Genomic DNA, 55,386 nt, shown 5'->3' on the forward strand with positions numbered 1-55,386 from the left:
ACGTATTGCTGGCCTGCACGGGACGATCAGCAAGCAAGGCCTGGATGATGGGTTCGATGAAACTGTTGCTGGCATTGCACACCGCACCTTCGCTGTAAGGGCCGAAGTAGGCCAGGCGGCCTTGCCGGTCCCAGATGGCCACGGCCGGGGAGGCGGGCAAGTGCTCGCTGCCGGGCAGGCTGGCAAGGGGCTTGAGGGCGGCGAGGTTGGCGGGTAGTTGGCCATGGCTGCCGGGCTTTTGCAGCACGTGGAAGCTCACGCCCTGGCCTGCGAACTGGCTGACCAGGTCGCCCAGGTGCTGCTGGTTGCCGACATTGCACGGGCACGCCGGGTCCCAGAAATGCACCACGCGGACCGGGCCCGGGCCGGCCAGTTCGGCAGGGAGTTGCAGTTGGCTGCCGTCGAACAGCGTGGTCTGGTTGTCGAACGGGCGCAGGTAGCGGGCCTGGAAGGTGGTGTAGGCCTGCCAGAGGATGGCGGCGCCAGCTAACAAGGCGACTACCATGCACAGCGGTTTTATGATTTGGCTATTCATGAAGAGTAGGTGGCCGCTCCCACAATTAGATCGGTGCTGGTTGTTCGAGGTGAGCAAGCTTGCCACGACGCCGGCCAGAGCTGAATATCCCAGATCAATACTTGCTTCGCCGTGGATGTACCCGATGCCTGTTGCTTTTCACCCCGATCACCTGCGCCACAGCCTTTTGCCGTTGACCGCTCGCCAGCCGTTGTCGGTCGAGGCGCAGGACTACCAGCGCCTCTATGGCCTGAACGTGTCAGCCCAGAGCTGGCTGGGCGGCTTTCAGGCGGCGGGGTTCGACCTGGTCGGGCAGGTGTGGCTACCTGAGCAGCCGACCGCGACGTTGTTCCTGCTGCACGGCTACTACGATCACATGGGCCTGTATCGGCATGTGATCGACTGGGCGCTCACGCAGGGTTTTGCCGTGATCAGCTGTGACCTGCCCGGCCACGGCCTGTCCAGTGGCGAGCGGGCCAGCATCAGTGATTTTTCGGTGTATCAGCAGGTGCTGGAGGCGTTGTTCGAACAGGCGCGCACGCTGCAGCTGCCGCGCCCCTGGCACCTTTGCGGGCAAAGCACCGGTGGCGCCATCGCCGTTGACCACCTGCTGCATCAGGGGGCACACAGCCCCATCGATGGCCAGGTCATCCTTTTGGCACCGCTGGTGCGACCTTGTTCCTGGCGCTGGTCGAAGTTGAGCTATCGCGTGCTGCGTCACTTCGTGAACGGCATCGAACGGCGCTTTAGCGAAAACACCAATGACCCGGCCTTCCTGCCGTTCCTCGAGGCCGACCCGCTGCAACCGCGTCGCCTGCCAACCGCCTGGGTGGGCGCACTGATCGCCTGGGTCAAACGCATCGAAGCCGCGCCGCACAGTCCGCGGCGGCCGTTGATCGTGCAGGGGGAGGCCGACGGCACGGTGGATTGGCCCTACAACCTCGAAGTGCTCAAGGCCAAGTTTGCCGACCCACAGATATTGATGCTACCCGAGGCCCGTCACCACCTGGCCAACGAGCTGCCAGGCATTCGCCAACGCTACTTCGACTTCATCGACCAGCGCCTGGGCTGATCACTTCAGGTCGTTGCTGCTCTGGCCAACCGCCAGGCCCGCACGCACAGCCGCCAGCGCTGCCTGGTAGTAGGCTTTGCCGTCGGGTGATTCGGCAAAGGTGGCGAACGCTTCCAGCTCGGCATCGGACAGGTCGCGATAGACATACAGCAAGGTGTTGTTGAGGTCTTCGCCGATCTGGTTCATCAGGCGCTGGCGCTGGCCGTCGAGCAGGCCCTGTGCCTGGCCGCCGCCGAACAGGCCAGGGATCATCGAGCTGAGGCTGTCGGCCGCCACGCCAGCAATGGCCAGGCTGACTTCGGCACCGGCCTCACGCGCTGGCAGGGCTTGCGCCAAGTGGCCGATGACCAGCAGGCGGTCGTCGCTGGCCTGGATCTTGGGCAGGCCTTTGGCATTCTTGGCCAGTTCGTCCTTGCGGGTGGCCTTCAGCTCGGCTGCCACCACCTTGCGCCCCAGCGGCGACTGGAAGAAGGCCAAGGCAGGTGCCGGATTGGCCAGGGTGGCCCGCAGCTGCGCCTGGGCGCGACGGTCCACCGCCTGGGCCTGGAAGCGCTGGTTGCTGTTGTTGACCAGCGCCTGGTACACGGCGGGGGGCAAACTGTTGCGGTAGCGCGCCTGGGCGGCGGTGAGAGCATCGTTGAAGTGGGCGCGCTGGTCGGGCCAGCCGGCGGCCTTGTACAGTTGATCCAGGTTGTCTGCCCAGACAGGCATGGTGCAGATCATCAGCAGAATCAGGGAAAACAGACGGCGCATTCAGGACTCCTGTCGGCAGGTGGCTATTGTCCTTGGCCCGGCGCCGGTTTGTCGAGATATCCGCGTATTTCTCGGCCAAGTGGCGCTGTGCGCCGGCATGGCGAATGGATATGATGCGCGCCATGCACAACTCCCCCGAACACCCGATGCTTGCGGCCGTCGTCGACGATCTGGCCACCCATGGCTGGTCCCAGCAGGCGCTGTTTTTGCCTGCCGACCTGGTGCGTGCGCTGGCGGCCGAATGCCGACGCCGTGATGCCGAAGGCGAGCTTAACCCGGCAGCGGTTGGGCGCGGGGTTGCCCAGGAGGTGCGCGAGGCCATCCGCGGCGACCACATCCAGTGGATCGACCCCGGGCAGGCCGAGGCCTGCGACCAGTACCTGGCGGCCATGGACCAGTTGCGCCTGGTCATCAACCAGGGCCTGTTCCTGGGCCTGGAGGATTTCGAGTGCCATTTTGCCTTGTACCCACCGGGGGCGTTCTATCGCCGGCACCTGGACCGCTTCCGCGACGATGACCGGCGCATGGTGTCGGCCGTGCTGTACCTGAATGAAGGCTGGCAACCTGAGGACGGGGGCCAGTTGCGCATGTTCCTGGCCGATGGCGTCGAGCACGACGTTGAGCCTGTGGCGGGTTGCCTGGTGGTGTTCCTGTCGGGCGAGGTGCCCCACGAAGTGCTGCCGGCCGGGCGAGAACGGCTGTCGTTGACGGGCTGGTTCCGGCGCCGTGGCAATGACCCGTTCTGATTTGCCCAAGGTACTGGTCAGCGCTTGCCTGCTGGGGCAACCGGTGCGCTATGACGGCCGGGCCAGTGGCCATCCTGACTTGTTGCAGCAATGGCAGGCAGAAGGGCGCGTAGTGCCGTTGTGCCCGGAGGTGGCAGGTGGATTGCCGACGCCGCGTCCGCCTGCGGAGATTCCGGGTGGACAGGGTGGCGAGGTGCTTGATGGCGAGGCGCAGGTGCTGACGGTGACGGGTGAGGATGTCAGTGCCGCGTTTCTGGCCGGGGCGCAGTTGGCGCTGGTACTGGTGCAGCGGCATGGCATTCGTGTGGCAGTGCTGAAGTCGGGTAGCCCATCGTGTGGTAACCGGTTGACCTATGACGGCACGTTCACTGGTGTGAAGGTGGCGGGGGAAGGGGTGACCACGGCGTTGCTGCGGCGGGCGGGGGTGCGGGTGTTCAGCGAGCTGGAGCTGGAACAGGCGCAGCAGGCGCTGGCTGGGCTTTCAGTTTAAGCCAGTACCGGCCTCTTCGCGGGTAAACCCGCGAAGAGGCCGGTACTGGCTGTAAAAAACCTTACTGCCCGGCCGCAGTCTCCTGCACACCCTTGAACCACTTCTGCTCAAGCTCGGCAGTGCGGCCACTGTCTTTCAGCCGTTGCAGCGCATTATTCACCGCGCTCTCGAACGCCGGGTTGTCCTTCTGGAACGGAATCACCCGCTTCTTTTCGCCAATCGGCAGGCTTACATCGAGTGGGCCGTCGCCCTTTGGCGCATCGGTCGATGGGGTGAGTGCAATGTCATATTTGCCACTCTCGACACCGCTCAGCACTTCGGCGGCCGGGACCTCGACGAACTCGGCGCGCAAGTCCAGTTCCCGGGCCAGGTCCTGGCCAAATTCGATGTCGAACCCCGTCAGGTGATCGTCTTGCTTGAAGGCGTACGGTGAGTTGTCAGCCCGCACTGCAATGCGCAGTTCGCCCCGGTCGGCGACTTCGTCTATCAGCTCCGCCTGGGCCAATGGACTGATCAGTACTGCCAGCAGTACCCCTATGGTCGAACGCATGAATGCCCCTTTTCTTTTAGCAGATGAATAACTTTCGCCACGGCTTTCTTCCTCGCCGTGATCGAACGCAGCCTATGACCTTGAAGCCTTGGCATTGTTTAACCCTGACGGAAATATTTCTGTCAGGCAATGTGAACACCTTGGCGAATATTTCAACTAAGGTGAACTACCGCTGCCGTTGGATCCCAGGCTGCGGTCAATAAGTGAATCACAGGAGAAGTGAATGAACAGCCTATTTTCGCGTGCTGCCGTTGCCGGTCTGCTGATGGGAGCGTCGGTATTCGCCAGTGCCGCAGATGCCCTGAAGAGCCAGGAGCCGCCCAAGGAGGCCAAGGTCTTCATCGTTTCCCCCGCCGATGGCGCCACGGTCGACAAGACCTTCACCGTCAAGTTCGGCATTGAGGGCATGGCACTCAAGCCAGCGGGTGACCAAACCCCGCACACCGGGCACCACCACTTGCTGGTGGATGTGGATAAAGAACCCGTGGCTGACATGCCGCTGCCAACCAGCCTGATGCCGGAAGCCGGCACCGCGCTGCCGGCGGGCCCGCAGGTGCTGCACTTCGGCAAGGCGCAGACCGAGACCAGCATTACCCTTACGCCGGGCAAGCACACCCTGCAATTGATTCTGGGTGACCAGTATCACGTGCCGTTCAAGCCGAGCGTCGAGTCGAAGAAGATCACGGTTGAAGTGAAATAAAAAAAGGGAGGCCACCAGGGCCTCCCTTTTTCATGCAGCAAGCGAACTTAGAACAGGACGCGGGAGCGGATGGTGCCCTTGACCTGTTGCAGTTTCTCTTGCGCCAGGTCGGAGTACTCGGCGTCAACGTCGATTACCACGTAACCGACTTTCTCGTTGGTCTGCAGGAACTGACCGGAGATGTTGATACCGTTCTCGGCGAACACCTTGTTGATCTCGCTGAGCACGCCCGGGATGTTTTCGTGGATGTGCAGCAGACGGTGCTTGCCGGGGTGCGCCGGCAGGGCCACTTCCGGGAAGTTGACCGAGGACACCGAGGTACCGTTGTCGCTGTACTTGACCAGCTTCTCGGCCACTTCCAGGCCGATGTTGGCCTGGGCTTCGGCGGTGGAACCACCGATGTGCGGGGTCAGGATCACGTTGTCCAGGCCGCGCAGCGGGCTTTCGAACTCTTCGTCGTTGGAGCGTGGCTCGACCGGGAACACGTCGATGGCGGCGCCGATCAGGTGCTTGTCCTTGATGGCGGCGGCCAGATGGTCCAGTTCAACCACGGTGCCACGGGCGGCGTTGATCAGGATCGCGCCCTTCTTCATCGAGCGGATTTCCTTCTCGCCGATCATCCACTGGGTGGATGGCAGCTCAGGCACGTGCAGCGAAACGATGTCGGCCAGGCCCAGCAGCTCGTTCAGGCTGGTGACCTGCACGGCGTTGCCCAGTGGCAGCTTGGTCAGCGGGTCGAAGAAGTACACCTGCATACCCAGGTTCTCGGCCAGGACCGACAGCTGGGTGCCGATCGAACCGTAGCCGACGATGCCCAGCTTCTTGCCACGGATTTCGAACGAGTTGGCCGCGCTCTTGATCCAGCCGCCACGGTGGCAGGAGGCGTTTTTCTCAGGGATGCCGCGCAGCAGCAGGATGGCTTCGGCCAGCACCAGCTCGGCCACCGAGCGGGTGTTGGAGTACGGCGCGTTGAACACGGCGATACCGCGCTCGCGGGCCGCTTCCAGGTCTACCTGGTTGGTGCCGATGCAGAAGCAGCCAACAGCGACCAGTTTCTTGGCGCAGTCGAAGATCTCTTCGGTGAGCTGGGTGCGCGAACGGATGCCGATGAAGTGGGCGTCGGCGATCTTTTCCTTCAGCTCGGCTTCCGGCAACGAACCAGTGAGGTATTCGATGTTGGTGTAGCCGGCAGCCTTGAGGGTATCGACTGCGTTCTGGTGCACACCTTCAAGAAGAAGGAACCGGATCTTGCTCTTGTCGAGAGAAGTCTTGCTCATCTGCGTAAACCTGTATCCCGGAGAAAAAATGGCGAGGGGTGATGCCAGGCGCGAGGGCAGCCTTAGCATGAACAGCGGGAGGGCTATGCTAGCATACGCGACACAATCTGAGCTTATCCCGACAGGTGAAGAGTGCTCAGGGTGACTATGAATAAGTCGAGAGTTCCAGCGATGACCCACCCCGCTGTAATTGAAGAACTGATGACCCTTGTCGACCCTGGCAAGGTCCTGACCGACGCGGCTTCCCTCGAAGCCTATGGCAAGGACTGGACCAAGCATTACCCGCCGGCGCCCAGCGCCATCGTCTTCCCCAAGACGGTAGAACAGGTGCAGGCGATTGTGCGCTGGGCCAATGCGCACAAGGTAGCCCTGGTGCCCTCTGGCGGGCGTACCGGGCTTTCGGCCGGCGCCGTGGCGGCCAATGGCGAGGTTGTCGTTTCTTTCGACTACATGAACCAGATTCTCGACTTCAATGCCTTCGACCGCACCGTGGTCTGCCAGCCGGGCGTGATCACGCGTCAGTTGCAGGCCTACGCCGAAGAACAGGGCCTTTATTACCCAGTGGACTTCGCCTCCAGCGGTTCTAGCCAGATTGGCGGCAACATCGGCACCAATGCCGGCGGAATCAAGGTGATTCGCTACGGCATGACCCGCAACTGGGTGGCCGGGTTGAAAGTGGTCACCGGCAAGGGCGAACTGCTGGAACTGAACAAGGACCTTATCAAGAACGCCACCGGCTACGACCTGCGCCAGTTGTTCATTGGTGCCGAAGGCACGCTGGGCTTCGTGGTCGAGGCCACCATGCGCCTCGACCGGGCACCGCGAAATCTTACGGCGATGGTGCTGGGTACACCGGACTTCGACTCGATCATGCCGGTGCTGCATGCCTTCCAGGGAAAGCTGGACCTCACGGCCTTCGAGTTTTTCTCCGACAAGGGCCTGGCAAAGATTCTGGCGCGCGGTGACGTACCGGCGCCGTTCGAGACCGACTGCCCGTTCTATGCGTTGCTGGAGTTCGAGGCCAGCACCGAGGAAGTGGCCAACGAGGCCCTGGCCACCTTTGAGCACTGCGTGGAGCAGGGCTGGGTGCTGGACGGGGTGATGAGCCAGAGTGAAACCCAGCTTGAAAACCTGTGGAAGCTGCGCGAGTACCTGTCGGAAACCATCTCGCACTGGACTCCGTACAAAAACGACATTTCCGTCACTGTGTCGAAAGTGCCGGCGTTCCTGCGCGATATCGACGCCATCGTCGCAGAGCATTACCCCGACTATGAGGTGGTGTGGTACGGCCACATCGGCGATGGCAACCTGCACCTGAACATCCTCAAGCCCGAGCACATGAGCAAGGATGATTTCTTTGCCTCGTGTACCAAGGTCAACAAGTGGGTGTTCGACATCGTTAAACGCTACAACGGTTCGATCTCGGCCGAGCATGGCGTGGGCATGACCAAGCGCGACTATCTGGGCTACAGCCGCTCGCGCGAAGAAATCGCCTGCATGAAGGCGATCAAGGCCGTATTCGACCCTAACGGCATCATGAATCCGGGTAAGATCTTCGCACCTGAATAAAAAGCAGTATCCAGAGGAGTCGGCCATGAGTTACCAGCACCAGTACGTAGACGGCACGCGCATTCACTTCCCGTTGGGCAAGGTGGTGTGCATCGGCCGCAACTATGCCGAGCATGCCAAGGAACTGGACAACCCGATCCCTACCGAGCCGCTGCTGTTCATCAAGCCGGGTAGCTGCGTGGTGCCGGCCGAAGGCGGCTTCAAGATCCCGGCCGAACGTGGTTCAGTGCACTATGAGGCCGAAATTGCCGTGCTGCTGGGCAAGCCGCTGTCGACTCATCCGAGCGAGGAAGAGGTGCTGGACGCCATTTCCGGCTATGCCCCGGCGCTGGACCTGACCCTGCGCGATGTACAGGCCAAGCTGAAAGAGAAGGGCCTGCCGTGGGAGCTGGCCAAGTGCTTCGACGGCGCCTGTGTGCTGCCGCCGTTCGTCTCGGCTGGCAGCTTTGAGGACGTGACCGACATTCCGGTACGCCTGACTGTCAACGGCGAAGTGCGCCAGGATGGCAACAGCGCGATGATGCTGAACCCGATCGTGCCGATGATCCAGTACATGGCGGCGCATTTTTCGTTGCAGGCGGGGGATGTGATTCTCACCGGCACCCCGGCGGGCGTGGGGCCGTTCAATGTGGGTGATGAGCTGGTGCTGGAGCTGCCGGGTGTAAGCCGCTTCGAAAGCCGGGTGCTCTGAGTCCGAACCGCGAAGAGTTAGGCCCTGTTTACCGATTTTTCACACTCGATCCGGATAATGCGCGGATCTTCGCCCATTCCCCCAGGACCCGCGCATGCCATCCTCCTCCGCCCCGGCAACCTCCAAGCGTCGCTTCTACCTGCGCTGGCCCTTCGGCCTGGCCGTGGCAGCGGTGATCGGTTATGGCGTGGCCGTGGCCATGCACTGGGATGACCGCGGTGCGTTGTGGATAAAAGAGAGCTTCGAAAGCACCGCCGAGCGCAGCGAAAGCGTGTGGTTGCCGGACTACCAGGTAGACATCGATGCCAAGCCGCTGCCAGGCATGGACGATGACGAAGCCTCGGACCTGGCCTTCAACCCACATACCCGCACCTTGTTCGCGGTCATGGGCAAGAACCCGATCCTGGTCGAGCTGAGCCTGGAGGGTGATGTACTGCGCAAGATCCCGCTCAATGGCTGGAACAACCCGGAAGGCGTTGCCGTGCTGGAAGACGGCTACCTGGCCATCACAGACGAGCGCCTGCATGACCTGACCGTGGTCAAGGTGGATGCACAGACCACGGCGTTGAACCATGACGACTTCCAGAGCCACGACCTGGGCGCGTCGGTGAAAAGCAACAAGGGCTTCGAGGCCGTGGCCTGGGACCCGATGCGCCAGCGCCTGATCATCGGCGAAGAGCGCCCGCCCAAGCTGTACACCTGGAACACCGATGGCCGCAGCCCGCTCAAGGGTGAGAAGCAGCCTTTGCCGAGCGATGAGCTCGACCTGCGCAACCTCTCTGCGCTGGGTGTCGACCCGCGTACCGGCCACCTGCTGGTGCTCTCGGCCGACTCCAACATGCTGCTGGAGCTGGACGAACAGGGCCAGCAGGTCAGTTTCATGACCTTGCTTGGCGGCTTCAACGGGCTTGAAGACACCATCCCGAGGGCCGAGGGGGTGGCGATGGACGACAAGGGCAACCTGTATATGGTCAGTGAGCCGGCCTTGTTCTATCGCTTCAGAAAAAACTGAGCCCGAAATCGGGCATTTCGGATGCTGGCATTAAGCTTTACTTCAGTTGTTCATGGTTAGATTCGCCACCCCTGTGTCGAGCCTGCCCTTATGCGCCGTTATGTTCGCCTTATCCTTGCTTTCGCCGCCCTCGGCTTACTCCTGTTTGGCTGGGCCGGGCAGGAGTTTCGCCTGTTCGAGCGCGGCTGGTTCAACCTGAAGACCTGGTGGCAGCCCGCCGAGCAGAGCATTGGCCTGGACCGCTACCGGGTGGTGGTGGAGGCCAAGCCGGTCGAAGGGCTGGATGACGACCTCTCGGCGCTGACCTACGACCCCGACCGCAAGACCCTGTTCACCGTCACCAACGCCCGTTCGGAGCTGATCGAGCTGTCGCTGGACGGCCGTATTCTGCGCCGGGTGCCATTGACCGGGTTTGGCGACCCGGAAGCCGTGGAGTACGTGGGGCCCAACAGCTATGTGATCACCGACGAGCGCCAGCAGCGGCTGATTCGCGTGCGGCTGGAAGACGACACGATGTTCCTCGATGCCGGTGACGCCGAGCAGCTCAGCCTGGGCATTGGGCTGAACGGCAACAAGGGTTTCGAGGGGCTGGCCTACGATTCGGCGGGTAAGCGCCTGTTCGTGGCCAAGGAGCGTGACCCGATGCTGATCTACGAGGTGCACGGCTTCCCGCATGACAACCCGGAAAAGCCTTACGCGGTGCATGTGGTGCAAGACCGCAAGCGCGATGCGCGGCTGTTTGTGCGGGATTTGTCGAGTTTGCAGTTCGATGAGCGCAGCGGGCATTTGCTGGCGCTTTCGGACGAATCGCGCCTGGTGCTGGAGCTGGATGTAGAAGGCAGGCCGCTGAGCACCTTGTCGCTGCGCAAGGGCTTCCAGGGGTTGCAGGCGACGGTGCCGCAGGCCGAGGGGATTGCGATGGATGAGGCGGGGACCATTTATCTGGTCAGTGAGCCGAACCTGTTTTATGTGTTCAAGCAGCTAGCGGAGTGAGCAGGAGGGGCTGCTTTGCAGCCCTTTCGCGGCACAAGGCCGCTCCTACAGGGGAGCGCATCAGGTTCAGGCGCTGCAGTCTCTTGTAGGAGCGGCCTTGTGCCGCGAATCGAGGGCAAAGCCCTCGCCGACGATTACTCGGCCTTCAGGGTTTTCACGCCTTCAGCGGTACCCAGCAGCAGCAAATCCGCTGGCCGCGCCGCGAACAGGCCGTTGGTCACCACACCTACGATGGCGTTGATCTGCGCTTCCAGCTCCGCCGGGTTGGTGATCTGCAGGTTGTGCACGTCGAGGATCACGTTGCCGTTGTCGGTCACAACGCCTTCGCGATACACCGGGTCGCCGCCCAGCTTCACCAGCTGGCGCGCCACGTGGCTGCGGGCCATCGGGATCACTTCGACCGGCAGCGGGAAGGCGCCCAGCACCGGCACCAGCTTGCTGCCGTCGGCGATGCAGATGAAGGTCTTGGCCACGGCCGCGACGATTTTCTCCCGGGTCAGGGCCGCGCCACCGCCTTTGATCAAGTTCAGGTGCGCGTCGCTTTCGTCGGCGCCGTCCACGTAGAACTCCAGCTCGCTGACGCTGTTCAGCTCGTAGACCGGGATGCCATGGCCCTTCAGACGCTGGGCGGTGGCTTCGGAGCTGGCGACTGCGCCGTCGAAGGCGGTCTTGTGCTGAGCCAGGGCGTCGATGAAGAAGTTGGCGGTCGAACCGGTGCCGACGCCGACAACGCTCTTTTCATCCAGCTTGGGCAGAATGAAGTCGACAGCGGCCTGGGCGACGGCCTGTTTGAGTTGGTCCTGGGTCATGCGGGCTCCGAAAAGGGGCAGGGCGGTTTTCAAAGTTGCTTAGTATAACGGCTTGGGCGGCTTTGCTGTGGTCGCCCGACGTAGCGCTGGGGTAGACTCCCAGCCCTTGTCCCGCGGCCCAGTGATGCTTTCCCGATGCTCGAACAGTACGTCAAGAAGATCCTCACCTCGCGCGTCTATGACGTTGCCGTCGAAACCCCGTTGCAGAGCGCCGGGCAGCTGAGCAAGCGCCTGGGCAACCAGATTCTGCTCAAGCGTGAAGACCTGCAGCCGGTGTTCTCGTTCAAGATCCGTGGGGCGTACAACAAGCTGGCCCAGCTGAGCCCGGAAGAGCTGGCCCGTGGCGTGGTTACCGCCTCGGCTGGCAACCACGCCCAAGGCCTGGCCCTGGCTGCGCGCGAGATGGGCATCAAGGCCACCATCGTAATGCCCAAGACTACTCCTGAGATCAAGGTCGAAGGCGTGCGTTCGCGCGGTGGCAAGGTGGTGCTGCATGGCGACTCGTTCCCCGAGGCGCTGGCCTATTCGTTGAAGCTGGTGGATGAAAAGGGCTTTGTCTACGTCCACCCCTACGATGACCCGCACACCATCGCTGGGCAGGGCACCGTGGCCATGGAAATCCTGCGCCAGCACCCTGGCCAGTTGGACGCGATCTTCGTTCCTGTGGGGGGCGGCGGCTTGATCGCCGGCATTGCTGCCTACGTGAAGTACCTGCGCCCCGAAATCAAGGTGATCGGCGTGGAGCCGGACGACTCCAACTGCCTGCAGGCGGCGATGGCGGCCGGCGAGCGCGTGGTGTTGCCGCAGGTCGGGTTGTTCGCCGACGGTGTGGCGGTGGCCCAGATTGGCCAGCACACCTTCGAGATCTGCCGTCACCATGTGGATGAGGTGGTGACGGTCAGCACCGACGAAATTTGTGCGGCAATCAAGGATATCTACGACGATACCCGCTCCATCACCGAACCTGCCGGTGCTCTGGGCGTTGCGGGTATCAAGAAGTATGTCGAGCTGTACGGCGTGACCGGGCAGACCCTGGTGGCTATCGATTCCGGCGCCAACGTCAACTTCGACCGCCTGCGCCATGTGGCCGAGCGTGCAGAGCTGGGTGAAAAGCGCGAGGCGATCATCGCCGTGACCATCCCCGAGCGCCCGGGCAGTTTCAAGGCGTTCTGTGAGGCCATCGGCAAGCGCCAGATCACCGAGTTCAACTACCGCAAGCACACCTCTGACGAGGCACACATCTTCGTCGGCGTGCAGACCCATCCGGAAAATGACCCGCGAGCGGCGCTGGTGCAGCACCTGACCGAGCAGGGCTTCCCGGTTACCGACTTGACCGACAACGAACTGGCCAAGCTGCATATCCGCCACATGGTCGGCGGCCATTCGGCCGGTGCCAGCGATGAGATGGTGCTGCGCTTCGAGTTCCCCGAGCGACCGGGAGCGCTGTTCAACTTCCTCAATAAGCTGGGCGGGCGCTGGAACATCTCGATGTTCCATTACCGCAACCATGGCGCGGCTGACGGGCGTGTGGTGGCGGGGTTGCAGGTGCCGGAGGACGAGCGCCACCTGGTGCCGGCGGCCTTGGCCAAGATCGGTTACCCCTACTGGGACGAGACCGAGAACCCGGCGTACAAGCTGTTCCTGGGTTGAGCGGCTAAGCTTGGCTTATTGCTCAAGGATGTGAAGACATGGAACACCTGACCACCCTCAAGACCCTGCACATGATCGCTACCGCCCTGTTGCTTTTGGGGGCTCTGGGCCTGGCGATCTGGACCGTGCGTGCCCGCAGGCGAGGCGATGCCGAGGCCTATGCCAAGCTGCTGCGTCGACCGCTGGTGTTCGTCTGGCTGGTCATGGGCCTTTGCCTGGTGAGCATGCCATTTACCGGCTGGTGGCTGGTGCACCTCGTGGGCTGGCCGCTTGGGCAGATCTGGGTGCTGGCGTCCAGCATCATCTATACCGTTGGCGCGTTTGCCGTGTGGTGGCTGCTGGTGCGGCTGAACCGGCTGCGCAAGGCCGAGGTGGTGGGGTTGCGGTTTACCCTGGCGCTGGCGGTGTTCAGTGGGGTTTGCTTCCTGTCCATTGCCGGGCTGATGGGCGCCAAGCCAGTCTGATTGAATTTGGGGCTGCTTTGCAGCCCATCGCCGGCAATCTCAAGCCCTGAGCGAAACCACCGGCCATCCACGCTTTTCAGCCTCGGCCCGAAGATTCGGGTCCGGGTCCACCGCCACCGCATGCGTCACCCGCTGCAACAGCGGCAAATCATTCATCGAGTCGCTATAGAAATAGCTGTCCTCAAGATCAAAGCCGTTCTCCAGCATCCAGCGCTGCAGCCGCGTCACCTTTCCTTCACGGAAACACGGTATATCGGTACTGCGCCCGGTATAGCGGCCTTCATGCCTTTCGCATTCAGTCGCCAACAGCACCTTCACTCCAAGGCGCCGGGCAATCGGTGCGGTGACGAAGCGGTTGGTAGCGGTAATGATCACCAGCTGGTCGCCCGCCTCACGGTGTTGCTGCAGCAAGGCCAGGGCCTTGGGGAGGATGATCGGCTCGATGCAGTCGCGCATGAAGTCGCGGTGCCATTCGTCCAGCTGGGCTGCGGGCGTTGCCGCCAGGATTTCCATGGAGAAGGCCAGGTAGGCCTGCAGGTCCAGGGTGCCGTTGAGGTAGTCCTGGTAGAAGCCATCGTTGCGCTGCTTGTAGGCAACCGGGTCAAGGATGCCGCGCTGGCACAGGTAGTCACCCCAGGCATGGTCGCTGTCGCCACCGAGGAGGGTATTGTCCAGGTCGAATAAAGCCAGGCGCATCGCGGTCACTCGTATCAGCCTCAGGGTAGGCCCGCAGAATACGGAGTTTTCACGCTGCTGCACATAAGCTTGGCGGGCGCGTTGCTGCGCTCGCAAGCTTTGTGGAACAATGCGGTGACATGCGTTTGCGAGGTTGCTGCCGTGATCGACCCGGATGGTTTTCGCCCCAATGTCGGGATCATTCTCACGAATGATGCCGGGCAGGTGCTATGGGCTCGACGGATCAACCAGGATGCCTGGCAGTTCCCCCAGGGTGGTATAAACCCTGACGAGACGCCGGAAGATGCCCTGTACCGCGAGCTGAACGAAGAAGTTGGCCTTGAACGCGATGATGTGGAAATTCTTGCCTGCACCCGCGGCTGGTTGCGTTATCGTTTACCCCAGCGATTGGTCCGTACCCACAGCCAGCCGCTGTGCATCGGCCAGAAGCAGAAGTGGTTCCTGCTGCGCCTGGTCAGCAACGAACAGCGGGTGCGGATGGACCTGACCGGCAAGCCGGAATTCGACGGCTGGCGCTGGGTGAGCTATTGGTACCCGCTGGGCCAGGTTGTGACATTCAAGCGCGAGGTGTACCGGCGCGCCCTGAAAGAGCTAGCACCGCGTCTGCTGACGCGCGACTGACGACGGAGTTCGACCCCGAGCCATGCTCAATACGCTGCGCAAGATCGTCCAGGAAGTAAACTCCGCCAAAGATCTCAAGTCGGCGTTGGGGATCATTGTCTTGCGCGTCAAGGAAGCCATGGGCAGCCAGGTCTGCTCGGTCTACCTGCTCGACCCGGAAACCAACCGCTTCGTGCTGATGGCTACCGAAGGCCTGAACAAGCGCTCCATCGGCAAGGTCAGCATGGCCCCCAACGAAGGCCTGGTCGGCCTGGTCGGTACCCGGGAAGAGCCGCTGAACCTGGAAAACGCCGCCGACCACCCGCGTTACCGTTACTTCGCCGAAACCGGTGAAGAAAAATTCGCCTCCTTCCTCGGTGCGCCGATCATCCACCACCGCCGCGTGGTCGGGGTGTTGGTCATCCAGCAGAAGGAGCGGCGCCAGTTCGACGAGGGCGAAGAAGCCTTCCTCGTCACCATGAGTGCCCAGCTTGCCGGGGTTATCGCCCACGCCGAGGCCACCGGTTCGATCCGTGGCCTGGGCCGCCAGGGCAAGGGCATCCAGGAAGCCCGCTTCGTCGGTGTGCCAGGCTCGCCTGGTGCCGCCGTGGGCCGCGCGGTGGTGATGCTGCCACCCGCCGACCTGGAAGTGGTGCCGGACAAGACCGTCGATGACATCGATGCCGAACTCAAGCTGTTCCAGAACGCTCTTGAAGGCGTGCGCGACGACATGCGCAAGCTGTCGGCCAAGCTGGCCACCCAGCTGCGCCCGGAAGAGCGCGCGTTGTTCGACGTATACCTGATGATGCTCGAAGACGCGGCTTTGGGCGGTGAGGTAACCGAAGTCATCAAGACCGGCCAGTGGGCCCAGGGTGCCCTGCGCCAGGTGGTGGGTGAGCACGTCAACCGCTTCGAGCTGATGGACGATGACTACCTGCGCGAGCGCGCTTCCGACGTCAAAGACTTGGGCCGGCGCCTGCTGGCCTACCTGCAGGAAGCCCGTTCGCAGTCGCTGGTTTACGCCGACAACACCATCCTGGTCAGTGAAGAGCTGACCCCGGCCATGCTTGGCGAAGTGCCGGAAGGCAAACTGGCTGGCCTGGTCTCGGTGCTGGGCTCGGGCAACTCGCACGTTGCTATCCTGGCTCGCGCCATGGGCATCCCCACGGTGATGGGCCTGGTCGACCTGCCGTATTCCAAGGTCGACGGCATCGAGCTGATCGTCGATGGCTACAAGGGTGAAGTCTTTACCAACCCGAGCGAAGTGCTGCGTAAGCAGTACAGCGATGTGGTCGAGGAAGAACGCCAGCTGGCCCAGGGCCTGGACGCCCTGCGCGAACTGCCCTGCGTCACCCCGGACGGCCACCGCATGCCGCTGTGGGTCAACACCGGCTTGCTGGCCGACGTGGCCCGCGCCCAGCAGCGTGGGGCCGAAGGGGTTGGTTTGTACCGCACCGAAGTGCCGTTCATGATCAACCAGCGCTTCCCCAGCGAGAAGGAGCAGCTGGCCATCTACCGCGAGCAGCTGGCGGCGTTCCACCCGCTGCCGGTGACCATGCGCACCCTGGACATCGGCGGTGACAAGGCGCTCTCGTACTTCCCGATCAAGGAAGAAAACCCCTTCCTCGGGTGGCGTGGCATCCGCGTCACCCTCGACCACCCGGAAATCTTCCTGGTGCAGACCCGCGCCATGCTCAAGGCCAGCGAGGGCCTGAACAACCTGCGCATCCTGCTGCCGATGATTTCCGGCATCCACGAGTTGGAAGAAGCCCTGCACCTGATACACCGCGCCTGGGGTGAGGTGCGTGACGAAGGCACCGACGTGCCAATGCCGCCAGTGGGCGTGATGGTGGAAATTCCAGCGGCGGTGTATCAGACCAAGGAACTGGCGCGGCAGGTGGACTTCCTGTCGGTGGGTTCCAACGACCTGACCCAGTACCTGCTGGCGGTGGACCGCAACAACCCACGGGTTGCCGACCTTTACGACTACCTGCACCCGGCGGTGCTACAAGCGTTGAACACGGTAGTGCGCGACGCCCATGGCGAAGGCAAGCCGGTGAGCATCTGCGGTGAGATGGCCGGTGACCCGGCAGCGGCGATCCTGTTGATGGCCATGGGTTTCGACAGTTTGTCGATGAACGCCACCAACTTGCCGAAAGTGAAGTGGATGCTGCGCCAGGTGAACCTGGGTAAGGCCAAGGAGCTGTTGGCTGAAGCCTTGAGCCATGACAACCCGCAGGTTATCCACAGTTCGCTGCAGTTGGCGCTGAAGAACCTTGGGTTGGCGCGGATGATTGGGCCTGGGGCCAATAAAACCCTTTGATTTGTTTGGGCCGCTTTGCGGCCCTTTCGCGGCGCAACAGCCCCATGGCCCTCAAACCGCGAACTCAACTTCCCCGAGGTGTCCACCAAAGGGCCCGAAGCTGCGCTCAATCAGCTGCCTTCTGCCCTGATCATCCACAATCAGCACCGTACTCGCCCGCGTCCCGTAGTTCTGGCTGGCAATAAACACACTCGACAGTAGTTTCTCGGTCGCCACCCCAACGCCAGTCTCAGGTAGATCACCATCCGCCGCAGGCTCGTTATCTGCCAGCAACGCCAGCAACCGCTGCGGTTCCGGCGTTTCCAGCAACCCTTCCAGCCCACTGCGCGCCTTCACCAACTTCGGCCAAGGTGTGTCCAGCCCGGCGTTGGAAAGCCCGTAAACCCCCGCCTCCAGCAGGCGCGGCGTGGCATCTCGCGCATGCAGGTAACCCAGATGCTGCCCATCACCCACCAGCAGGTTGAACCCCGAATACTGCCCACTGTGGCTGGCCACCTGGTCCAGGTAAGCCTCGACCCCCAACTCATCTTTCAGATATGCCGCCACCAGCTCGCCCCGTGAGCGCGGCCCCACCGCCTGACCCGGGTCACGGATATTGGTCAACGCGGCAAAGCGCCCCTGCGGCCCCACGCCCAGCCAAGTGCCACCGGCCTCCAGGTCGCGGCCGGCATGCACGCCGGGGGCGTCCTCCCAGGCCGCCAGGGCCTGGGTGGGGCGGGCATAGAACTCGTCGCGGTTGGCCGCGACGATCAGCGGCAGGGCATGCCCCGGCCGCCAGGCGAATACGATCAGGCACATCGGTTGGGCCTCTGTGTTTTATGCCACTGTACCCACAGCTGCGGGGCGGATCCATCCTGTCACAGAGTTCACTAGAGCCCTGAGCCCGGCTTCCGTTACCATGCCGGATTGTTTTGCTGGGGAAGCCGAATGGAATTCGTGCTCTATCTGCTGTTGGGCGCCTGTGCCGGTGTGCTGGCCGGGCTGTTTGGCGTGGGCGGCGGCATCATCATCGTGCCGGTGCTGGTGTTCAGCTTCACCTTGCAGGGCTTCGATGCCTCGGTGCTGACCCACCTGGCCGTCGGCACGTCGCTGGCCACCATCGTCTTTACCTCGATCAACGCCGTGCTCGAACACCAGCGCAAAGGGGCCGTGCAATGGCCGATCTTCGCCTGGATGACCCTCGGCATCCTCATTGGCGCCGGCATCGGTGCCAAGACGGCCTCGCTGATCCAGGGCCCGCTGCTGCAGAAGATCATCGGCGTGTTCGCCCTGGTCATCGCCGCGCAGATGGCCCTGGACCTCAAGCCCAGGGCCAGCCGTGGCATCCCCGGCAAACCCGCGTTGATCGGCGCGGGCGGGGTGATTGGCTGGGCCTCGGCCATTTTCGGCATTGGCGGCGGTTCGCTGACCGTGCCGTTCCTGACCTGGCGCAGCCTGCCCATGCAGCAGGCAGTGGCCACGTCCTCGGCCTGTGGCCTGCCGATTGCCGTGGCCAGTGCCCTGAGTTTCATGCTGCTGGGCTGGCACGAAGAGCACCTGCCACCCCATAGCCTGGGCTACGTGTACCTGCCGGCGCTGGTCGGCATTGCCGTGACCAGCATGTTTTTCGCCCGCTTCGGCGCGCGCCTGGCGCACAAGCTGTCGCCCCGTTTGTTGAAACGCCTGTTCGCAGCACTGCTGTTCTGTGTCGGCCTCAGCTTTTTGATTTGAATCGAGAGGAAGTTCCATGCTGCCTTACCCGCAGATAGACCCCGTGGCCGTGGCCCTCGGGCCGCTGAAAATCCACTGGTACGGCCTGATGTACCTGATCGGCATCGGCGGCGCCTGGCTGTTGGCCTCGCGTCGGCTGAACCGCTTCGACCCTACCTGGTCGCGGGAGAAACTGTCCGACCTGGTGTTCTGGCTTTCGATGGGGGTGATCGTCGGTGGGCGGTTGGGCTATGTGCTGTTCTATGACCTGCACCAGTACCTGGCCAACCCGACGCTGATCTTCGAGGTGTGGAAGGGCGGCATGTCGTTCCACGGCGGCTTCATTGGCGTGATGCTGGCGGCCTTGTGGTTCGGCAAGCGCAACAACAAGTCGTTCTTCGAACTGATGGATTTCGTCGCCCCACTGGTGCCGATCGGCCTGGGCGCCGGGCGTATCGGTAACTTCATCAACGCCGAACTGTGGGGCAAGGCGACCGACGTGCCGTGGGCGATGGTTTTCCCGCCGTTCAGCGACCCGGCCCAGTTGCCCCGTCATCCGTCGCAGCTGTACCAGTTTGCCCTGGAAGGTGTGGCATTATTCGTGATTCTCTGGTTGTACTCTCGCAAGCCGCGCCCGACCATGGCCGTTTCCGGCATGTTCGCGCTGTTCTACGGCATTTTCCGCTTTATCGTGGAGTTTGTCCGAGTGCCTGATGCCCAGCTTGGCTACATTGCCTTCGGCTGGTTGACCATGGGTCAGTTGCTTTGCGTGCCGATGATTGTCGGCGGCATCTTCTTGATCTGGCTGGCCTACAACCGCAAACCTACGGCAAAACCAGCCGTATGATTTTCACGGCAGGGGTGATCCCCCTGCCGTTCTTGTTACAGGAAAGTCATGAAACAGTATCTAGATCTGGTCCGTGAAGTCATCGAGAACGGTACGTTGCAAGGCAATCGCACCGGCATCCGTACCATCAGCCTGCCGGGCGCCATGCTGCGCTTCGACCTGCAGAAGGGCTTCCCGGCCATCACCACGCGCAAGCTGGCGTTCAAGTCGGCGATCGGCGAAATGGTCGGCTTTCTGCGTGGCGTGAAGAACGCCGGTGAATTCCGTGAGCTGGGCTGCAAGGTCTGGGACCAGAACGCCAACGAGAACGCCCAGTGGCTGGCGAACCCGTTCCGCCAGGGCCATGACGACCTGGGCGAAATCTACGGCGTGCAATGGCGCCAGTGGCCGGGCTACAAGCGCATCCCGCTGAGCAACCCGGCGGCCATCGAAATGGCCGAAAAGGCAGGCTTCCGTCGCATCGCTCAGGACGAAGAGGGCGGCGTCGCGTTCGTCATCCTGTACAAGGCCATCGACCAGGTGCGCCAGTGCCTGGACACCATCGCCAACGACCCGGGCAGCCGCCGTATTCTGTTCCACGGCTGGAACTGCGCGCAGCTGGACGAAATGGCCCTGCCGCCGTGCCACCTGCTGTACCAGTTCCACCCGAATGTAGAGACCAAGGAAATCTCCCTGACCCTTTACATCCGCTCCAACGACCTGGGCCTGGGCACGCCGTTCAACCTCACCGAAGGCGCGGCGCTGCTGTCGCTGTTCGGCCGCCTGACCGGGTATACCCCGCGTTGGTTCACCTACTTCATTGGCGATGCCCATGTGTATGAAAACCACCTGGACATGCTGAATGAGCAGCTCAAGCGCGAGCCGCTGGAGGCGCCGAAGCTGGTGATCAGTGATCGCGTGCCGGCGTTTGCCGAGACCGGCAAGTATGAGCCGGAGTGGCTGGAGAAGATTGAGCCGAGTGACTTCTGGCTGGAAGGGTATGAGCACCATGCGCCGATGACGGCGCCGATGGCGGTCTGACAGATCTCCATTACCTGAACTGGCCTATTCGCGGGCGTGCCCGCGAATGCTTTCGGCTTAATGCCCGTGACTTCGCCCCACATGCGAATGCTCGGTTTCCGGCACCGATACTGCCCCGTTCGTCTCCAGTTGCTGCAAGATCGCGCATTCCGCCCCTTGCGCATTGCAGCGCCGCCGCAGCTCCACCAGCTGTTCCTGCAACGCCACCAAGCCATCGATCCGTGCCTGCACATGCTCGATATGCTCGTCGATCAGCGCATTGACGCTGCCGCACGAATCATCGGGGCTGTCGCGCAGGCGTAGCAGGCTGCGGATTTCATCCAGGGTCATGTCCAGGGTGCGGCAGTTGCGGATGAAGGTGAGCCGCTCGACGTGGGCCTGGGTGTACAGCCGGTAGTTGCCGTCGCTGCGCGCCGGCTCCGGCAGCAGCTGTTCACGCTCGTAGTAGCGTATGGTTTCCACGGCGCAGTCGGTGGCTTTGGCCAGCTCTCCGATCTTCATCACGAAATCTCCAGCAAATGGCTTGACCCTATAGTGGCTACAGGGTGTTCCATTGGCAACAGGCTCAATTTAAGGATAACCCCATGAACCAGCCTGTCAGCCACGAACACAAACACGATCACCACGCCCACAGCTGCTGTGGCAGCGCTGCTGCCCCAGCCTTGGTCCAGCTGAGCGAAAAGGCCAGCAGCCACGCCCAGTTCAGCCGTTTCCGCATCGAGGCCATGGACTGCCCTACCGAGCAGACCCTGATCCAGGACAAGCTGGGCAAGCTGGCCGGGATCGAGCAGCTGGAATTCAACCTGATCAACCGTGTGCTTGGCGTGCGCCACACCCTGGGTGGCACTGCTGAAATCGAGCAGGCCATCGACAGCTTGGGCATGAAAGCCGAGCCGCTTGGCGCCGAAGACGATGGCACCGCCAGTGCACCACAAGTGGCCAAGACCCGCTGGTGGCCGCTAGCGCTGTCCGGTATTGCCGCGATTGCCGCCGAAATCGTGCACTTTGCCGCGCTGGCCCCGGAGTGGGTGGTGGCGGCGCTGGCGTTGGCAGCGATCCTCGGCTGTGGCCTGGGTACCTACAAGAAGGGCTGGATTGCCCTGAAGAACCGCAACCTCAACATCAACGCGCTGATGAGCATTGCCGTGACTGGCGCGGTGCTGATCGGCCAGTGGCCGGAAGCGGCCATGGTGATGGTGTTGTTCACCGTCGCCGAGCTGATCGAAGCCCGCTCGCTGGACCGTGCGCGCAATGCCATTGGCGGCCTGATGCAGCTCACCCCGGACATGGCCACCGTGCGACAGGCCGATGGCCAGTGGCGGGAAGTGGAGGTGCGGGAAGTGGCCATCGGTGCCCTGGTGCGGGTACGCCCCGGCGAACGCATTGGCCTGGACGGTGAGGTGATCAGCGGCCAATCCAGCGTCGATCAGGCGCCGATTACCGGCGAAAGCCTGCCTGTAGAGAAGGCAGTGGGCGACAAGCTGTTCGCCGGCACGATCAACCAGGCAGGGGCGCTGGAGTTTCGTGTTACCGCTGTTGCCGGGCAATCGACCCTGGCGCGGATCATCAAGGCCGTCGAGGAAGCGCAAGGCGCGCGGGCGCCGACCCAACGCTTCGTCGACCGCTTCTCGCGCATCTACACCCCGGTGGTGTTTGCCATCGCCTTGGCCGTGGCGGTGATTCCGCCGCTGTTCATGGCCGGTGCGTGGTTCGACTGGATCTACCGCGCCCTGGTGCTGCTGGTGGTCGCGTGCCCGTGCGCCCTGGTGATCTCGACCCCGGTGACCATCGTCAGCGGCCTGGCCGCTGCGGCGCGCAAAGGCATCCTGATCAAGGGCGGTGTTTACCTGGAGGGCGGTCGCCACCTGGACTTCCTGGCCCTGGACAAGACCGGCACCATTACCCACGGCAAACCGGTGCAAACCGACGCCAAGGTGCTGGAGCCGCTGTTCGAAGGCCGCGCACAAGCCCTGGCAGCCAGCCTGGGTGAGCGTTCAGACCACCCGGTCTCCCGCGCAATTGCCCAGTTCGGCAAGGAGCAAGACCTGGCCTTGAGCGAGGTGGATGACTTCGCTGCCCTGGCCGGTCGCGGCGTGCGTGGCACCATTGCCGGTGAGATCTACCACTTGGGCAACCACCGCCTGGTCGAGGAACTGGGGCTGTGCTCGCCTGCGCTGGAAGCCCAGCTGGATGCGCTGGAGCGCCAGGGCAAGACAGTGGTTTTACTGCTCGACCGCTCTGGCCCGCTGGCGCTGTTCGCGGTGGCCGATACGGTCAAGGACAGCAGCCGCCAGGCCATCGCGGAACTGCATGAGCTGGGTATCAAGACTGTCATGCTGACCGGCGACAATCCGCATACCGCGCAGGCCATCGCCGCCGTGGTGGGTATCGACCGTGCTGAGGGCAACCTGCTGCCGGGCGACAAGCTGAAAACCATCGAAGCCCTGTACGCCCAAGGCCATCGGGTGGGCATGGTGGGTGACGGTATCAACGACGCCCCGGCCCTGGCCCGTGCCGAAATCGGCTTTGCCATGGCGGCGGCTGGCACCGACACCGCCATCGAGACTGCCGATGTAGCGCTGATGGACGATGACTTGCGCAAAATCCCGGCCTTCGTCAGGCTGTCGCGCCAAAGTGCGGCGATCCTCATGCAGAACATCGTTCTGGCGTTGGGCATCAAGGCAGTATTCCTGGCGATCACCTTTGCCGGCATGGCCACCATGTGGATGGCGGTGTTCGCCGACATGGGCGTGAGCCTGCTGGTGGTGTTCAACGGCTTGCGCCTGCTGCGCAAATAGAGGACGTGCATGCTGAGTTCGGAGCTGAAAGCCTTCTACATGGTGGCCCGCTTGGGCAGCATCACTTTGGCGGCGAAAAAGCTCGGGCTCAGCCAGCCCACGGTGACCACGCAGATCCGCAACCTGGAAAGCCAGTACGCGGTCGAGCTGTTCTACCGTGGCGGGCGGCGCCTGGTGTTGAGTGAAGAGGGCGTGCGCCTGCTGCCGATGGTCAAGGCGCTGCTGCAGCAAGAGGCCGATATCGAGTTCGAGCTGCGCAACAGTGGCCAGGCCCAGGGCAGCCTGCGTATTGCCGCCACGGCGCCTTACTACATTCTCGACTTGGTGAAGATCTATCGCGAGCGCTTGCCGCAGGTGGAAGTGGCGGTGGAAATTGGCAACTCGCAGCAGGTGCTGGAAATGCTTGAAGACTACCGGGTGGACATCGCCGCTTCGTCACAGCTGGTGGAAGATGCCCGGCTGGTGCGGCGGGTGCTGGGGACTGATCCGCTGGTGGTGGCGGTGCATCGCAACCACCCGTTGGCCCAGCGGCAGGCGGTGTCGATCGACGTTGTGGCCGGGCACTGCCTGTTGATGCGCGAGAAGGGCTCGACCACGCGCAAGCTGACCGAGCAGATGCTGCAGGAGGCCGGGGTGAAGGCCGGGGCTTTGCTGGAAATCGGCAGCCGCGAGTCGATCCGCGAAGCGGTGCTGCGCAATATCGGTATCAGCGTGATTGCCCGGCATGAGGTGCCGCATAACCCTGAATTGCGGGTGCTGGCGCTGGAAGATGCGCCGGTGATGCATGAGTATTTGTATTGCCTGAAGGAGCGGCGCCAGGCGCGGTTGCCGGCTGCCTTCCTTGGGGTGGCGCAGGAAGTGGCGGGCTCACACTTCTAGATTTGTTTGGGCAATACAAAATCTGCCAATACCACTATCACTTGCTTTTGCCTTAAAGCCACAGAACCTTCGCACAGCCTGCCTAGCATGGCCCCCATCTCTTCGATGAGGCCCTGCCATGAACCACGCCACCCCCGGCGCACAGATGAAAGTGCGCAACATTCACAAGCGCTTCGGTGCCTTTACGGCGCTCAACGATGTCTCGCTGGACATCGCCGCCGGCGAGCTGGTGTGCCTGCTCGGCCCGTCCGGCTGTGGCAAGACCACGCTGCTGCGCTGCATTGCCGGCCTGGAGCGCCAGGACCGTGGCACGTTGTACATCGGTGAACGCGATATCTCCGAGCTGCCGCCCCAGGCCCGTGACTACGGCATCCTGTTCCAGTCCTACGCGCTGTTCCCCAACCTCACCGTCGAGGCCAACATTGCCTACGGCCTGGCCGGCAGTGGCCGCGAGCAGGCCCGCCAGCGGGTGGCTGAAATGCTTGAACTGGTAGGCCTTTCTGGCAGCGAGAAGAAATACCCCGGCCAGCTCTCCGGTGGCCAGCAGCAACGTGTGGCCCTGGCCCGTGCGCTGGCGCCGTCACCCTCCCTGTTGCTGCTCGATGAGCCCATGTCGGCGCTGGACGCACGGGTGCGCGAGCACCTGTGCACCGAACTGCGCCAGCTGCAACGCCAGCTGGGCATTACCACCTTGATGGTCACTCACAATCAAGACGAGGCCATGCTGATGGCGGACCGTATTGCGGTGATGAACAACGGCCAGGTTGAGCAGTACGCCACCCCACAGGAAATCTACGACCAGCCGGCCACACCGTTCGTCGCCGAGTTCGTTGGCCAGGGCAACTGGCTGCCTTTCCAGCGCAACGGTGACAGCCATGCCCAGGTCGGCGCCATGAGCATGCGTCTGGCGCCGGGCTCGGCCCAGGCCAGCAGCGGCCGGTTGTTCTGCCGCCCGGAGGCAATCACGGTCAACCCGGTGGTGCACGAGGAAAACCTGTTCCCGGCCATGGTCCGCGAGATTACGTTCCTGGGTAACCGCTGCCGCATGAGCTTCGAACTCAAAGCCCTGCCTGGCCATGCCCTGCTGGCTGAACTGGCCCCCGAAGCCATGCCGCGCCTGGGCTCGCAGGACATTTGGGTGGCCCTGCCGCCGCAGAGCCTGCAGGTGTTTGCCTGAGATGGCCGCGCCAATGTCCCTGCCGCTGACCCAGGCCAACCCCATGCCGCGAGCTGGCATCGCCCTGGGTGACCGGTTGTTCGTCGTCGGCGGCAAGAGCCTGCTGCTGATCCTTCTGGTGCTGGCCGTGCTGATGCCACTGCTGGCGATCTTCTGGCGTGGCTTCAGCGCTGACGCGGGCCAGGGTGGCGGCCTGCTGGCAGCCCGCGAACTGTTCGCCAGCGACAATTTCCATTGGTTGCTGGGCAACAGCCTGTCGGTGGCTTTCACCGTGGCGGCCATCGTGGTGCCGCTGGCGTACCTGTTCGCCTATGCGCTGCAACGCACGCGGATCCCGGCCAAGGGCGTATGGCGGGGGATTTCCCTGCTGCCGCTGCTGGCGCCGTCGATGCTGCCGGCCATCGCGCTGGTCTACCTGTTCGGTAACCAGGGGCTGCTGCGCGGGTTGCTCAGCGACAACATCTACGGTTTCTGGGGCATCGTGCTGGGCGAGGCGATCTACACCTTCCCGCATGCGCTGATGATCCTGCTGTCGGCGCTGTCGTTGGCCGATGCCCGGCTGTTCGATGCGGCCTCCAGCATGGGCGCCGGCCCGTGCCGGGCATTTACCAGCATCACCTGGCCAGCCACGCGGCAAGCGGTATTCGCGGCGTTCTGCCTTGTGTTCACCCTGACCATCACCGACTTCGGTGTACCGGTCGTGGTCGGTGGTGACTATCAGGTACTGGCACTGGAGGCCTACAAGGCGGTGGTGGGCCAGCAACAGTTCGGCCGTGGCGCGTTGATCGGCATGGTCCTGCTGCTGCCGGCGCTGTTCAGCTTCACGGTCGATGCCTGGCTGCGTCGGCGCCAGGGCGAAGCCATGAGCGGCCGTGCCCAGGTGTTCGAGCCCAAGCCATCGCGCAGCCGAGATGCCTGCTTCCTGGCCATCGTGTTGCTGGTGTGCGCGGCGTTGCTGCTGGTGATCGGCATGGCGGTGTATTCCTCGCTGGTCACCTTCTGGCCGTACAACCTGTCGTTGTCGCTGCGCCATTACATGTTCGAAGACACCGCCGGTGGCGGCTGGCTGGCTTATCGCAACAGCGTGACCATGGCCTTTGGCACCGCGCTGATCGGCAGCATCGTGATCTTCACCGGTGCCTACCTGATGGAGAAAAGCCAGGGCCAGCGCCTGCTTAACCAGATGCTGCGCCTGCTCAGTTTCATTCCCATGGCCGTGCCAGGCCTGGTACTGGGCCTGGGCTACGTCTTCTTCTTCAACCTAAACGGCAACCCGCTGCATGTGTTGTATGGCGGCATGGGGCTGCTGGTGGTGTGCACCATTGCTCACTACCTGACCACCGCGCAGATGACCGCAACCACGGCACTGCGCCAGCTCGACGGCGAGTTCGAGGCCGCCGCGCTGTCGCTGAAGGCACCGTTGTACAAGCACTTCCTGCGGGTGACTGTGCCGATCTGCCTGCCGGCACTGCTGGACATCATCCGCTACCTGTTCGTCTCGGCCATGACCACCGTGTCGGCGGCGATCTTCCTGTACAGCCCCGATACCATTCTGGCCGCCGTTGCCGTGCTGAACATGGACGACGCCGGCAACGTGGGCGGTGCTGCTGCCATGTCCACCCTGATTCTGCTGACCAGTGCCGGCGCTTCACTGCTGCTGGCCGCAGCCTCACGCGGCCTGCTGCGCCGCTCCCAAGCCTGGCGCCAACGCGCCGCGACCGTCTGACCTGTAAGGAACCTACCCATGTACAAGCACCTTGCACTTGCCGCTGCCGTTTCTGCCGTGTTCAGCCTGCAGGCCTTGGCCGCCGGTACCCAGCTGACGGTCTACACCGCCCTGGAAGCCGAACAGCTGAAGAGCTACAAGCAGGCCTTCGAAAAGGCCAACCCGGACATCGAGATCAAGTGGGTACGCGACTCCACCGGCATCATCACCGCCAAGCTGCTGGCCGAGAAGGACCGCCCGCAAGCTGACGCCGTGTGGGGCCTGGCGGCGTCCAGCCTGGCCATTCTCGACCAGAACGGCATGCTGGAAGCCTACGCGCCGAAAGACCTGGGCAAGATCGCCGCCAACTACCGCGATGCCGCAAACCCACCGGCCTGGGTGGGCATGGACGTGTGGGCCGCGACCATCTGCTTCAACACCATCGAGGCCGAGAAGCAGGGCCTGAGCAAACCGGTGAGCTGGCAAGACCTGACCAAGCCGGAGTACAAGGGCAAGATCGTGATGCCTAACCCGGCCTCGTCTGGCACGGGTTTCCTTGATGTCAGCGCCTGGTTGCAGACCTTCGGTGAGCCGCAGGGCTGGGCCTACATGGATGCGCTGCACCAGAACATCGGGCAGTACGTTCACTCCGGCTCCAAGCCATGCAAGCTGGCGGCGGCGGGCGAGTTCCCGATCGGTATCTCGTTCGAATACCCGGCCGTGCAGCTCAAGCGCCAGGGCGCGCCGCTGGACATCGTGCTGCCGAAGGAAGGCCTGGGTTGGGAGATCGAGGCGACTGCGGTGATCAAGGGCTCGCCCAAGGCGGACGCGGCCAAGCGTCTGGCCGATTTTTCGGCAAGCCCCGCAGCCATGGAGTTGTACAAGGAGAACTTCGCCGTGCTGGCGGCGCCGGGCATTGCCAAGCCGCAGACCGAGTTGCCAGCGGACTATGAACAGCGCCTGATCAAGAACGACTTTGCCTGGGCCTCGCAGAACCGCGACCAGATTCTGGCTGAATGGCGCAAGCGCTATGACGGTAAGTCGGAGAAGGTGGCCCAGCAGTAACCTTTCGCTTTGCAGCTCTGGCCTCTTCGCGGGTAAACCCGCTCCCACACGTACTGCGCAGGAACTGGGCTTTGCGCTATCCCTGTGGGAGCGGGTAACCCGCGAAGAGGCCAGGCCTGTTTACTCAAAACTGAGAAACCAACGCCTCTAGCTGTTCCTGCCGCTCAGCCTGATTCAGCTTCGACCCTGGATTGAGCGTCGACCACTGCGGATGTGCCCGCGCCTTTACCAGCGCCTCTGGCAACTTGCCTTCACGCCAGGCCTTTTCATCCAGCTCACCCAGCCTGATGCTGTCCTGCGCCGCATGCCCGCGGTTGTCCAGCGCAACCATCAACTGCTGCTGACGCAAGGCCAGCAAGCGCAATACCGTGTCGTCCACGGTCAACTCGCGTTTGCCCTTTAGCTTGCTCATCAACCGCGAACCATAGTTGCGTGCCGTCTGCAGCGCACCACCGGCAATTGCACCTGCCAAGGCCGCTGCACCGAGGGTAAGGCCGCCAACCAGCAAATCAACCCCGGCACCGGCGGCCGCCCCGGCTGCCACACCGCTGCCCAGGCGTACGCCCAGCAGCTTCAGGGTTTCGGGGTTGAACAGGTCGTCACCCCACCGGCCATCCAGCAATGGCAGGTCGCTCGCATGGGCGTCTTCGCGGCGGAAGGCATACAGTTTGAGCAGTGCCTCGACGCAGCGCTGCTCCCGCTGACGTATGTCCCGGCGTAGCGCTTCGATGGCCCTGGCTTCGGCCGCCGGCTCAGCCTCGACACTGCGCCGGCAGGCGGCGCAGTCCAGCAGCAGCTCGGCGATCAGGCGCTTGCCGCTGTGCTGGCGCGCCAGGCGCTGTGCCTGCTGGTCGTCGATCAGCCGCTGCAGGGCAGGGCGAGCGTCTTCCAGCAACAGGGCCAGGCTCTCGTACAAACGCCGCTCGCCATCCTCGGGCGGGGCCACGCTGTCGAACCGCACCAACGCGTGAAGCCCAAGCCGCGCAAGGGCTTCACGCCATTGCGGCTCGCGGTGCTGGTGGCTGGCGACGAAGTTGAGCACCGGCAGCAACGGCTTGCCGCAGCTGGCCAGCACTTCCAGCTCGTCGCGGTATTTGGCCAACACCGGCTCACGCGCATCGATCACGTACAGGCCGGCATTGCTGGCCAGCAGCTGGCGCAGCACCTTGGCCTCCTGCTCGAAACGCTGGCGTGCTTCGCTGCCCTGAAGAAAGCGCTCCAGGCGGGCCGGGCCGTCCAGGCGCTCGCCCGGGCGCTCCAGGCGTTCGAGGTAGTCGAGCAAGGCGATGGCATCTTCCAGGCCCGGTGTGTCGTACAGCTCCAGCAAGGGTTCGCCGTCCACCGACAAGCGCGCACCTTCCACATGGCGGGTGGTGCTGGGGCGGTGGGAGACTTCGCCAAAGCCGACGTCACGGGTGAGGGTGCGCAGCAGCGAGGTCTTGCCGACGTTGGTGTGGCCGACCACGGCCAGTTTCAGCGGCTCAGTCATGGCCATGCTCCAGCCAGGTCAATGGCGAGGTGTCGGCATGCGCCAGGCCAAGGCGGTCGAGGGCTTCGTGCCAGTCACCCAGGCGCTGGGCATCGAGGGCCTGACCAGGCGCGGCCTGTAGTAGCCAGATTCGGGTCGCACCGGCATTGCGCGCCAGTTCGGCGAGCAGTGCCAGGCTGCCGCGGTCGGGTGAACGCCGTGGGTCGCAGGCGATGGCCAGGCGTGCGGGCGGGAAGCGGCCAAGTTGTTCAAGCAGGCGGTTGCGCGATTCGCGGCTATCGAGCACACCGGCATCGATCACGTTTTTGGGCAGGGCGGGCGGCCAAGGGCGCTGGTCGTCCAGTTCCAGGCCGACCAGCAGGGCACCGCTGCTGCCGCTTTCCAGCTGGCCGGCGGCAAACTGTGGCAAGGCCTCGGGGGCCGCGTCCTGCACGCCGATGCGCTCGCTGCGGGGCATCAGCGCATCTCGCAGGTGCGCGTAGCCGGGCAGGCTAAGGTCCAGCGTCAGGCGCTCGCGGCCCTGGCGCCAGCGCCACAGGCATAACGCGGCCAGCAGCAAGCGCGGCAGCAGGCCATACACCAGCACTACGCCGAGCAGCCAGCTGGCCCAGGCCTGGCGGGCCAGGTCCAGCGCGGGCAAGGTGTCGCCGCTGGCGCGGATCATGGCCTCGTCGGGTATGGCAAAGCCCAGCAACGAGGGCAGGGCGCCCAGGGCCTGGGTCAGGTGGATGAACGGGTCGGCGGCAAGCAGCGTGGTTTCCCAGACGAAGCCATAGCGCCGGGTCGCCAGCAAGGCCAGCAGCATGCCCAGCGCGGTGAGCATCGCCAGCAGCCACAGGCCGTGTACCAGCAGGCCGAGCAACCAGCGGTTGAGCCGCTGGCGTTGCAGCAGCACTAGCAGCGCAGGTGCCAAGTGCGCGGCTTTGGCATCGCGGGCAAAGCGTTCGCTAAGCCATAGCCACAGGCGGCCCAGCCCCGCGCCGTGCTCGCCACTGATGGCAAGGCCGACGGCCCAGCCCAGCAGCATCAGCAGGTTCAGCCCGAGCAGGCTGCCCAAGGCCCAGAATACGTTGACCGGCCGTTGCCCATCGCCCAGGGCGGCCAGTGCCATGCCGGCGCCGCTGAGCACGGCCAGCAGCAACAAGGCCAGCAGCGCCAGGCGCGCCCCCTGCTTCCAGTGGTGCAAGGCGACAGTCATGCCGTCGCGTTCGGCCAGGCACAGCGCACGGGTTTCGATACGGGCCGCCAGGTCGCCGCCCAGTTGGCGGGCGCGGCGGTTGGCCTCCTGGTCTTCCAGAGGGCCGGCATGTTCTTCACGCAGGCGTACCGCTTCGGTGAGCCAGCGCTTGTCCAGTGAAGTGGGTGCAGTCACAAGGTCTTCCATTGCACAGGTCAGGGCAGAAGCATAACCCACACGCCCGGTGCTATCCTCGCTGGCATGAATACATCACTCCCCCTCAGCCTGATCGCGGCATACGCTGAAAACCGCGTGATCGGCATCGACAACTCCATGCCCTGGCATTTGCCGGGGGATTTCAAATACTTCAAGGCCACCACCCTGGGCAAGCCGATCATCATGGGGCGCAAGACCTGGGACTCGCTGGGGCGGCCACTGCCCGGGCGGTTGAACATCGTCGTCAGCCGCCAGCCGGGGCTTGAGCTGGCAGGCGCCGAGGTGTTCGCTTCCCTTGAGGGGGCGCTGGTGCGGGCCGAGCAGTGGGCGCGTGAGCAAGGCGTTGATGAGCTGATGCTGATTGGCGGGGCGCAGCTGTATGGGCAGGCGCTGGAGCAAGGGCTGGTCAGCCGGATGTACCTGACGCGGGTGGAAATGGCACCGGAAGGGGACGCGTGGTTCCCGGCGTTTGATGAGGGGCAGTGGAAGCTGGCGTCGAGTGAGGCGCAGGCTGAAGAAGGTAAGCCTGCCTATCACTTCGAGGTCTGGGACAGGGTTTGAGATTGCCGGGGCTGCATAGCAGCCCTGGGTGACGCGTCAAGTATGGCTCAATTCGGCATGCTCATCGCCCGCCAGCACAGCTTTGTCAGTCTCTTTCAGCAGTTGGCTGGTGACCACGCCCGCCGTCATCGAACCGTTCACGTTCAACGCCGTGCGCCCCATGTCGATCAGCGGCTCCACCGAAATCAGCAATGCCACCAGCTCCACCGGCAAGCCCATGGCCGGCAGCACGATCAGCGCGGCAAAGGTGGCACCACCGCCTACACCGGCAACCCCTGCCGAGCTCAACGTGACGATGGCCACCAGGGTGGCGATCCACAGCGGGTCGAAGGTATCGATGCCCACTGCCGGTGCAACCATCACCGCCAGCATGGCGGGGTAAAGGCCGGCACAGCCGTTCTGGCCAATGGTGGTGCCGAATGATGCGCTGAAGCTGGCAATCGACTGCGGCACGCCCAGGCGGCGGGTTTGCGCCTCGATGTTCAGCGGAATGCTGGCGGCGCTGGAGCGGCTGGTGAAGGCGAAGGTCAGCACCGGCCACACCTTGCGGAAGAAGCGCAGCGGGCTCACGCCAGTGGCGGCGAGGATGATACCGTGCACCACGAACATCAGCGCCAGGCCCAGGTACGACACCACCACGAAGCTGCCCAGCTTGAGGATGTCTTCCATGTTCGAGCTGGCCACTACCTTGGTCATCAACGCCAGCACGCCATACGGGGTCAGTTTCATCACCACGCGCACCAGGCGCATCACCCAGGCTTGCAGGGTGTCGATGGCCGACAGGGCACGTTCGCCTTTCTCGGCATCGTCCTTGATCAGCTGCAAGGCCGCCAAGCCGATGAACACGGCAAAGATCACCACGCTGATGATCGAAGTCGGCTTGGCCCGCGCCAGGTCACCCACCGGGTTGCTGGGGATGAACGAGAGCAGCAGCTGCGGGATGTTGAGGTCGGCGACCTTGCCGGCATAGTCGCTGTGGATAACCTGCATGCGTGCGCTTTCCTGGGCGCCGGCCACCAGGCCTTCGGCGCTGAGGCCGAACAGGTTGGTCAGCACGATGCCGATCAGCGCGGCAATGGCGGTGGTCAGCAGCAGGGTGCCGATGCTCAGCACGCTGATGCGGCCCAGCGAAGAGGCATTGTGCAGGCGTGCCACGGCGCTGAGAATCGAGGCGAAGATCAGCGGCATGACGATCATCTGCAACAGGCCGACATAGCCGTTGCCGACCAGGTCGAGCCAGGCGATGGTGGCCTTGAGCACCGGGTGGCCCGCGCCGTAGATCGTGTGCAGGGCCAGGCCGAAGAGCACACCCAGCACCAGGCCCAGCAGCACCTTCTTGGCCAGGCTCCAGTCGGTACGGCGGGTTTGTGCCAGGCCCAGCAACAGGGCCAGGAACGCCAGCAGGTTAAGGGACAGCGGCAGGTTCATTGAAGCTCCAGCGAAAAAAAGCAAAGGAAGCATCGCCTCTGTGAGCGATTGCGAACGGAAATGCTAACAGGCTGAAAACAAACGAATTTATATCCAAATGGAATGTGCATAGTCGTTTATGGAATAACGGCGTGTCGTAGATTGCAATGAACACGGCGTTTGCAGCTGCATGAAGGTCGTTATCGAGGGCCGTTGACGGGGAATGTTGCACTAGCGTTTCCGGGTCATTTCAGGAGATTCGTACATGAAGCGCGCCCCTAAAGCCGTGGCCCTCGGCCTGTCCCTGCTGTTCAGTATCGAAACCTTCGCCACCGAGCTCAAGCATTGGCCTGCAGAAGCAGCCAAACAGCTCGACAGCATGATTGCCGCGAATGCCAACAAAGGTAATTACGCGGTGTTCGACATGGACAACACCAGTTACCGCTATGACCTTGAAGAAGCCCTGCTGCCATTCATGGAAAACAAGGGGCTGCTGAGCCGCGACAAGCTCGACCCGTCGTTGAAGCTGATGCCGTTCAAGGACACCGCCGAGCACAAGGAAAGCCTGTTCAGCTACTACTACCGGTTGTGCGAAGTTGACGACATGGTCTGCTATCCGTGGGTGGCCCAGGTGTTCTCGGGCTTTACCCTGAAGGAGCTGAAAGTGCAGGTGGATGAGCTGATGGCCTCCACCAAGCCGATCCCCAGCACCTATTACGACGGGGACCAGGTCAAGGCCATCGAGGTACAGCCGCCCAAGGTCTTCAAAGGCCAGGCCGAGCTGTACAACAAGCTGATGGAGAACGGCATCGAGGTGTACGTGATTTCGGCGGCTTCGGAAGAGCTGGTGCGCATGGTCGCGTCAGACCCCAAGTACGGGTACAACGTGAAGCCGCAGAACGTGATTGGTGTGAGCCTGCTGCTGAAAGACCGCACCAATGGCCAGCTGACCACGGCACGCAAGCAGATCAGCGCCGGGCACTATGACGCCAAGGCCAACGAAGGGCTGGAACTGACCCCGTACCTGTGGACCCCCGCCACCTGGATGGCGGGCAAGCAGGCGGCGATCCTGACCTATATCGATGAGTGGAAGAAGCCGGTGCTGGTGGGGGGCGACACGCCGACCAGTGACGGTTACATGCAGTTTCATGGGGTGGATGTAGGCAAGGGCGGTATTCACCTGTGGATAAACCGCAAGGCCAAGTACATGGACCAGCTTAACGGGATGATTGCCAAGAATGCGGCGGCGCAGGCCAAGGAAGGGCTGTCGGTGACGGCGGACAAGAACTGGGTGATCGTGACGCCGGAGCAGATCCAGTAGGCTCATGGTACGTGTACCGTGATTCGATAACTGCCGCTGGAAACACGTTTGCCGTAGCGGTCGTGAATGGCGAACGTGTGACCGGCCAGGGTCTCTTGATGAATGACCGTGGTGTACTCGCCAGAGAAAATGTTCTTGGCTTGCAAATGGACAGGGGGTGCGTCTGATGGAAGAAAGGCGCTGGGGCAATCGGTAAGCACCAAGCGCCCTTGTTCGGCATCCCAGGCATGGCGACAACCAGGTACATGTACCGAGCCCCTGAAACTGATGGCTCCGGTCATTGCACGCTCCTGACCTTGGGTAGAGGTGGGTACCAGGCATGCGTACCCTATGGTCACGCTGTACAGCAGGCTTTTCCAACTCATGGCTGCCATTGCCCCCTAAGGCTGCTTTTTAGGCAGTATGGGAGCGGAAAAGCAAAAAAAACCGGCGCACGGGGCGCCGGTTGGTGTTTTCAGACGCTTCTTACAGGCCTTCCAACATAGCCTTGTTGCGCACAGCACCCTTGTCGGCACTGGTCGCCAGCAGGGCGTAGGCCTTCAGCGCAGTGGTCACCTTGCGTGGGCGTACTTCGGCAGGCTTCCAGCCCTTCTTGTCCTGCTCTACACGACGCTCAGCCAGCTCTTCATCGCTGACCAGCAGGTTGATCGAACGGTTAGGGATGTCGATCAATACCTTGTCGCCATCGCGCACCAGGCCGATGGCGCCACCAGCAGCAGCCTCAGGCGAGGCGTGGCCGATCGACAGGCCCGAAGTGCCGCCCGAGAAGCGGCCGTCGGTGAGCAGGGCGCAAGCCTTGCCCAGGCCTTTGGACTTCAGGTACGAGGTCGGGTACAGCATTTCCTGCATGCCCGGGCCGCCTTTCGGGCCTTCGTAGCGGATGATCACGATGTCGCCGGCCTTCACTTCGTCAGCGAGGATGCCGCGTACGGCGCTGTCCTGGCTTTCGAAGATTTTCGCGGTGCCTTCGAACACGTGGATCGACTCGTCGACACCGGCGGTTTTCACCACGCAACCGTCGAGTGCGATGTTGCCGTACAGCACGGCCAGGCCGCCTTCTTGCGAATAAGCGTGCTCGAAGCTGCGGATGCAGCCGTTTTCGCGGTCGTCATCCAGGGTTTCCCAACGGGTCGACTGGCTGAACGCGGTCTGGGTCGGGATGCCGGCAGGGCCTGCCTTGAAGAAGGTGTGCACGGCTTCGTCATCGGTCTGGGTGATGTCCCATTTGGCGATGGCTTCTTCCATGCTGCGGCTGTGCACGGTCGGCAGGTCGGTGTGCAGCAGGCCGCCACGGGCCAGCGAACCGAGGATGCTGAAGATGCCGCCGGCGCGGTGCACGTCTTCCATGTGGTACTTCTGGATGTTCGGCGCCACTTTGCACAGCTGTGGCACTTTGCGCGACAGGCGGTCGATGTCGCGCAGGTCGAACGCCACCTCGCCTTCCTGGGCGGCAGCCAGCAGGTGCAGGATGGTGTTGGTCGAGCCACCCATGGCGATGTCGAGCATCATGGCGTTTTCGAAAGCCTTGAAGTTGGCGATGCTGCGCGGCAGCACCGACTCATCGTTCTCGCCGTAGTAGCGCTTGCACAGCTCCACGATGGTGCGGCCGGCGGTGAGGAACAGCTGCTCGCGGTCGGAGTGAGTGGCCAGAGTCGAGCCGTTGCCCGGCAGGGCGAGGCCCAGGGCTTCGGTCAGGCAGTTCATCGAGTTGGCGGTGAACATGCCGGAGCACGAACCGCAGGTCGGGCAGGCGCTACGCTCGTACTCGGCGACTTTTTCGTCCGAAGCCGAGGAATCGGCTGCGATGACCATGGCGTCGACCAGGTCCAGGCCGTGGCTGGCCAGCTTGGTCTTGCCGGCTTCCATCGGGCCGCCGGAAACGAAGATCACCGGGATGTTCAGGCGCAGGGCGGCCATCAGCATGCCGGGGGTGATCTTGTCGCAGTTGGAGATGCACACGATGGCGTCGGCGCAGTGGGCGTTGACCATGTATTCCACGGCGTCGGCAATGATCTCGCGGCTTGGCAGCGAGTACAGCATGCCGTCGTGGCCCATGGCGATGCCGTCATCGACCGCGATGGTGTTGAATTCCTTGGCCACGCCACCGGCGCGCTCGATTTCGCGGGCAACCAGTTGGCCCAGGTCCTTCAGGTGCACGTGGCCCGGGACGAACTGGGTGAACGAGTTGGCGATGGCGATGATCGGTTTCTTGAAGTCTTCGTCCTTCATCCCGGTGGCGCGCCACAGGGCACGGGCGCCGGCCATGTTGCGGCCTTGGGTGGACGTCTTGGAACGATAATCAGGCATGAAACACTCCTGGCGGCTTAATCAGGTCACAAAAAAGGGGAGTGAGCTTCTCTTGTCCTTTGCGCCGCAGGCCGGTTGCCACTGGCACGGATGAGGCCGAAGACCGCGCGGGATCGCCGCGTGCTTGGCCAGAGCTCATAAACCCGCCGGGGATGACTGGCGATGAATAGGCCGATTCTACACCGCTGGCGCGGCGAGGGAATGAAGATGTGCCTGGTCGGTGAATTTGCCCGTACAGCCGGTACCTGTAGGACGCTTCCGAAACATCCCCCAACGGGCTGACTTGCGCACCTCGACTAACTATCATCCGGCCGCCGCATGTGCGGTTTAACGAGATAACCCTCAATGGACCTTCCCAGTTACCGGTTCCACATGAACCTGCTATCTGGCACTGAGCGCGCCGCCGCCAGGGCTGCCGAAGGCTTGAGTCCGCGAGGCTGAAGTCTGCAGGCGCCTGCGTCGGCGCCTGGAGAACTTCATGCAACATCAAATCGATAAAAACACCCTTCAGTCGAACGCCCATGCAGCCCTGGAGGCCCAACGGCGCGAAGCGACAGAGGACTTTCACAAGGGCGCTTCAATCACCAACCATGTCGGTAACTTGCGCGATGCGACCCTTGGTTTGCTCTACCGAAAGCGCGTGCTATGGCTGGTTTTGCTGGTGTTTGGCAACCTGTTTTCTGGGGCGGGTATCGCCGCTTTCGAGGAAACCATCGCCGCCCATATCGCCTTGGTATTCTTCCTGCCATTGCTGGTGGACAGCGGCGGTAATGCTGGTGCTCAGTCTGCAACGCTGATGGTACGAGGCCTGGCGACGGGTGAAGTGGCCATGCGTGACTGGTGGCGCATGTTGGGGCGGGAGTTCGGGGTTGCATTGGCTCTGGGATGCACCATGGCTGTTGCCGTGGCGTCCTTGGGGGTACTGCGCGGCGGGCCGCAAATTGCCCTGATCGTAGCCAGCAGCATGGTGATCATCGTACTGGTTGGAAGCCTGATCGGCATGAGCCTGCCATTTCTGCTGAGCCGCTTGCGGCTGGACCCAGCGACAGCCAGCGGGCCACTGATTACATCGATTGCCGATGCAGCGGGGGTATTGGTGTACTTCGGGATTGCGACGCACGTTCTGGATATTTGAAGCGGGCCGGGGGCGCAAGGCCCCCGACCGACAGCAATCAGCTGTTTGGCAGCAGCCGGCAGGTGATGCTCTTGATGTAACGGGTCTCGGCGATGGCCGGGTGCACCGGGTGGTCCGGGCCTTGGCCGCCGCGCTCGAGCAACTGCATGTTGCGGTCCAGGTGGCGGGCGCTGGTCAGCAGGATGTTGTGCAGGTCGTCCTCGGGCAGGTGCATCGAGCACGAGGCGCTGACCAGGATGCCGTCCTTGCTCAGCATGCGCATGGCCTGCTCGTTCAGGCGGCGGTAGGCCGCTTCACCGTTCTTCAGGTCTTTCTTGCGCTTGATGAAGGCGGGTGGGTCGGCAATGATCACGTCGAAGCGCTCTTCGGCGGCCTTCAGTTCGCGCAAGGCCTCGAACACGTCGCCTTCGATGCAGGTCAGTTTCTCGCTGATGCCGTTGAGTGCCGCGTTGCGCTCCACACCATCCAGGGCAAAGCCAGAAGCATCGACACAGAACACTTCGCTGGCGCCGAAGGCACCCGCTTGCACGCCCCAGCCACCGATGTAGCTGAACAGGTCGAGTACACGCTTGCCTTTTACATAGGGGGCCAGGCGCGCACGGTTCATGCGGTGGTCGTAGAACCAGCCGGTCTTCTGGCCTTCACGCACCGGGGCTTCGAACTTGACGCCGTTCTCTTCCAGCGGCACCCAGTCCGGTACTTCGCCGTAGACGGTTTCGACATAGCGCTGCAAGCCTTCGGCGTCACGCGCGGCGGAGTCGTTCTTGAACAGGATGCCGCTGGGCTTGAGCACCTGAACCAGGGCGGCGATCACGTCGTCCTTGTGGGCTTCCATGGTGGCCGAGGCCAACTGCACCACGAGGATGTCGAAGAAGCGGTCGACCACCAGGCCCGGCAGCAGGTCGGAGTCGCCATAGACCAGGCGGTAGCACGGCTTGTCGAACAGGCGCTCACGCAGCGACAGGGCGACGTTGAGGCGGTGAACCAGCAGCGACTTGTCCAGCGGCAGCTTGATGTCGCGCGACAGCAAGCGGGCGCAGATCAGGTTGTTCGGGCTGAGTGCAACGATGCCCAGAGGCTTGCCGTTGGCTGCCTCGAGAACAGCCTGCTGGCCGGCCTGGAAGCCTTGCAGCGGGGTCGCGCTGACGTCGACTTCGTTGCTGTAGACCCACAGGTGGCCGGCGCGCAGACGGCGGTCGGCATTGGCTTTGAGGCGAAGGCTGGGCAGGGACATGACGTCGCTCCGGGAAAAAAGAGCGGGAGTATAACCTGTTGGCCCGCACTTCTGTTCGAGGCGCGACAAAGCGCTTGCGCACTCAACTGGGTTAGAATCCCCCGTCCTAAACGAGTGTGCACGTATGTCCCAAGAACTCAGCGCCGAACAGATCCAGCAAGCCTTGCAAGGCATCACCATCCCGCCGCAACCGCAGATCATGGTCGATCTGCAGTTCGAGCAGTACATGCCTGACCCGGACCTGGAAACCATCGCCAAGCTGATTTCACAGGACCCGGGCCTCTCCGGGGCCTTGCTCAAACTGGTTAACTCGCCGCACTTCGGCCTGTCCAACAAGATCGGCTCGATCCAGCGCGCGGTGAACCTGCTGGGCAGCCGTTCGATCATCAACCTGATCAACGCCCAGTCGATCAAGGGGGAGATGAGCGATGAGACCATCGTTACCCTCAACCGCTTCTGGGATACCGCTCAGGACGTGGCGAACACCTGCCTGACCCTGGCCAAGCGCACCGGTATCCAGGCAGCGGACGAGGCGTACACACTGGGCCTGTTCCATGACTGCGGCGTGCCGTTGATGCTCAAGCGCTTCCCCAATTACATGGAGGTGCTGGAGGAGGCGTACGCCAAGGCCGGCGAAGAAACGCGCGTGGTCGATACTGAAAACCATACGTTCAACACCAACCATTCGGTGGTCGGCTATTTCACCGCCAAGTCGTGGCGCCTGCCCGAGCACCTCAGTGCAGCCATCGCCAACCACCACAATGCCCTGGCGGTGTTCCGCGACGAGAGTTCGCGCAATACCCAGAGCCAGCTGAAAAACCTGTTGGCGGTGTTGAAGATGGCCGAGCACATTTGCGCGTCCTACCGGGTGCTGGGCAACCAGGCGGTGGACCATGAATGGAATGTGGTGGGCCCGCTGGTGCTCGATTACATTGGCTTGTCGGAATACGATTTCGAAAACCTCAAGCAGAACATTCGCGAGCTGGGCGGGCACTGACACATGCCGGAATTACCCGAAGTAGAAACCACCCGGCGCGGTATTGCGCCGCACCTGGAAGGCCAACGCGTCAGCCGTGTGGTGGTACGCGACCGGCGCCTGCGCTGGCCCGTTCCGGAAGACCTGGACGTACGCCTGTCGGGGCAGCGCATTGTCAGCGTCGAGCGGCGTGCCAAGTACCTGTTGATCAATGCCGAAGTCGGCACGTTGATAAGCCACCTTGGCATGTCGGGTAACCTGCGGCTGGTTGAGCTGGGTTTGCCGGCGGCCAAGCATGAACATGTCGATATCGAGCTGGAGTCGGGGCTGATGCTGCGCTACACCGACCCGCGCCGCTTTGGGGCCATGCTGTGGAGCCTGGACCCGCTGAACCACGAATTGCTGCTGCGCCTGGGGCCAGAGCCGTTGACCGACCTGTTCGACGGCGAACGCCTGTTCCAGCTGTCGCGCGGGCGGTCGATGGCGGTCAAGCCCTTCATCATGGACAACGCAGTGGTGGTGGGGGTGGGCAACATCTATGCCACTGAGGCACTGTTTGCTGCAGGGATTGACCCACGCCGGGAGGCGGGCGGGATTTCCCGGGCGCGCTACCTGAAGCTGGCGATCGAGATCAAGCGTGTGCTGGCGGCGGCAATCGAGCAAGGGGGCACCACCCTGCGCGACTTTATCGGGGGCGATGGGCAGCCGGGGTACTTCCAGCAGGAATTGTTCGTCTATGGTCGCGGCGGGCAGCCGTGCAAGGTGTGTGGCACGGAGTTGCGCGAGGTGAAGCTGGGGCAGCGGGCGAGCGTGTACTGCCCGCGTTGCCAGCGCTAAGGCAAGGGCGAGGCCCTTGCCTGGTGGCGATCAGTCCTTGCCGGTAATGCGGCGGTACTTGGCCATCAGTTGCTCTTCGGTTTCCGGGTGGGCTTCATCCAGCGGGATGCAGTCGACCGGGCAGACCTGCTGGCACTGCGGCTCGTCGTAGTGGCCCACGCACTGGGTGCACAGGTTAGGGTCGATCACATAGATCTCTTCGCCTTGGGAGATAGCCTCGTTCGGGCACTCGGGTTCGCAGACGTCGCAGTTGATGCAATCGTCGGTGATGATCAGGGACATGGGGACTCCGGCCGGGGCTCACCGCCCGGGCATGTTCAACGCAATGGGCACAATTGTGCCGCATTCGCGCCCGCAGTGCACGCGGGCGCGACAATCAGGCGATCAGGGTTACTTCTTGAAGCGTTCGGTCAGCGCGTCGGCCACCACCGGGTGGACGAACTTGCTGATATCTCCACCCAGCGCAGCGATTTCCCGGACCAACGTCGAGGAAATGAACGAATAACGCTCAGAAGGCGTGAGGAACAGGCTCTCGACATCGGGGGCCAGTTGCCGGTTCATGTTCGCCAACTGGAACTCGTATTCGAAGTCGGACACGGCACGCAGGCCACGCAGGAAGACGTTGGCGCCCTGTTCCTTGGCGAAATGCGCCAACAGCGAAGAGAAGCCGATGACTTCGACATTGGGCAGGTGCTTGGTGACCTCACGGGCGAGCTCCACCCGTTGTTCCAGCGGGAACAGGGGGTTTTTCTTCGGGCTGGCCGCCACTGCGATGATCACATGGTCGAACAGCCGCGAAGCGCGTTCGACCAGGTCGCCATGGCCTTTGGTAATGGGGTCGAAAGTACCCGGGTACAACACTCGGTTCATCGCGTCATCCTGGCTGGAGTGCGTTGGGGAGTCGGATGGTAGCGCAGCGACGGCGCCCCGGCCAAGTCATGCGGCCGGCTGATGGCACTATAGACAGGGGGCGTATTCGTTGTCATGCGTTGCGTGCCAGGCGGGCAACAAGTGCTTCGGTGAGCCTGGCGCTGATGGCATACACCGAGAGTTGCGGGTTGGCGCCGATGCTGGTGGGGAACAGCGAACCGTCGTGGACGGACAGGTTTTCCAGCTGGTGGTGACGGCCCAGGCTGTCACACACCGCTTGGCGCGGGTCTTCGCCCAGCGCACATCCCCCCATCACATGGGCGCTGCCCAGGCGTGTGCGCAAGGGTTCCAGGCGCAACGTGTCGATCATGGCCAAGGCCTGTTCCAGGCTGGACGTGGCGTTGGCATCGCTGTGCACGGGGGTGACCTGGGTAGCGCCGGCGGCAAACTGGATCTGCGCCATGCTGCGGTAGGCGCGACGCAATCCGTCGCGCAGGTAGTCGGTGACCGGGTAATCGAGCACCGGTGAGCCATCGCCACGCAGCTCCACGGCACCGCCCTGGCTCTCGGGGTGGAAGCCATCACGCAGCAGCGCCAACATCGCATGGGTGTGCGGCAACTCGGCCATACGCTGGGCGTTTTCTTGGCCGTGCCCACCCAGCAGGGTGCTGGCCAGGGCCGGGTGCAACGGCGGCACTTCCAGTTTGTAGCCGACCGGGCCATCGGTGCCGCCTTGCCACTGGAAGTGGTCGCTGTAGATGGACTGCGGGGCGCCGTAGTAAGGGTCGATGCGGTCCTTGAAGCGCGCTGCGCTGAAGTTCACCAGGTGCAGGAAGGTGCGCTTGCCCAGGCGGTCGTGGGGGTCAGGCGCGTCGGAACGCAGCAGCAGGGCCGGGCTGTTGATGCCGCCGCCGGCAAGCAGGTAATGGCGCGCACGGATGCTGACCTGCCTACCGGTGGGGTGTACGCCTTGGGCATCCAGGGCCAGGCATGTGAGGCCCTGGATGCGCTCGCCGTTGTGGGCGAAGCGCTCCGCCCGGGCCAGGTACAGCAGTTCGCCGCCGTGGTCGAGGGCGGCGGGAATACGGGTTACCAACATCGATTGCTTGGCATTCACCGGGCAGCCCATGCCGCAGTAGCCCAGGTTCCAGCAGCCGCGTACGTTGCGCGGGATAATCGCCCAGCGGTAACCCAACTGTTCGCAGCCTCGGCGCAGTACGTCGTTGTTGGCATTGGGTGGCATGGCCCATGGCGTAATGCCCAGGTCCTGCTCCATGCGCTCGAACCAGGGGCGCAGGTCATCTTCGCCCAGGCCCGTCACGCCGTGGGCCGAGGCCCAGTGCGCCAGCGTCTGCGGCGGGGTACGAAAGCTCGACGTCCAGTTCACCAACGTGGTGCCGCCTACGGCGCGGCCTTGCAGGATGGTGATGGCGCCATCCTTGCTCATGCGCCCCAGGCCCTCCTGATACAGGGTTGCATAGGCTTCGTTTTCCAACAGGTGGAAGTCGCTGCTGGTCTTGAGCGGGCCTTCTTCGATCAACAGCACCTTGAAACCGGCGGCGCTGAGCATTTGTGCGCTGGTGGCGCCGCCGGCACCGCTGCCAATCACGGCAATATCGGCCTCCAGCAAAAGGTCGTGCTCCAGGCGTGACGCGTCATGGGTGATCCAGCCGCGTTCGAGGCCTTGGCGAAACGGGTCGGCTACAGGCATTGGCGATGCTCTTGTTGTTTTCAGATTTTCGGTGGGCCCGGGTAACCGCAGGCGGCCCAGGACTCGGGGCGTTCGTACCAGGCCATTTGCAGCAGTTGCAGCAATGAAGCGTGGCCCATGCGTAGCAGGTTCAGTGAGCTGTCCTGCCAACGTTGCAGGAAGGCTGTGACTTGGGTGGCGCTGGCCTGTTCCCAGGCGCCCCAGACACCGGTCAACGGGCCACGGGTAAGCGGCAGGCTGAGCAGGTCGAACAGTTGCCGGGTGAGCTTGAGCATTTCCGGCGACAAGGCCGCCAGCTTGTGGTCGAGGCTGTGCAGCACCGATTTATCGGTGGCCAGCGTGCCGGCCAGCACCACCGGGATCAGCGCACGCAGCAGTGGCAGGTCGTCGTCGCGCAGTAGTTGGTAACCCTGTGCACCGGTTTGCGCAGTGCAGCCGACCAGGCCGGTTGCACTCAGAAAGATGCTGGCGCCAAGGCTGAAACGCAGCAGATCACGACGGTGCACAGGCTGCCCCTCAGTGGATGAACAGCTTGTAGACCAGGCGCTGCAAGGCTTTGCCATAAGGCGGGTAAATCAGCCGCGCGGCGTTGAAACGTTGCTTGGCCAGCACGGCCTTGGCCTTGCTGAAGGTCAGGAAGCCGTCGTGGCCATGGTAGTGGCCCATGCCCGAGGGGCCGATGCCGCCGAAGGGCAGGTCGTCCTGGGCCACATGCAGCAGGGTGTCGTTCAGGCACACGCCGCCAGAGTGGGTGTGGCGCAGCACGTGTTCCTGCCCGGCCCGGTCATACCCGAAGTAGTAAAGCGCCAGCGGGCGCGGGCGTTGGTTGATGTAGGCCAGCGCCTGGTCGAGGCTGTCGTAGGGCACCAGCGGCAGCAGCGGGCCGAAGATTTCGTCCTGCATCACCTGCATGTCGTCACTCACGGCCAGCAGCAGGTGTGGCGGCAGGCGTCGGCCTTGGCGGGGCTCGCCAGGGTACAGGTCGAGCACTTGCGCACCTTTTTCGCGGGCATCATCCAGCAGGTACTGTAAACGCTGCAGCTGGCGTGGGTTGATGATGGCGGTGTAGTCAGGGTTGTCGGCGATGCGCGGGTACAGGCGCTGAACGGCGCGCTGGTAGGCGTCGCTGAAGGCCGCCAGCCGATCACGCGGCACCAGCACATAGTCGGGGGCGACGCAGGTCTGGCCGGCGTTGAGGGTTTTGCCGAAGGCGATGCGCTCGGCGGCAGTGTCCAGGGGCACGTCGTCCGACACGATGGCGGGCGACTTGCCGCCCAGTTCCAGGGTGACCGGCGTCAGGTTCTGCGCCGCAGCCAGCATCACCTGGCGGCCCACGCTGGTGGCGCCGGTAAACAGCAGGTGGTCGAAGGGCAGGCGGGCGAAGGCCTGGCCCACCTCGACCTCGCCGAGTACCACGCTGACCAGGTCGGCGGGAAACACTCGCTCTAACAGCCGCTTCAGTACCTGGCCACTGGCGGGTGTGGCTTCGCTGAGCTTGAGCATGACCCGGTTACCGGCAGCCAGCGCGCAAGTCAGCGGGCCGATGGCGAGGAACAGCGGGTAGTTCCACGGCACGATGATGCCGACCACCCCCAGCGGTTGGTATCGCACCTGCGCGCTGGCTGGCTGGAAGGCCAGACCAACGCGTCGCCGGCTGGCGCGCATCCAGCGCTGCAGGTGTTTTTCGGCGTGGCGCAGGCCCTGTACCGAGGGCAGCAACTCGGCCAGCAAGGTCTCGTCGGCGCTGCGTCCGGTAAAGTCCTCGCTGATGGCCTCGATCAGTTCATCCTGGCTGGCCAACAGGGCTTCACGCAGGCTTTTCAGCCATTGCTGGCGCTGGGCGGCCGGTGGCAGGGGGGTACCTGCAAAGGCCTGGCGCTGGGCTGCGAACAACGCTGCAAGGTCGAGGTCGGATTGCAGAGGGGGCAAGGCACTGGGCGAGTTCATGGCGGTGTCGAGTCCGGGCAGGGAATCTCTAGAGCCTATACTCTAATCTGCACGATGGTGCGAATTTTTCCACGTGTTCGAACGGTGCATTCCACCTGCAATACGCCGTAAGATGGCCCTTTGAAGAAGGCCCGCAGACTGGGAGCTGAGCATGGCCCCGCGCATGAAGACCCGAGAGCGCATCGTGCAGAACAGCCTGGAGCTGTTCAACCAGCAGGGCGAACGCAGCGTCAGTACCAACCACATTGCCGCGCACATGGAAATCTCGCCCGGCAACCTGTATTACCACTTCCCCAACAAGCAGGCGATCATCGCCCTGTTGTTCAGCCAGTATGAAGAGCTGGTGGACAGCTTCCTGCGCCCGCCACAAGGCCGCGCGGCCACCGTGGAGGACAAGCGCTTCTACCTCAAGGCCTTGCTGGCCGCCATGTGGAACTACCGCTTCCTGCACCGCGACCTGGAGCACCTGCTGGACAGCGATGCCGAACTGGCCGCCCGTTACCGGCGCTTTTCCGAGCGCTGCCTGCGCCAGGGCCAGGCGATCTACCGTGGCTTTGTCGAGGCGGGCATTCTGGCCATGGCGCCGGCACAGATCGAGTCGCTGACCATCAATGCCTGGATCGTGCTGACATCGTGGGTGCGTTTTCTCAGCACCACGCGTGAACATTCCGCGCATTTGGGTGAAGAAGCTTTCAAACGCGGCGTCTATCAGGTGCTGGTGCTGGAGCTCGGCTATGTGACCGACAACGCCCGCGCTGCCGTGGACGCCTTGTGCCAGGAATTCCATGTACCGTTCAACCAGGCCCTGGAGTTGTAGCCCAGGGCCCAAGTGCCATCGATCAGGAGATTGTCATGCCCCTTGCGCAATTGATCACCCCGCAGCAGTTGGCCGAGCGCCTGGACGCGCCCAAGCTGGTGATTCTCGACTGCCGCTTTGCCCTTGAGGATGTGGACTACGGCCAACGCAGCTATGCCCAAGGGCATATCGCTGGGGCGCATTTTGCCGACCTTGACCGCGACCTCAGCGGGCCGGTGAGCAAGGGGCGCACCGGGCGCCACCCATTGCCCGATGCGCAGCGGCTGGTCGCGCGCCTGCGTGAGTGGGGCCTGGACAACGACAGTGAGGTGGTGCTGTACGACGACGGCCCCGGTGCCTTTGCCGCCCGTGCCTGGTGGCTGTTGGTCTGGCTGGGCAAGCGCAGCGGTGTGGCGATTCTCGACGGTGGCCTGAAGGCCTGGCATGCCGCGCACCTGCCGCTGAGCCTGGACCCGCCGCCCAAACGCGAAGGCAACTTCAAGGGCGAGCCGGACGCCAGGCTGCTGATCGATGCCGACCACCTGGGCAAGCGCCTGGGTAGCAGTGACCTGACCTTGATCGATGCGCGTGCCTTGCCGCGTTTTCGCGGTGAAGTGGAGCCGATCGATCCGGTGGCGGGGCATATTCCCGGGGCCCAGTGCGCAGCGTTTACCGACAACCTGGGGGCTGATGGGCGCTTTTTGCCGGCGGAGCAGCTCAAGCAGCGCTTTGCCGAAAAGCTGGCCGGGCGCGCGCCAGAGCAACTCGTGTCTTATTGTGGGTCTGGGGTGACGGCTTGCCACAACCTGTTTGCGCTGGCGCTGGCGGGGTACCCGTTGGGCAAGCTGTATGCCGGGTCCTGGAGCGAGTGGATCAATGATCCGGAGCATGGCGTAGCCACTGGCGAGTAATCGGTAAGCGCCCTATTGGCCGTCCACCAGCCACTGCGGAATCCGCCGCTCCAGGTAGTACCCCGGATTTCGCAGGCTGCCATCGACAAAGCCCACATGACCACCGCGGCTGTGCAGTTCGAAGCAGGTTTGTGGCGCCAGCTCACGGGCCGTTGGCAGGCTATGGCCGGACACGAACGGGTCATCGCTGGAATGGATGATCAGCGTTGGCGTGCGGTTCTGGCCGAGGAAGAAGTGGCTCGATGAGCGGCGATAGTAGTCGTGCGCATCGCGAAAGCCGTTGAGTGGTGCGGTGACTTTGCCGTCGAAGTCCCAGAATGTGCGCAAGTTGGTCAGTTGCCCCAGGCGCTCCAACGCCGCCAGCCGATCGTGCTGACCCTGCTCGTGGAAGTGCCGCTGTTTGAGCTGCACATACGCCAGCATTTCGCGCATGAAGTGCGCCTGATACACCTTGGAAAACCCCTGGCCGATACGGTCTGCACAGTGGTCCAGACGAAAGGGCACCGACACGGCAACCGCTGCTTCCAGTTGGCTGGCAACCCCGCTTTCGCCCAGGTATTTCAACAGTACATTGCCGCCCAGCGAGTAGCCCACTGCATACAGTGGCGTCAAGGGGCGTTGGGCGCGCAGGTGGCTGACAATTTCCGCCAGGTCTTCACTGGCGCCGGAGTGGTAGCTGCGTGGTAACAGGTTGGGTTCGCCCGAGCAACCGCGCCAGTTCGCTGCCACGCTGGCCCAACCGCGCCCTTGCAGCGCTTGCTGCAAGCCTTTCACATAGGGCGAATGTGACGAGCCGGTCAGCCCATGCAGCACAAGCACCAGTGGTGCATGAGGTTCATGGGGGCCATGCCAGTCGAGGTCGATGAAGTCGCCGTCGGCCAGCCACAGCCGCTCGCGGTTGCGCTGCAGTTCAGGCAGCTTGCGCCACAGGGGCCCCCACAGGGTTTGCAGGTGGGGATTGGAAAGGCCGGTGGCCGGGCGAAATGTGGCGCTTTGGCTGGGCATACTGGGCGACTCGTGATGTGCCTGCCTAGAGTGCCATGAAAAAGCGCCACAGTACCTGCGCTATTGGTCGAGATCTGGCAGAGGTTGCTGCTTGGCCGATGGACCGACGCTGACCAATACTCTTTTCGTCAGATCGAGCCTGCGCCGCATGACGGCGCTGATATCGGCCGGTGTCAGCGCGCGGATGCGCTCGACGTAGGTGTCGAGATGGTCCGCGGGTTGGCGTTGATAGGTGACCTCGGCCAGCAAGTCCGCCAGGTTCTTGTTCTGCGCCACGGCCCGTAATAGTTGCCCTGCCAGCTGTATCCGTGCCAGTTGCAGCTCGGCCTGGGTTGGCCCTTGCTCGATGAAGTCACGCAGCAAGGCATCAACCAGTTGAGCTGAGCTTTGCGCATGCTTCGGTGCAATTTCCCAATCGATGGTGAACAGCCCGCCAGCACTCATGGGCGTCACTTTGGCATGAATGCCATAAGTCAAGCCGCGACGTTGGCGCAGTTCCAGCATCAGGCGGGACTCTATACCCGCCCCCAGCACGGTGCTGGCCAGTGCCAGGGCAGGGTATTCAGGATCATTGGCTGGCACATTCATGGGAAGCGCAAGCAGGACGGCGGTGCTGGCACCAGCCTGCTCAATGTTGATCGTTGCGCTGGTCGCCGGTGGTATGACGGGCAGTTCAGCTGCGGACCAGCCTTGGGGCAATGCCTGGCTAACGCGCTGTGAAATGGCTTGGGCAGCCTCGGGCGAAAGGTCTCCAATCAGCACCATTTCGAGGTTGCTGGCACAGTAAGCACGCTGATGGAAACGCCTCAAATCTGCAGAGGAAATGCCTTCGATGCCTTGATCGGTGCTCCCGAGTGGATTGCCATAGGGGTGGCCTTGGAACAGATGTCGATAGGCTTCGCATCGCGCCCTGAGATAGGGGTGTCGTTCGCGAGATGCGTTGTGCTGCATCAGCTGGCGCTTGGTTTTTTCCAACGCCGAAGGCGTGAACGCAGGCTGTGCGACAAGGTCGATGAAGAGCCCCAATGCAGGATCAAGCAGTGTTTTCGTGCTGAGGCTGCGCAGGCTCAGAGTCGCGTGCTCCAGGCGAATATGCTTTTCCATGATCGCGCCCAGGCGTTCCAGCTGATCTGCCTGCTCGATCGCGGTGAAATGCTGGCTGCCCTCATCGAGCATGTACAACGTCAGGGCTGCCAGTCCGTGTTGGGCGGTGTCCTGGGTCGTGCCTGCCTTGAACTGCAATATCATGTCCACGATCGGTAGCCCGTGGGCTTCGACGAACTTCACCTTCGTGCCGCCTTCGGTTGTCCAGGTTTGCACCGGCGTTTGAAGGGTTTCGAACTGTTCCAGGTCAAGCCCTCGGGCTGAGGCCAAGCCGCGAGGAATGCCGTCGGCTGCGTCAGGCTGCTGTGCAGCTGAGTCCAGGTTATTCATCGGCACTTTCCTTGTGATGCATGAGGGTGATTGATGTGCGGGCCTTGGTCAGGAATTCATGGGCGACTTCGCCGACCTGCTCGGCTGTCACGGCTTCGATGGTTTGGCATTCATCCCCCAGTGCAACCGGGTCCAGGCCGCAGGCGGCCTGCATGCCAATGGCATGAGCCTGTTTTGCGATGTCATCCTTTTCGTATACCTGCCGCGCTATCAAGCGCGCTTTGGCGCGTTGGAGGTCTGCTGCGGCCGGCGCCGACTGACAGAACGCTTCGATTTCGAGCGTAAGCCTTTCTGCTGCGGTTTCAGGGGGGACTTGTGGGCTACAAAGTGCATAGAGGGTCAATAGGCTGTCGCCTCGCTGCCAAGGCTCGTAGCTGGCCCTGAGGCCCGACAGTAAGGGATTGTCCAGCACCATGCGGCGCTGCAGGGTGCTGGCATGGCCTTGGGCAAGGATGTCGGGCAGCAACCGCAGGGCATACGCCTGAGCGTCACAGGTGGCGGTACATTGGCTTGGGAGATTGAAACTGGTGATCGCTCCGCTGTACAGGCCTTGCAATCGCAGGGTTTGAAAGCGCCGAACCAGCCCTGCTGGCGCTGTGGGGATTTGCTGCGCGGGCAGGCGATGGGCGGGGATCGCTGCAAAATGCCGTGTGACCAGCGTCTGCAACTGAGGCAGGGTAATGTCGCCGGCCACTGCAAGTGTGGCGTTGTTGGGGTGATACCAGGTCTGATACCAAGTGCGCGCAGCCGCCAGGCTCGTGTGGCTGAGGTCGGTGTCATGGCCGATCACAGGGGTACCATAGCCGCTGTCGCCGTAGGCAAGCATGAGGTGATACTCCAGTGCCAAGGCCCAGGGGTTGTTATCGACTTCCTCTCGTCGCTCGGCCATGACTACCGCCAATTCACGAGCAAAAGGAGCATCGGCTAGGGTCGCGCTGGCCATGACGTCGGCCATTGCCTCCAAGGCGATTTCCAGACGATTGGCGGGCAGTGTCAGAGGAAAAACAGTGGCATCGGAATGAGTGAACGCATTTGGCTCGCCGCCTAGGCGGGCCATGAGGGTGGAATATTGGCCCGCAGCCAGCTTGCTGCTGCCCTCGAACAAAAGATGCTCCAGGGCATGCGACAGGCCGGTGTGGCCTTTGGGCTCGTAACTGGAGCCAACGTGATACCACAGTTGCACGCTGACCAATGGCGCACGCTGGTCTGTACGCAGATAGACGCGCAGGCCGTTGGTTAGCGTGAAAGAACTTACCGCGCCGGTCGGTATGGGCGGGGAAGGGTGTTCGGTCATGGTTGAAGTGCTCCTGCAAGAACGAAGGAGCAGCTTCAGCCATGTGGTCGGCGGGCTGGGGGTAACTAAGTAGCCAACCTTGGGTTAAACGGTTAGTCCCGCTGCCAGAGCGCGTAGTGCACTTGACCGGTTTTCTTCTCGCGGTGCAGGCGCCAGTTGCCTGGCAGTTGCAAGGTTGAAGGCGCGGCTTCGCTTTCGGTGTAGACCCACGCCTGTTCGCGCAGCCACTGGTTCTGCTCCAGCAGGTTGCAGGTGTTGGCCAGCAGGTCTTGGTGGAACGGCGGGTCGAGGAACACCACATCGAACTGCTGCTTGGCCGGGCCTTGCAGGTAGCGCAGGGCATCGGTTTGCAGGATCTGCCCACGCGGGCAGCGCAGGATTTCGAGGTTGTTCTTCAGGTTGGCGATGGCCGCCGGGTTGCTGTCCAGCGCCACTGCGTCTTCCGCTCCGCGCGACAGGGCTTCGAGCACCAGGGCGCCGCTCCCGGTGAAGGCGTCCAGCACGCGGGCGCCTTCGATGTAAGGGGCCAGCCAGTTGAATACGGTTTCCCGCACGCGGTCGGGCGTTGGCCGCAGGCCTTCGCCTTCCGGTACCGCCAGGCGACGGCTGCGCCACTCGCCGGCGATGATGCGCAGGTGGCCCTGGCCCTTGCTTTGGCCCGATTGCGGGCGGGCGGGAGGGGTGGATCTTGGCATTAGTGCTCCGGTACTCCGAGCGGCTGCTCGGAGGGCTTGTCAGTGGGGGCTGGCAGCGGTTTTTGTGGCACTTTCGGGCCAACGGTGACGATCACCAGTTTATCGGCTGACAGGTGTTTGTTCATGGCCGCCTTGACCTGTTCGACGGTGAGGGCCTGGGACTGCTGCATGAAGTCCTCCAGCCAGGTCAGTGGCAGGTTGTAGAAGCCGATTGCACCCAGTTGCCCGACGATGCTGGCGTTGCTGGCATTGGACAGCGGGAAGCTGCCGGCCAGTTCACGCTTGGCATCGTCCAGCTCTTGCTGGGTAGGGCCATGTTTGAGGTAGTCGGCAAGAATGTCCTGCACCAGCTTCAGCGTGCCTTCGCTCAGCTCGGCACGGGTTTGCAGGTTGATCATGAACGGGCCGCGCACCTGCATCGGGCTGAACACCGAGTACACGCCGTAGGTCAGGCCGCGCTTTTCACGTACCTCGCTCATCAGGCGGGTGCCGAACGCACCGCCGCCGAGGATCTGGTTGCCCAGCGACAGGGCTGGCCAGTCCGGGTCCTGGCGGTCGATACCCAGTTCGGCCAGCATCAGGTGGGTTTGCTTGGACGGGAAGTCGATGTGAGTCAGGCCAGCCTTGGCGTCAGTGGGCTGGGCTGGCGCGGCCAGTGCCGGGCCCTTCGGCAGGCCGGCAGATACCTGGGCCGCAATGGCTTCGGCTTCCGCGCGGCTCAGGTCGCCGACCAGCGCGATGACCGCGTTGCCACCGGTATAGGCTTTGGCATGGAAGGCGCGCAGCTGTGCCAGGGTGATGCCGTCGATGCTTTCGGCGGTACCGTCGCTGGGGTGGGCGTAAGGGTGATCGCCGTAAAGCTTGCCGAACAGCGCCTTGCCCGCGATCTTGCCGGGGTTTTGCTTTTCGTATTCGAAGCCGGCCAGCATCTGGTTCTTGATGCGCTTGAGGGCGTCCTCGGGGAAGGTCGGCTTGCCCGCCACCTCGGTAAACAGCTTGAGAGCCGGTTCGCGTTTGTCCTTGGCGCTGAGGCTGCGCAGCGAGGCCACGGCCATGTCGCGGTAGGAGCCGTTGCCAAAGTCCGCGCCCAGGCCTTCGAAGCCTTCGGCGATGGCGGTCACGTCCTTGCCGGCAACGCCCTCGTTGAGCATGGCGTTGGTCAGTGCGGCCACGCCTGGCGTAACGCCGTCCTGGCTGCTGCCGGCGGCGAAGGTGACGCGCAGGTCGAACATGGGCAGTTCGCGGGCTTCTACGAACAGCACACGGGCGCCTTCGGCGGTGTTCCAGTGCTGAATGTTCAACTGGCGCCGGCTGGGTGCCTTGCCATCCAGCTCTGCCAAGGACTGCAAGGTGTTGGCTGGGCGAGCGGCGCTGTTGTCGGCCTTGGCGGCGTTGTCGGCCATGGCCGGGGCGGCCAGCACGGTCGCCAGCGCCAGGGCGCGGATGCCGGTGGCCAGCAGGGTTGGGCGTGGTGCGCGGCAATCACTCATGAGCGGACTCCTCGGGCAGTACATGGGCAACGCTCAGGCGTTCGCGGGTGAAATAGGTGCGCGCGGCGTTCTGGATGTCCTGCGGGGTGACACGCTTGAGCTCGTCCAGCTCGCTGTCGATCAGCTTCCAGGACAGGCCGACGGTTTCCAGCTGGCCGATGGTGGTGGCCTGGCTGCTGATGGAGTCGCGGTCGTAGACCAGGCCGGCGATGACCTGGGCGCGAACGCGTTCGAGCTCTTCGGCACTGGGCGGGGTGGTCTTGAGTTCTTCAAGCAACTGCCAGATGCCTTTTTCGACATCGGCGAGGGTTTTCTGCTTTTGCACGTTCGGCGTAGCCGAAATCAGGAACAGGCTGTCGCCGCGGGTGAAGGCGTTGTAGCTGGAAGAAGCGCCGGCCACCAGCTCCTGACCACGCTCCAGGCGTGCCGGCATGCGGGCGCTGTAGCCGCCATCGAGCAGGGCCGAGATCAGGCGCAGGGCGTGCACGGTCCGCGGGTCCTTGGCGGTGGGCAGGCCGGGCACGTTGAAGCCGTAGATCAGGCTGGGCAGTTGGGTGCGTACATGCAGGGTCAACTGGCGGTGGCCAGGTTCGCCCAGCTCCAGGGGCAGTTTGGCCGGTGGCACGGCGCGCTTGGGAATGCTGCCGAAATACTTCTGCGCCAGGCCCTTGACCTCGTCGGCGGTAACATCGCCGACCACCACCAGCGTCGCGTTGTTGGGCGCGTACCAGGACTCGTACCAGTGACGCAGCTCCTCGACCTTCATACGTTCAAGGTCGGCCATCCAGCCGATGGTCGGGGTGTGGTAGCCGCTGGCTGGGTAGGCCATGGCGCGGAACAGCTCAAACGCCTTTTGATTGGGCTGGTCGTCCGTACGCAGGCGGCGCTCTTCCTTGATGACCTCGATTTCGCGGCTGAACTCGTCGGCGGGCAGGCGCAGACTGGCCAGGCGGTCAGCCTCCAGCTCCAGGGCTACCGGCAGGCGGTCGCGGGCCAGCACCTGGTAGTAAGCGGTGTAGTCGTCGCTGGTGAAGGCGTTTTCGTCGGCGCCCAGGTCACGCAGGATGCGCGAAGCTTCGCCGGGGCCGACCTTGGCGCTGCCCTTGAACATCATGTGTTCCAGCGCGTGGGACAAGCCGGTCTGGCCCGGGGTCTCGTAGCTGGAACCCACCTTGTACCAGATCTGCGAGACCACCACCGGGGCGCGGTGGTCTTCGCGCACGACCACTTTCAGGCCATTGTCGAGGATGAATTCGTGGGTGGGTTGCACATCGGCGGCGAGGGCCGCGAGCGGCAGGCAGAGCGTGCCGAACAACAGGCCAGCGGCGCGGCGGGCTAGAGCATTCATACGGTGTTTAACCTGTTCGGCGGCCCGCTGGGTTTAGCGTCGACGGGCCAGGAGGTGCTAGGATACTGATCCGGTTGCCTGGCGACCATGCCTGTCGCCGTTCTGGCCCACAGGACACTAAGACAAAACGTTGCGCATGAACCAGCGGGCTTCAAGATAGTCTGTTCTGCGTAGAGAGAATTCCCGATGTGCCATTGCTGGCTCATCGCTACCCTGAGATAGCCGTCCTCCATGTTTGGTTCCAACGACGACAAAAAAGCGCCGGCCGAGGCTGGCGAAAAGAAAGGCCTGTTCAGCTGGTTTCGAAAGAAGCCGCAGCAACCTGTCGCCGAACAGCCACAAGCCCCCGAACCCCAGGCTGCAGAACCCGTAGCGCCGCAGCCCGCCGTCGAGCGCCCTGAAGCTGCTCCGGTCGAGCCGGTGGTTGCAGCAGCCCCCGCAGCTGTAGCGGAGGCCCCTCGGGTTGCCGAGCCAGCCTTGGCCTCTGAGCCTGCAACGGCGCCAGTGGCGACTCCGGTATTCGAGCCGGCACCTGCCCCTGTGGTGGCCCAGGCCCCTGAGCCAACCCCGGCCCCTCTGGGAGCGGGCGTGCCCGCGACTGCAGAGCCTGCCGCCCCGCAGGTCGAAACCCCTGCACCCGTAGCAGCACCGGTCATTCAAGCCGTCGAGCCCCCTGTCAGCAACCTGGTCCTGCCCGTTGCCGAAGAGCCTGTTGCTCTGGTTCCCGACCTGGAGCCAAAGGCCCCGCCAGCGATCCCCGAGCGTCTGGTAGCAGCACCTGTCGAGCCAGAACCGGCCCCTGTCGCTGCCCCAGCCGTTGTCGAACAAGCCAAACCCGGCTTCTTCGCCCGCCTGAAGCAGGGCCTGTCGAAGACCAGCGCCAGCATCGGCGAGGGCATGGCCAGCCTGTTCCTGGGCAAGAAAGTCATCGACGACGACCTGCTCGACGAGATCGAGACCCGTTTGCTGACCGCTGACGTCGGCGTGGAAGCAACCTCGGCTATCGTCCAGAACCTGACCCAGAAGGTCGCGCGCAAGCAGCTGGCCGACGCCGATGCCCTGTACAAGTCGCTGCAGGAAGAGCTGGCCGCACTGCTGCGCCCGGTCGAGCAGCCGTTGAAAGTGCAGGCGCAAAA

General features: G+C 63.3%; 53 protein-coding genes (2 of these 53 cut by a window edge). 28 read left to right on the forward strand and 25 right to left on the reverse strand.

Annotated elements, in window-relative coordinates:
• Positions 1-535: the 5' portion of a DUF6436 domain-containing protein gene (locus B9A31_RS01865; RefSeq protein ID WP_084296617.1), read on the reverse strand. The gene continues 29 nt to the left of window position 1, outside the view; the window shows 535 of its 564 coding nt (coding positions 1-535); the start codon lies at positions 533-535; its stop codon lies beyond the left edge, outside the window.
• Between the two features lie 124 nt (positions 536-659).
• Here B9A31_RS01865 and B9A31_RS01870 point away from each other — a divergent pair, with 124 nt between their 5' ends.
• Positions 660-1,586 carry a phospholipase BipL gene (locus B9A31_RS01870; protein ID WP_084296618.1) on the forward strand — a complete coding sequence of 309 codons (927 nt, stop codon included), beginning with the start codon at positions 660-662 and terminating at the stop codon, positions 1,584-1,586.
• On the opposite strand, the gene B9A31_RS01875 is transcribed toward B9A31_RS01870, so the two are convergent.
• Positions 1,587-2,339 (reverse strand): DUF2059 domain-containing protein, encoded by a 753-nt coding sequence (locus B9A31_RS01875; RefSeq protein ID WP_019097325.1) that lies wholly within the window; start codon positions 2,337-2,339, stop codon positions 1,587-1,589.
• Positions 2,340-2,452: 113 nt separating this feature from the next.
• Here B9A31_RS01875 and B9A31_RS01880 point away from each other — a divergent pair, with 113 nt between their 5' ends.
• Together B9A31_RS01880 and B9A31_RS01885 are read left to right on the forward strand one after the other, a co-directional pair.
• Entirely contained in the window at positions 2,453-3,085 is a 633-nt protein-coding gene (locus B9A31_RS01880; protein WP_025752196.1) for a 2OG-Fe(II) oxygenase, read from the forward strand.
• Positions 3,072-3,575, forward strand: a complete 504-nt coding sequence (locus tag B9A31_RS01885; RefSeq protein ID WP_025752198.1) for a 2-thiouracil desulfurase family protein — start codon at positions 3,072-3,074, stop codon at positions 3,573-3,575. The genes B9A31_RS01880 and B9A31_RS01885 overlap by 14 nt, the downstream gene beginning before the upstream one ends.
• 61 nt (positions 3,576-3,636) lie before the next feature.
• Here the strand turns inward: B9A31_RS01885 and B9A31_RS01890 are convergent, their stop codons facing one another.
• Positions 3,637-4,125, reverse strand: a complete 489-nt coding sequence (locus B9A31_RS01890) for a transporter substrate-binding domain-containing protein (protein WP_019097323.1) — start codon at positions 4,123-4,125, stop codon at positions 3,637-3,639.
• A gap of 223 nt (positions 4,126-4,348) precedes the next feature.
• Between B9A31_RS01890 and B9A31_RS01895 the strand changes: the two genes are divergently transcribed.
• Complete coding sequence (locus B9A31_RS01895) at positions 4,349-4,825, forward strand: DUF4399 domain-containing protein (protein ID WP_016712565.1); 477 nt, start codon at positions 4,349-4,351, stop codon at positions 4,823-4,825.
• A 47-nt stretch (positions 4,826-4,872) separates the two neighbouring features.
• Here B9A31_RS01895 and serA read toward each other — a convergent pair whose 3' ends face one another.
• On the reverse strand, positions 4,873-6,102 hold the full coding sequence (gene serA, locus B9A31_RS01900) for a phosphoglycerate dehydrogenase (RefSeq protein WP_016712564.1): 1,230 nt from the start codon (positions 6,100-6,102) through the stop codon (positions 4,873-4,875).
• Between the two features lie 171 nt (positions 6,103-6,273).
• Between serA and B9A31_RS01905 the strand changes: the two genes are divergently transcribed.
• From B9A31_RS01905 to B9A31_RS01920, 4 genes are all read left to right on the forward strand, one after another.
• Positions 6,274-7,671 carry an FAD-binding oxidoreductase gene (locus tag B9A31_RS01905; RefSeq protein WP_019097322.1) on the forward strand — a complete coding sequence of 466 codons (1,398 nt, stop codon included), beginning with the start codon at positions 6,274-6,276 and terminating at the stop codon, positions 7,669-7,671.
• 25 nt (positions 7,672-7,696) lie between these two features.
• On the forward strand, positions 7,697-8,362 hold the full coding sequence (locus tag B9A31_RS01910) for a fumarylacetoacetate hydrolase family protein (RefSeq protein ID WP_016712562.1): 666 nt from the start codon (positions 7,697-7,699) through the stop codon (positions 8,360-8,362).
• 94 nt (positions 8,363-8,456) lie between these two features.
• Positions 8,457-9,374, forward strand: coding sequence for an SdiA-regulated domain-containing protein (locus B9A31_RS01915; RefSeq protein WP_084296619.1), 918 nt, complete (start codon positions 8,457-8,459; stop codon positions 9,372-9,374).
• Between the two features lie 90 nt (positions 9,375-9,464).
• Positions 9,465-10,367 (forward strand): SdiA-regulated domain-containing protein, encoded by a 903-nt coding sequence (locus B9A31_RS01920; protein WP_084296620.1) that lies wholly within the window; start codon positions 9,465-9,467, stop codon positions 10,365-10,367.
• A 134-nt stretch (positions 10,368-10,501) separates the two neighbouring features.
• On the opposite strand, the gene rpiA is transcribed toward B9A31_RS01920, so the two are convergent.
• A complete protein-coding gene (gene rpiA / locus B9A31_RS01925; RefSeq protein ID WP_016712559.1) occupies positions 10,502-11,176 on the reverse strand; it encodes a ribose-5-phosphate isomerase RpiA in 675 nt (224 codons plus the stop codon).
• A 135-nt stretch (positions 11,177-11,311) separates the two neighbouring features.
• Here rpiA and ilvA point away from each other — a divergent pair, with 135 nt between their 5' ends.
• The gene (gene ilvA, locus B9A31_RS01930; RefSeq protein ID WP_019097319.1) at positions 11,312-12,826 is read left to right on the forward strand and encodes a threonine ammonia-lyase, biosynthetic; all 1,515 of its coding nucleotides are present in this window, start codon (positions 11,312-11,314) and stop codon (positions 12,824-12,826) included.
• Positions 12,827-12,864: 38 nt separating this feature from the next.
• On the forward strand, positions 12,865-13,290 hold the full coding sequence (locus B9A31_RS01935) for a DUF2269 domain-containing protein (protein ID WP_019097318.1): 426 nt from the start codon (positions 12,865-12,867) through the stop codon (positions 13,288-13,290).
• A gap of 39 nt (positions 13,291-13,329) precedes the next feature.
• Here B9A31_RS01935 and B9A31_RS01940 read toward each other — a convergent pair whose 3' ends face one another.
• Positions 13,330-13,986 carry a histidinol-phosphatase gene (locus B9A31_RS01940; protein ID WP_016712556.1) on the reverse strand — a complete coding sequence of 219 codons (657 nt, stop codon included), beginning with the start codon at positions 13,984-13,986 and terminating at the stop codon, positions 13,330-13,332.
• Positions 13,987-14,127: 141 nt separating this feature from the next.
• On the opposite strand from B9A31_RS01940, the gene B9A31_RS01945 reads away from it, so the two are divergent.
• Together B9A31_RS01945 and ptsP are read left to right on the forward strand one after the other, a co-directional pair.
• On the forward strand, positions 14,128-14,607 hold the full coding sequence (locus B9A31_RS01945) for an RNA pyrophosphohydrolase (RefSeq protein WP_003249017.1): 480 nt from the start codon (positions 14,128-14,130) through the stop codon (positions 14,605-14,607).
• 22 nt (positions 14,608-14,629) lie between these two features.
• Positions 14,630-16,909, forward strand: a complete 2,280-nt coding sequence (gene ptsP / locus B9A31_RS01950; protein WP_016712555.1) for a phosphoenolpyruvate--protein phosphotransferase — start codon at positions 14,630-14,632, stop codon at positions 16,907-16,909.
• 51 nt (positions 16,910-16,960) lie between these two features.
• Here ptsP and B9A31_RS01955 read toward each other — a convergent pair whose 3' ends face one another.
• Entirely contained in the window at positions 16,961-17,707 is a 747-nt protein-coding gene (locus B9A31_RS01955) for an NRDE family protein (protein WP_084296621.1), read from the reverse strand.
• Positions 17,708-17,836: 129 nt separating this feature from the next.
• Here B9A31_RS01955 and B9A31_RS01960 point away from each other — a divergent pair, with 129 nt between their 5' ends.
• The 3 genes from B9A31_RS01960 to B9A31_RS01970 are packed head-to-tail and all read left to right on the forward strand — an operon-like array spanning position 17,837 to position 20,465.
• Positions 17,837-18,619, forward strand: coding sequence for a sulfite exporter TauE/SafE family protein (locus B9A31_RS01960; protein WP_019097933.1), 783 nt, complete (start codon positions 17,837-17,839; stop codon positions 18,617-18,619).
• 16 nt (positions 18,620-18,635) lie between these two features.
• Positions 18,636-19,445, forward strand: coding sequence for a prolipoprotein diacylglyceryl transferase (lgt, locus tag B9A31_RS01965; RefSeq protein WP_019097932.1), 810 nt, complete (start codon positions 18,636-18,638; stop codon positions 19,443-19,445).
• 48 nt (positions 19,446-19,493) lie between these two features.
• Positions 19,494-20,465, forward strand: a complete 972-nt coding sequence (locus tag B9A31_RS01970; protein ID WP_016712551.1) for a thymidylate synthase — start codon at positions 19,494-19,496, stop codon at positions 20,463-20,465.
• Between the two features lie 57 nt (positions 20,466-20,522).
• On the opposite strand, the gene cadR is transcribed toward B9A31_RS01970, so the two are convergent.
• Positions 20,523-20,966: a cadmium resistance transcriptional regulator CadR gene (gene cadR, locus B9A31_RS01975; protein WP_015272183.1), complete on the reverse strand. Its 444-nt coding sequence runs from the start codon at positions 20,964-20,966 to the stop codon at positions 20,523-20,525.
• Between the two features lie 83 nt (positions 20,967-21,049).
• Here cadR and B9A31_RS01980 point away from each other — a divergent pair, with 83 nt between their 5' ends.
• The 5 genes from B9A31_RS01980 to B9A31_RS02000 all read left to right on the forward strand — a co-directional run bounded on the left by B9A31_RS01980 (position 21,050) and on the right by B9A31_RS02000 (position 28,089).
• Entirely contained in the window at positions 21,050-23,263 is a 2,214-nt protein-coding gene (locus B9A31_RS01980) for a heavy metal translocating P-type ATPase (protein WP_025752210.1), read from the forward strand.
• A 9-nt stretch (positions 23,264-23,272) separates the two neighbouring features.
• On the forward strand, positions 23,273-24,142 hold the full coding sequence (locus tag B9A31_RS01985; protein ID WP_016712548.1) for a LysR family transcriptional regulator: 870 nt from the start codon (positions 23,273-23,275) through the stop codon (positions 24,140-24,142).
• Between the two features lie 118 nt (positions 24,143-24,260).
• On the forward strand, positions 24,261-25,319 hold the full coding sequence (locus B9A31_RS01990) for a putative 2-aminoethylphosphonate ABC transporter ATP-binding protein (RefSeq protein ID WP_016712547.1): 1,059 nt from the start codon (positions 24,261-24,263) through the stop codon (positions 25,317-25,319).
• 1 nt (position 25,320) lies between these two features.
• Positions 25,321-27,045 (forward strand): putative 2-aminoethylphosphonate ABC transporter permease subunit, encoded by a 1,725-nt coding sequence (locus B9A31_RS01995; protein WP_019097928.1) that lies wholly within the window; start codon positions 25,321-25,323, stop codon positions 27,043-27,045.
• Between the two features lie 18 nt (positions 27,046-27,063).
• On the forward strand, positions 27,064-28,089 hold the full coding sequence (locus B9A31_RS02000) for a putative 2-aminoethylphosphonate ABC transporter substrate-binding protein (RefSeq protein ID WP_019097927.1): 1,026 nt from the start codon (positions 27,064-27,066) through the stop codon (positions 28,087-28,089).
• Positions 28,090-28,213: 124 nt separating this feature from the next.
• Here the strand turns inward: B9A31_RS02000 and B9A31_RS02005 are convergent, their stop codons facing one another.
• Entirely contained in the window at positions 28,214-29,578 is a 1,365-nt protein-coding gene (locus B9A31_RS02005; RefSeq protein ID WP_019097926.1) for a GTPase/DUF3482 domain-containing protein, read from the reverse strand.
• Positions 29,571-30,962, reverse strand: a complete 1,392-nt coding sequence (locus B9A31_RS02010) for a DUF2868 domain-containing protein (protein WP_033693759.1) — start codon at positions 30,960-30,962, stop codon at positions 29,571-29,573. Before B9A31_RS02010 ends, B9A31_RS02005 begins: the two co-directional genes overlap by 8 nt.
• A 54-nt stretch (positions 30,963-31,016) precedes the next feature.
• Here B9A31_RS02010 and B9A31_RS02015 point away from each other — a divergent pair, with 54 nt between their 5' ends.
• The gene (locus tag B9A31_RS02015) at positions 31,017-31,532 is read left to right on the forward strand and encodes a dihydrofolate reductase (protein WP_019097924.1); all 516 of its coding nucleotides are present in this window, start codon (positions 31,017-31,019) and stop codon (positions 31,530-31,532) included.
• A gap of 36 nt (positions 31,533-31,568) precedes the next feature.
• Here the strand turns inward: B9A31_RS02015 and B9A31_RS02020 are convergent, their stop codons facing one another.
• Positions 31,569-32,960, reverse strand: a complete 1,392-nt coding sequence (locus tag B9A31_RS02020; RefSeq protein WP_016712541.1) for an L-cystine transporter — start codon at positions 32,958-32,960, stop codon at positions 31,569-31,571.
• Positions 32,961-33,204: 244 nt separating this feature from the next.
• Here B9A31_RS02020 and B9A31_RS02025 point away from each other — a divergent pair, with 244 nt between their 5' ends.
• Entirely contained in the window at positions 33,205-34,260 is a 1,056-nt protein-coding gene (locus B9A31_RS02025; protein ID WP_025752222.1) for an HAD family hydrolase, read from the forward strand.
• A gap of 2 nt (positions 34,261-34,262) precedes the next feature.
• Here B9A31_RS02025 and B9A31_RS02030 read toward each other — a convergent pair whose 3' ends face one another.
• Both B9A31_RS02030 and ilvD read right to left on the reverse strand, forming a co-directional pair.
• Entirely contained in the window at positions 34,263-34,541 is a 279-nt protein-coding gene (locus B9A31_RS02030) for a hypothetical protein (RefSeq protein WP_033693760.1), read from the reverse strand.
• A gap of 184 nt (positions 34,542-34,725) precedes the next feature.
• A complete protein-coding gene (gene ilvD / locus B9A31_RS02035) occupies positions 34,726-36,567 on the reverse strand; it encodes a dihydroxy-acid dehydratase (RefSeq protein ID WP_019097922.1) in 1,842 nt (613 codons plus the stop codon).
• Between the two features lie 478 nt (positions 36,568-37,045).
• On the opposite strand from ilvD, the gene B9A31_RS02040 reads away from it, so the two are divergent.
• Positions 37,046-37,702 carry a magnesium transporter gene (locus tag B9A31_RS02040; protein ID WP_016712539.1) on the forward strand — a complete coding sequence of 219 codons (657 nt, stop codon included), beginning with the start codon at positions 37,046-37,048 and terminating at the stop codon, positions 37,700-37,702.
• 37 nt (positions 37,703-37,739) lie between these two features.
• Here B9A31_RS02040 and B9A31_RS02045 read toward each other — a convergent pair whose 3' ends face one another.
• Positions 37,740-38,936 (reverse strand): class I SAM-dependent rRNA methyltransferase, encoded by a 1,197-nt coding sequence (locus tag B9A31_RS02045; RefSeq protein WP_019097921.1) that lies wholly within the window; start codon positions 38,934-38,936, stop codon positions 37,740-37,742.
• Positions 38,937-39,114: 178 nt separating this feature from the next.
• On the opposite strand from B9A31_RS02045, the gene B9A31_RS02050 reads away from it, so the two are divergent.
• Both B9A31_RS02050 and mutM read left to right on the forward strand, forming a co-directional pair.
• Positions 39,115-39,933, forward strand: a complete 819-nt coding sequence (locus tag B9A31_RS02050; protein WP_174244685.1) for an HDOD domain-containing protein — start codon at positions 39,115-39,117, stop codon at positions 39,931-39,933.
• A 3-nt stretch (positions 39,934-39,936) separates the two neighbouring features.
• Positions 39,937-40,749 (forward strand): bifunctional DNA-formamidopyrimidine glycosylase/DNA-(apurinic or apyrimidinic site) lyase, encoded by an 813-nt coding sequence (mutM, locus tag B9A31_RS02055; RefSeq protein ID WP_016712536.1) that lies wholly within the window; start codon positions 39,937-39,939, stop codon positions 40,747-40,749.
• 30 nt (positions 40,750-40,779) lie between these two features.
• On the opposite strand, the gene B9A31_RS02060 is transcribed toward mutM, so the two are convergent.
• The 5 genes from B9A31_RS02060 to B9A31_RS02080 form a co-directional block, all read right to left on the reverse strand.
• Entirely contained in the window at positions 40,780-41,031 is a 252-nt protein-coding gene (locus B9A31_RS02060; protein ID WP_016489663.1) for a YfhL family 4Fe-4S dicluster ferredoxin, read from the reverse strand.
• A 108-nt stretch (positions 41,032-41,139) separates the two neighbouring features.
• On the reverse strand, positions 41,140-41,619 hold the full coding sequence (gene coaD / locus B9A31_RS02065) for a pantetheine-phosphate adenylyltransferase (protein ID WP_003249065.1): 480 nt from the start codon (positions 41,617-41,619) through the stop codon (positions 41,140-41,142).
• A 112-nt stretch (positions 41,620-41,731) separates the two neighbouring features.
• Positions 41,732-43,330: a GMC family oxidoreductase gene (locus tag B9A31_RS02070; protein ID WP_084296622.1), complete on the reverse strand. Its 1,599-nt coding sequence runs from the start codon at positions 43,328-43,330 to the stop codon at positions 41,732-41,734.
• 20 nt (positions 43,331-43,350) lie between these two features.
• Entirely contained in the window at positions 43,351-43,836 is a 486-nt protein-coding gene (locus B9A31_RS02075; RefSeq protein WP_027610006.1) for a hypothetical protein, read from the reverse strand.
• A 10-nt stretch (positions 43,837-43,846) separates the two neighbouring features.
• Complete coding sequence (locus B9A31_RS02080) at positions 43,847-45,277, reverse strand: coniferyl aldehyde dehydrogenase (protein WP_084296623.1); 1,431 nt, start codon at positions 45,275-45,277, stop codon at positions 43,847-43,849.
• A gap of 151 nt (positions 45,278-45,428) precedes the next feature.
• Between B9A31_RS02080 and B9A31_RS02085 the strand changes: the two genes are divergently transcribed.
• Positions 45,429-46,094, forward strand: coding sequence for a TetR/AcrR family transcriptional regulator (locus tag B9A31_RS02085; RefSeq protein ID WP_019097917.1), 666 nt, complete (start codon positions 45,429-45,431; stop codon positions 46,092-46,094).
• 35 nt (positions 46,095-46,129) lie between these two features.
• Positions 46,130-46,984, forward strand: a complete 855-nt coding sequence (locus B9A31_RS02090; RefSeq protein WP_019097916.1) for a sulfurtransferase — start codon at positions 46,130-46,132, stop codon at positions 46,982-46,984.
• Positions 46,985-46,996: 12 nt separating this feature from the next.
• Here B9A31_RS02090 and B9A31_RS02095 read toward each other — a convergent pair whose 3' ends face one another.
• The 6 genes from B9A31_RS02095 to B9A31_RS02120 form a co-directional block, all read right to left on the reverse strand.
• Complete coding sequence (locus B9A31_RS02095) at positions 46,997-47,989, reverse strand: hydrolase (protein ID WP_019097915.1); 993 nt, start codon at positions 47,987-47,989, stop codon at positions 46,997-46,999.
• 60 nt (positions 47,990-48,049) lie between these two features.
• A complete protein-coding gene (locus B9A31_RS02100; RefSeq protein ID WP_019097914.1) occupies positions 48,050-49,423 on the reverse strand; it encodes a M16 family metallopeptidase in 1,374 nt (457 codons plus the stop codon).
• Positions 49,416-50,717 (reverse strand): M16 family metallopeptidase, encoded by a 1,302-nt coding sequence (locus B9A31_RS02105; protein ID WP_019097913.1) that lies wholly within the window; start codon positions 50,715-50,717, stop codon positions 49,416-49,418. Before B9A31_RS02105 ends, B9A31_RS02100 begins: the two co-directional genes overlap by 8 nt.
• 92 nt (positions 50,718-50,809) lie before the next feature.
• A complete protein-coding gene (gene rsmD / locus B9A31_RS02110; RefSeq protein ID WP_016712527.1) occupies positions 50,810-51,412 on the reverse strand; it encodes a 16S rRNA (guanine(966)-N(2))-methyltransferase RsmD in 603 nt (200 codons plus the stop codon).
• Positions 51,412-52,902 (reverse strand): M16 family metallopeptidase, encoded by a 1,491-nt coding sequence (locus B9A31_RS02115; protein ID WP_016712526.1) that lies wholly within the window; start codon positions 52,900-52,902, stop codon positions 51,412-51,414. The genes rsmD and B9A31_RS02115 overlap by 1 nt, the downstream gene beginning before the upstream one ends.
• Complete coding sequence (locus tag B9A31_RS02120; protein WP_027610010.1) at positions 52,895-54,250, reverse strand: M16 family metallopeptidase; 1,356 nt, start codon at positions 54,248-54,250, stop codon at positions 52,895-52,897. The genes B9A31_RS02115 and B9A31_RS02120 overlap by 8 nt, the downstream gene beginning before the upstream one ends.
• 231 nt (positions 54,251-54,481) lie before the next feature.
• Between B9A31_RS02120 and ftsY the strand changes: the two genes are divergently transcribed.
• Positions 54,482-55,386, forward strand: partial view of a signal recognition particle-docking protein FtsY gene (ftsY, locus tag B9A31_RS02130; protein ID WP_084296624.1) — the 5' portion only. 622 nt of this gene lie beyond the right edge of the window; 905 of the gene's 1,527 nt are visible here — the first part of the coding sequence; its start codon is at positions 54,482-54,484; its stop codon lies beyond the right edge, outside the window.

Origin of the sequence: Pseudomonas sp. URIL14HWK12:I5 (assembly GCF_900176445.1) — a bacterium.
GTDB lineage: Bacteria > Pseudomonadota > Gammaproteobacteria > Pseudomonadales > Pseudomonadaceae > Aquipseudomonas > Aquipseudomonas monteilii.

Excerpts from the sequence above, each read along its gene's own strand:
- B9A31_RS01870 (WP_084296618.1), top strand. The coding sequence starts at position 660 with ATGCCTGTTGCTTTTCACCCCGATCACCTGCGCCACAGCCTTTTGCCG.
- B9A31_RS01875 (WP_019097325.1), bottom strand. The coding sequence starts at position 2,339 with ATGCGCCGTCTGTTTTCCCTGATTCTGCTGATGATCTGCACCATGCCT.
- B9A31_RS01880 (WP_025752196.1), top strand. The coding sequence starts at position 2,453 with ATGCGCGCCATGCACAACTCCCCCGAACACCCGATGCTTGCGGCCGTC.
- B9A31_RS01885 (WP_025752198.1), top strand. The coding sequence starts at position 3,072 with ATGACCCGTTCTGATTTGCCCAAGGTACTGGTCAGCGCTTGCCTGCTG.
- B9A31_RS01890 (WP_019097323.1), bottom strand. The coding sequence starts at position 4,125 with ATGCGTTCGACCATAGGGGTACTGCTGGCAGTACTGATCAGTCCATTG.
- B9A31_RS01895 (WP_016712565.1), top strand. The coding sequence starts at position 4,349 with ATGAACAGCCTATTTTCGCGTGCTGCCGTTGCCGGTCTGCTGATGGGA.
- serA (WP_016712564.1), bottom strand. The coding sequence starts at position 6,102 with ATGAGCAAGACTTCTCTCGACAAGAGCAAGATCCGGTTCCTTCTTCTT.
- B9A31_RS01905 (WP_019097322.1), top strand. The coding sequence starts at position 6,274 with ATGACCCACCCCGCTGTAATTGAAGAACTGATGACCCTTGTCGACCCT.
- B9A31_RS01910 (WP_016712562.1), top strand. The coding sequence starts at position 7,697 with ATGAGTTACCAGCACCAGTACGTAGACGGCACGCGCATTCACTTCCCG.
- B9A31_RS01915 (WP_084296619.1), top strand. The coding sequence starts at position 8,457 with ATGCCATCCTCCTCCGCCCCGGCAACCTCCAAGCGTCGCTTCTACCTG.
- B9A31_RS01920 (WP_084296620.1), top strand. The coding sequence starts at position 9,465 with ATGCGCCGTTATGTTCGCCTTATCCTTGCTTTCGCCGCCCTCGGCTTA.
- rpiA (WP_016712559.1), bottom strand. The coding sequence starts at position 11,176 with ATGACCCAGGACCAACTCAAACAGGCCGTCGCCCAGGCCGCTGTCGAC.
- ilvA (WP_019097319.1), top strand. The coding sequence starts at position 11,312 with ATGCTCGAACAGTACGTCAAGAAGATCCTCACCTCGCGCGTCTATGAC.
- B9A31_RS01935 (WP_019097318.1), top strand. The coding sequence starts at position 12,865 with ATGGAACACCTGACCACCCTCAAGACCCTGCACATGATCGCTACCGCC.
- B9A31_RS01940 (WP_016712556.1), bottom strand. The coding sequence starts at position 13,986 with ATGCGCCTGGCTTTATTCGACCTGGACAATACCCTCCTCGGTGGCGAC.
- ptsP (WP_016712555.1), top strand. The coding sequence starts at position 14,630 with ATGCTCAATACGCTGCGCAAGATCGTCCAGGAAGTAAACTCCGCCAAA.
- B9A31_RS01955 (WP_084296621.1), bottom strand. The coding sequence starts at position 17,707 with ATGTGCCTGATCGTATTCGCCTGGCGGCCGGGGCATGCCCTGCCGCTG.
- B9A31_RS01960 (WP_019097933.1), top strand. The coding sequence starts at position 17,837 with ATGGAATTCGTGCTCTATCTGCTGTTGGGCGCCTGTGCCGGTGTGCTG.
- lgt (WP_019097932.1), top strand. The coding sequence starts at position 18,636 with ATGCTGCCTTACCCGCAGATAGACCCCGTGGCCGTGGCCCTCGGGCCG.
- B9A31_RS01970 (WP_016712551.1), top strand. The coding sequence starts at position 19,494 with ATGAAACAGTATCTAGATCTGGTCCGTGAAGTCATCGAGAACGGTACG.
- cadR (WP_015272183.1), bottom strand. The coding sequence starts at position 20,966 with ATGAAGATCGGAGAGCTGGCCAAAGCCACCGACTGCGCCGTGGAAACC.
- B9A31_RS01980 (WP_025752210.1), top strand. The coding sequence starts at position 21,050 with ATGAACCAGCCTGTCAGCCACGAACACAAACACGATCACCACGCCCAC.
- B9A31_RS01985 (WP_016712548.1), top strand. The coding sequence starts at position 23,273 with ATGCTGAGTTCGGAGCTGAAAGCCTTCTACATGGTGGCCCGCTTGGGC.
- B9A31_RS01990 (WP_016712547.1), top strand. The coding sequence starts at position 24,261 with ATGAACCACGCCACCCCCGGCGCACAGATGAAAGTGCGCAACATTCAC.
- B9A31_RS01995 (WP_019097928.1), top strand. The coding sequence starts at position 25,321 with ATGGCCGCGCCAATGTCCCTGCCGCTGACCCAGGCCAACCCCATGCCG.
- B9A31_RS02000 (WP_019097927.1), top strand. The coding sequence starts at position 27,064 with ATGTACAAGCACCTTGCACTTGCCGCTGCCGTTTCTGCCGTGTTCAGC.
- B9A31_RS02005 (WP_019097926.1), bottom strand. The coding sequence starts at position 29,578 with ATGACTGAGCCGCTGAAACTGGCCGTGGTCGGCCACACCAACGTCGGC.
- B9A31_RS02010 (WP_033693759.1), bottom strand. The coding sequence starts at position 30,962 with ATGGAAGACCTTGTGACTGCACCCACTTCACTGGACAAGCGCTGGCTC.
- B9A31_RS02015 (WP_019097924.1), top strand. The coding sequence starts at position 31,017 with ATGAATACATCACTCCCCCTCAGCCTGATCGCGGCATACGCTGAAAAC.
- B9A31_RS02020 (WP_016712541.1), bottom strand. The coding sequence starts at position 32,960 with ATGAACCTGCCGCTGTCCCTTAACCTGCTGGCGTTCCTGGCCCTGTTG.
- B9A31_RS02025 (WP_025752222.1), top strand. The coding sequence starts at position 33,205 with ATGAAGCGCGCCCCTAAAGCCGTGGCCCTCGGCCTGTCCCTGCTGTTC.
- B9A31_RS02030 (WP_033693760.1), bottom strand. The coding sequence starts at position 34,541 with ATGACCGGAGCCATCAGTTTCAGGGGCTCGGTACATGTACCTGGTTGT.
- ilvD (WP_019097922.1), bottom strand. The coding sequence starts at position 36,567 with ATGCCTGATTATCGTTCCAAGACGTCCACCCAAGGCCGCAACATGGCC.
- B9A31_RS02040 (WP_016712539.1), top strand. The coding sequence starts at position 37,046 with ATGCAACATCAAATCGATAAAAACACCCTTCAGTCGAACGCCCATGCA.
- B9A31_RS02045 (WP_019097921.1), bottom strand. The coding sequence starts at position 38,936 with ATGTCCCTGCCCAGCCTTCGCCTCAAAGCCAATGCCGACCGCCGTCTG.
- mutM (WP_016712536.1), top strand. The coding sequence starts at position 39,937 with ATGCCGGAATTACCCGAAGTAGAAACCACCCGGCGCGGTATTGCGCCG.
- B9A31_RS02060 (WP_016489663.1), bottom strand. The coding sequence starts at position 41,031 with ATGTCCCTGATCATCACCGACGATTGCATCAACTGCGACGTCTGCGAA.
- coaD (WP_003249065.1), bottom strand. The coding sequence starts at position 41,619 with ATGAACCGAGTGTTGTACCCGGGTACTTTCGACCCCATTACCAAAGGC.
- B9A31_RS02070 (WP_084296622.1), bottom strand. The coding sequence starts at position 43,330 with ATGCCTGTAGCCGACCCGTTTCGCCAAGGCCTCGAACGCGGCTGGATC.
- B9A31_RS02080 (WP_084296623.1), bottom strand. The coding sequence starts at position 45,277 with ATGAACTCGCCCAGTGCCTTGCCCCCTCTGCAATCCGACCTCGACCTT.
- B9A31_RS02085 (WP_019097917.1), top strand. The coding sequence starts at position 45,429 with ATGGCCCCGCGCATGAAGACCCGAGAGCGCATCGTGCAGAACAGCCTG.
- B9A31_RS02090 (WP_019097916.1), top strand. The coding sequence starts at position 46,130 with ATGCCCCTTGCGCAATTGATCACCCCGCAGCAGTTGGCCGAGCGCCTG.
- B9A31_RS02095 (WP_019097915.1), bottom strand. The coding sequence starts at position 47,989 with ATGCCCAGCCAAAGCGCCACATTTCGCCCGGCCACCGGCCTTTCCAAT.
- B9A31_RS02100 (WP_019097914.1), bottom strand. The coding sequence starts at position 49,423 with ATGAATAACCTGGACTCAGCTGCACAGCAGCCTGACGCAGCCGACGGC.
- B9A31_RS02105 (WP_019097913.1), bottom strand. The coding sequence starts at position 50,717 with ATGACCGAACACCCTTCCCCGCCCATACCGACCGGCGCGGTAAGTTCT.
- rsmD (WP_016712527.1), bottom strand. The coding sequence starts at position 51,412 with ATGCCAAGATCCACCCCTCCCGCCCGCCCGCAATCGGGCCAAAGCAAG.
- B9A31_RS02115 (WP_016712526.1), bottom strand. The coding sequence starts at position 52,902 with ATGAGTGATTGCCGCGCACCACGCCCAACCCTGCTGGCCACCGGCATC.
- B9A31_RS02120 (WP_027610010.1), bottom strand. The coding sequence starts at position 54,250 with ATGAATGCTCTAGCCCGCCGCGCCGCTGGCCTGTTGTTCGGCACGCTC.